Genomic DNA, 56,891 nt, shown 5'->3' with positions numbered 1-56,891 from the left:
AACCGGCGTCCCAGCCGCGCGAACGCGACCGGATCCCCGGTGCTCAAGAACTCGTGGCGCGGAGGTTCGAGACCATCCGAATCGGCCAGCAGGTCCGCTTCGGTGAGCACCCGGTAGACGTCCTTGGCCGTCTCCTCGGCGCTGGAGACCAGGTTCACGTTGTCCCCCATCACCAATTGCAGAACGCCCGTCAGCAGCGGGTAGTGGGTGCAACCGAGTACGAGCGTGTCGACCGCGGTGCGCTGCAGCGGCGCCAGGTAGGCCTGGGCCAGGCCGAGCACCTGCCGTCCCGACGTGATGCCACGCTCGACGAAGTCGACGAACGACGGGCAGGCCTGCGCGCGCACGACGACGTCGGCGGCAGTGGCGGCGAACGCGTCCTGATACGCGCCGGAGGCGATCGTCCCCGACGTCCCGATGACCCCGACCTCGCCGGTCTTGGTCGATGCGATCGCGCGGCGGACAGCGGGACGGATCACCTCGAGCACCGGGATGTCGTAGCGCTCTGTGGCCACCTCGAAGGCACCGGCCGCCGAGGCGGTATTGCAGGCGATGACCAGCATCTTCACGCCGGACTCGACCAGGCGGTCGGCCACCGTCATCGCGTTGTGGAGCACCTCGTCGACGGCGAGCGGACCGTAAGGTCCGTTGGCGGTGTCACCGATGTAGCGGATCTGCTCCCCCGGCAACTGGTCGATGATCGAGCGCGCGACGGTCAGCCCGCCGACGCCGGAGTCGAAGACCCCGATCGACGCCGAGCCCGTCATCTCGTCACCGTCGTGTGCCCCTGGTCGTCAACAGAAGTTCAGAACCCCTGCGAAAGTGCGGGAGTGGCTTCCTTCGGTTTGTGCGGACCGTCGGCCTTCGCGACCAGGAACGCCGCCAGGACGCCGCCGATCGCGCCGAACAGGTGACCCTGCCAGGAGATCGTGACGACGCCGCTGATGTCGGCCACGGCGACCTTGACGATCCCGGTCCAGAACACCCCGCCCCAGATCACCAGCAGCACCAGTCCGATCGCGATCTGGCCGAAGTTCCGGGTGAACACGCCACGGGTGACGAGGTAGGCGAGCCAGCCGAAGACCAGACCGGACGCGCCGACCGTGACCGTGTTCGCCGGCCCCACGACCCACACTCCGAGCCCGGCGATCAGCCAGACGAGGATGGTCACGGCGACGAACTGCCGGACGCTGTCGAGCATGATCAGGAACCCGAAGATGAGCAGTGGCACCAGGTTCGAGAGCAGGTGAGCCCACGAGACGTGCAGCAGTGGCGCGGTGATCACCCCGATCAGACCGTGCAGCGATCGGGAGACCAGCCCGAAGTCCGTCGACAGCCGGTTGGACATCAATGAGTTGACCACCTGGACCAAGGTGATCAGCAGACCGAAACTTGCCACCGTGATGACGGCGGGTTTGACCTTGGCCGGCAACAGCGCGCCGCGGCTCTTCTTCGCCGGAGTACCTGCCGGATCTGGAAGCGAGGACATCGTCATGAGGTCAACGTTACCGACCACAGGTGACGGATGGGTCGGGGAATTGCCCTGATCGCACCCGGAGACCGATGGGAGCCGGCCTTACGCCCACAAAGTCCCATCGAGGCCAGTGGCCGCGGCTTCGTCGTCGGTGGCTCCGTAGACGCCGGTCGACAGGTACTTCCAGCCGGCGTCGGCGACGACGAACGCGATGTCGGCGCGGCGGCCTTCCTTCTCGGCCTTGGCGGCGATTCCCAGGGCCGCGTGCAGCACGGCGCCCGTCGAGATGCCGGCGAAGATGCCCTCGACCTCGAGCAGTTCCCTGGTCCGGCGGACGGCATCTTCAGGCCCGACCGAGAACCGCGTCGTCAGGATCTTCTCGTCGTACAACTCGGGGACGAAGCCCTCGTCGAGGTTACGGAGCCCGTAGACGAGCTCGCCGTAGCGCGGCTCGGCCGCGACGATCGAGATGTCCGGGACCTTCTCCCGGAGGTACCGTCCGACGCCCATCAGGGTGCCGGTGGTGCCCAGCCCGGCGACGAAGTGGGTGATCGTCGGCAGGTCGGCGAGCAGCTCCGGGCCGGTGGAGTCGTAGTGCGCGCGGGCGTTCTCGGGGTTGCCGTACTGGTAGAGCATCACCCAGTCCGGGTGATCGGCCGCGAGCACCTTCGCCGCGGCGACCGCCGCGTTCGACCCGCCGGCCGCCGGGGACGAGATGATCTGCGCGCCATAGGCCCGCAGCAGCATCCGGCGTTCCTCGGAGGTGTTCTCCGGCATCACGCAGATCAGCCGGTAGCCCTTGACGCGGCACACCATCGCCAGCGAGATGCCGGTGTTGCCACTGGTGGGTTCGATGACGGTGCAACCCGGGCGAAGTCGGCCGTCGGCCTCGGCCGCGGCGACCATGGCCAGCGCCGGACGGTCCTTGATCGAGCCGGTCGGGTTGCGGTCCTCGAGCTTGGCCCAGACCCGGACCTTGCGCGACGGCGACAGCCGCGGCAGACCCACCAGGGGTGTGCCGCCGACCGCCTCGACTAGACTGCAGTACCGGGCCATCTGGATCAGACTCCGGAGCCGCCGGCCACGGCCGGCAGGATGGTGACCTGGTCGCCGTCGGTGACGCTGGTCTCGAGGCCGCCGGTGAAACGGACGTCCTCGTCGTTGACGTAGATGTTCACGAAGCGGTGCAGCGCACCGTTCTTCACGAGGCGGTCACCGAGGCCGCTGTAGCGGGCATCGAGATCGGCGATGAGCTCTGCAACGGTCGCGCCGTCGGCGGACACCGTCTTCTCGCCCTTGGTCACCGGCCGCAAGATGGTCGGGACGGACACGGAAACGCTCATGACTTCTCCTTGAGGATGGCTCAGATCAGCTGGAACGGAGCAGCAGACGACTCGTCTCCTGGATGCAACGCCGCGACACTACGGAATCATTTCCACTTCTTCTTCGGAAACCTCGCCGTCGATGATCCGGTAGGACCGGAATTCCACCGAATCGCTCTTCCTGGTGCTGACCAGCACGTAGTGGGCCTGCGGCTCGCCGGCATACGCGATGTCGGTCCGGCTGGGGTAGGCCTCGGTGCCGGTGTGCGAGTGGTAGACGACGACGACCTCCTCGTCTCGTTCGTCCATCTCGCGGTACAGGCGGAGCTGCTCGCCGGAGTCGAACCGGTAGAACGTGGGTGATCGTTCGGCGTTCGCCATCGGCACCAGCCGGGCCGGCGTGTCCGAACCAGCAGGTCCGGCGATGATTCCGCAGGCCTCGTCCGGGTGGTCGGTTCGGGCGTGGGCGACGATGGCGTCGGACATGGACTTCGGGATGCGCAACACCCGACCAGCTTATCGACCCGACCCCGGACCGAGGGCTGCCGCTTCCGGCAGTGGTCCGGGATACGGCGGCGGTCAGCCCAGCAGGGCGGTGACCAGGGAGTCCTGGACGGCCGATAGCCACCGGTATGTGGCGAAGATCGCCATCTCCATACCCTCCGGATCGGCATCCGGGGACGGTTCGAACTCGTCGTCCTGGATGTCCAGGCGTACCCCGAGGGCCAGCCGGACGTCGTTCAGCGTGGAGATCCAGGCCTGGGCTCCGTCGACGTCCAGGTGGACGGTGCCCCCACCGCGAGGCAGTGAATCCAGCAGTTTGACGGCCGAGGCGTCCTTCAGCGCGATCAGGTCCGGCTCGCGCAGCATCCGGATGCCGGCCGCCATCTCCGCGTCGGTGGCGTGGAAATCCGGCAGCAGCCGGGCGAGTGCGGGGTCGGCCGGCGGGGTCCCGGGGGCAATCATCATGCCCGTCATCCGGGCCAGCGGATCGGCCGACGACTCCGCCCGTCGGCCGGCCAGCATCTGGCGGACCTGGTCGACGAGATCGGAGATCAGAGTCGCCTCGGTCTGCTCGAAGACCGCTGTGTATCGACCGAACCGCCGGGAGAAGAGCCGCATCAGCCGTCGATCCTGATATCGACCGCACCGTCGAGAACGCTTGAGGTGACGGTCATTTGTCCTGCGCCAAGGTCGCCCACAGACCGGCGCCCTGCAGCTTGAGGACGTCGGCCTCCATGGCGTCACGCGTCCCGACGGACACCGTCGCCCTGCCCTTCTGGTGTACATCGAGCATCAGCGCCTCCGCCTTCGGCCGAGGGTGCCCGAGCATCTTCTGGAAGACGTAGGTGACGTAGGACATCAGGTTGACCGGGTCGTTCCAGACGATCGTCACCCAGGGCGTGTCCGGGCTCGTCACGTCCGAGGGGTCGGTCGTTTTCTGGGTCGTGGGTGCACTGCTGGTCACCCGTCAAGTGTGGCACGAACGGCCTCCACGGTCCCGCCCGAACACCGGAGCCCTCTTCGAGAGAAGCTGCACAGCGGCACAATCGGCCCCACTAGGGTTCAGGCATGAGCGCGACTACTGCCTTGCTGACCGACCAGTACGAGCTGACGATGCTGCAGGCGGCGATCGCCGACGGAAGTGCGAACCGACGCTGCACGTTCGAGGTCTTCGCCCGGCGATTGCCCAATGGTCGGCGCTACGGAGTGGTGGCCGGTACCGAGCGGGTGTTGGAGGCGGTCGCCGACTTCCGGTTCGACGACGCTGCCATCGCGCACCTCTCCCCGATCCTGGACCAGCGAACACTGGAACACCTCGCGTCCTGGACGTTCGACGGTGACATCGACGGCTACCCCGAGGGTCAGCTGTACTTCCCCAACTCCCCGGTCCTTTCGGTCACCGGCAGCTTCGCCTCCGCGGTGATCCTGGAAACCGTCGTGCTGTCGATTCTCAACCACGACTGCGCCATCGCCTCGGCCGCTTCCCGGATGGCGTCAGCCGCCGCGGGCCGGACCTTGATCGAGATGGGATCGCGGCGGACGCACGAGGAGGCGGCCGTCGCCGCCGCCCGGTCCGCCTACATCGCCGGTTTCGCCGCGACGTCCAATCTCGCTGCGGGCCAACGGTTCGGCATCCCGACCACCGGTACCGCCGCGCACGCCTTCACTTTGCTGCACGACACCGAGGCCGCCGCCTTCGCCGCCCAGGTCGCCGCTCTCGGGGTGGGCACCACCCTGCTGGTCGACACCTACGACATCACCAAGGGCATCGCCACCGCGATCGAGGTGGTCGGGACGGAACTGGGCGCCGTGCGGATCGACTCGGGTGATCTCGGGGTGCTCGCACGGGCGGCCCGCGACCAGCTGGATGCTCTCGGCGCGACCAAGACCAAGGTGGTGCTCTCGGGCGACCTGGACGAGTACGCGATCGCCTCGCTCCGTGCCGAGCCGGTGGACGTCTACGGCGTCGGCACCTCGTTGGTCACCGGGTCCGGTGCCCCGACAGCCGGCATGGTCTACAAGATGGTCGAGGTCGACGGCCGGCCGGTTGCCAAGCGCAGCGAGAACAAGCAGTCCAATGGAGGCGCCAAGGGTGCACTGCGCCGACACCGCTCCACGGGAACCGCGACCGAGGAACTGATCTACCAGCTCTCCGGGCCGGCCCCAGAGGCCGAGCCCGGTGACATCGCCCTGCAGGTTTCGCTGATGCGTGCGGGCAAGCGGGTCGACGGGCCCGCCACGCTGGCCGACGCACGCCGACTTCTTGCCGGTGCGCTGGTCAGCCTGCCGTGGGAGGGCCTGAAACTTTCCAAGGGCGATCCGGCGATTCCGACCACGATCCTGGACCCCAGCCTGCACTGACCGTGCTCGAACCTCGAGAACTGCCATACCCCGAGACGACCTGACGGAGTTTCTGATGACCGCACCGACCACCTTCGACGCGACCACCGCCCTGGTGGTCGTCGACATGCAGCACGACTTCGCCGACCCGACCGGCTCGCTGTACGTCAGTGGAGGCGAGGAGATCCTGCCGGGCATCGTCGAGCAGATCGAGGGCACGCTGGCCGCCGGCGGGTTGGTCGTCTACACCCAGGACTGGCACCCCGAGCACACGCCGCACTTCCAGATCGACGGCGGGCTGTGGCCCGTTCACTGCGTGATCGACACACCCGGGGCGGCGCTGGTACCCGGGCTCCCGGTGGGCGGACCGATCGTGAAGAAGGGCTCCGGCCCCGAGGACAGCTACTCCGGGTTCTCCGTGCTGAACCTGGAAACCGGGGCCACCACCGGTACCGAGCTGTCCACGATCCTGGACGAGAACGGCATCATGGCGATCACCGTCGTCGGTCTGGCCGGTGACTGGTGCGTCAAGGCGACGGCCATCGACGGTGTGTCGCTGGGCTACCGCACCACCGTGCCGCTGTCCTTCACCCGTTTCGTGGAGCTGCAGCCCGGCGACACCGAGGCCGCCGTCGCGGCGATGAAGGCGGCCGGCGTCCTCGTCACTGCCTGACGGGGCACCGCCCCGGTTCGCTCGTCCAGTTCGCCTACGAAAGAATGTCCCGATGCGCTGCGCTCCCGAACGTGTCCACGCCATCGTCGACGAAGAACTGATCGGGCAGCCCGAACACCTGCGGGAGACATTCGCCATCCGGCTCGACCGGTGGTGGCCGGACCTGATCGACGGTCTGGGTGCGATCTACTCCCCCGACGAGGTCACCGCGCTGGAAGACCGGCTCGCCCGGCTCACGGCGCGTGCGTTCGCCGAGCGGGACCCGGAACTGCGCCGGCTGGACGCCGAGCGCACCGTGAACCCGGACTGGTTCCAGTCGCCGGAGATGCTGGGGTACGCGGCCTACGCCGACCGGTTCGGCGGCACCTTGAAGGGCGTCCAGGAGAAGATCCCCTACCTGGAGGAGCTCGGCGTCACCTACCTGCATCTGATGCCGCTGCTGCGCCCGCGTCCGGGTGACAGCGACGGCGGTTATGCCGTGGCCGACTACCGCACCGTCCGCGATGATCTCGGCACCGTCGCCGATCTCACCGAGCTCGCCACCGCACTCCGCCACCAGGGCATCAGCCTGGTGCTCGACCTGGTACTGAATCACGTGGCGCGGGAACATGCATGGGCCCAGAAGGCGCGCGCCGGCGATCGAAAATACCAGGAGTACTTCTATGCGTTCGGCGATCGCGAGATGCCCGACGCCTACGAGCGCACTCTCCCCGAGGTGTTCCCGGCCTTCGCGCCGGGCAACTTCACATATGACGACGAGCTGCGCGCCTGGGTCTGGACCACCTTCAACTCCTGGCAGTGGGACGTGCGGTGGACCAATCCGGATGTTTTCCACGAGTACGCCGACATCGTGCTGTTCCTGGCCAACACCGGCGTCCAGGTACTCCGGCTCGACGCCATTGCCTTCATGTTCAAGCGGCTGGGGACCAACTCGCAGAATCAGCCGGAGGTGCACTCGATCACCCAGGCGCTCCGGGCGGTGGCCCGGATCGCTTGCCCCGCAGTAAGTTTCAAGGCCGAGGCAATCGTCGGCCCGAACGATCTGGTGCACTACCTTGGTCAGGGCGCTCACTACGGCAAGGTCAGCGACATCGCTTACCACAACACGCTCATGGTGCAGATCTGGTCGATGCTGGCGGCGCGTGACGTCCGGCTCGCCGCCCATGCCCTGCGCGCTCTGCCCCCGGCGCCGGCGAGTACCGCGTGGGTGACCTACCTGCGCTGCCACGACGACATCGGCTGGGCCATCGACGATGCCGACGCCGCCGCGGTCGGTGTGTCCGGCCCGGGGCACCGCTCGTTCCTGTCCGACTACTACTCCGGAGCGTTCCCGGGCTCACCGGCCAGAGGCCTGGTATTCCAGTACAACCCGGAGACCGGGGATCGCCGGATCAGCGGAATGGCCGCCAGCCTCGCCGGTCTGGAATCAGCGCTGGAATCGGGTGATGCCAGTGCTGTCGACCCGGTGATCGGCCGGCTCTTCGTGGCGTACGCCATGGTGCTGGGCTGGGGCGGGATACCGGTCGTCTGGATGGGCGATGAACTTGCCCTGACCAACGATCCGCAGTGGGCGCTGGAACCGGGACACGAACCCGACAACCGCTGGGCCCACCGGCCGCGGATGCCCTGGGACATAGCATCTCTCCGCGGTGAGGACGAGACCGTCACCGGACGGATGTTCGGAGTGCTGACGAACCTCATCGGCAGGCGTGCCCACCTGCCGCACCTGCACGCCTCGGTGGCAGCCGAGATCCCGGCGCTCGCCGACCCTGGCATCCTGCCGGTGCTGCGTCGACACCCGCTCGGTCCGCTGCTCGAGCTCTTCAACGTGACCGATGGGTGGCGTCCATGGCCGGGATCAAGGCTCGACGAGCTCGGACTCCGCGGCGGTACCGATCGCATCTCCGGGCAGCACGTGTATCCCGGCGAGGACGGGAACCTCTGGCTCGCACCGTATTCCGCTCTGTGGATCGTCGCCGACTGAGAGGTCAGCGTTCGGCCGTGGCCACCGATCCGGTGGTGGTTGGACCGAACCGGTCCGGCGAGGAGCCGACCATTCAGCGCGCCTGCTACCAGTCGGCCCGGGCGATGACGGTGACCGTACCGGGAGCGACCTCGGTGAAGCCCGCGTCCCGGACCGCGAGCAGGTGTTGCCCCGTCCAGGCCGACCCGTCCTCCGCGACGGCGCCGATCAGATCGGCCCACTGGGCCGAGGTGGCCCTGCGGACCGAGGCGGAAAGACCGTTCGACGCCCAACGTTCCAGCCGATCCTGGTCCATCGCCAGCAGAGCTGCGGCGATCATCCCGGCGTGACCGGTCTGGGCCATGGCCTTCCCGAGGGTCATCACCGGCTCTGGCGGCAGCCAGATCTCGAGGCAGATGCCGGCGGGCTGCCCGACCGGCAGATCGGGCTCCACGTCAGTGCCGCCGACCTGCAATTTGCTCACCCGCTTGTCGAGTTCCCGCACCCTGCCAGGCACCAGAGCCCTGACCTGGGTGATCCCCTCCGCGAAGGTGACGCCCGGCAGATCAGCGGTCGCCTCCCACTGAGCTCCCCTTGCCCGCCGGGTGACCTTGCGGATGTGTCCCGCGCAGTAGTCACGGACCGCCTCGTACCACTCGCCCTCGGGCTCGGCGCGAGGGTCGAGACACACTGCGGCACTGGCGGTGGCTGCCAGGGCGAGGGCCGTGTGCCACGACGGCGGCTCATCGCGTTCCATCCGCAGGATCAGCTGCAGGGCCCTGATGTCCTCGGCGGCCTCGTCTCGGTCCAGGAGCACCTCGTCCCGGTCGAGCCCGAGCCAATAGGCGTACCGCGCCCGCAGCGGCGCCAGCACTTCTCCGGTCACTCCGAATACTCCCGGTCCGCGCCGGCGTCAGGCAAGGGGTACGCGGCCGGCGTCGCGGCCGTCGGAGGCATCGGCCTCTTCGACCTCCTCGCGGGTGATGCCGAGGATGAACAGCACCGGGTCCAGGAACGGCTGGTTCAGGGCGGTGTCGGCGGCGTCCGCGACGATCGGCTTGGCGTTGAACGCGATCCCCAGCCCCGCCGTCGTCAGCATGTCGATGTCGTTCGCTCCGTCTCCCACGGCTACCGTCTGGTCCAGCGGCACCCCGGACTCTGCCGCGAAGCGCGCCAATGCCCTGGCCTTGCCGGCCCGGTCGACGATCTCGCCCTCGACCCGTCCGGTCAGCCGCCCGCCGACCACCTCCAGGGTGTTGGCGGCCACGAAGTCGAGCTCCAGCTCGTCGACGAGATGCCGTGCTACCTGGGTGAATCCGCCGGAAACGATCCCGCACTTGTAGCCGAGGCGCTTCAAGGTGCGGATCGTCGTCCGGGCGCCAGGAGTCAGTTCCAGCGACCGACCCACCTCGTCGAGCACGGCAGCATCGAGACCGGCCAGCATGGCCACCCTCTCGCGCAGAGAGGCTGCGAAATCCAGCTCACCACGCATGGCCGCGGCCGTGATCTCCTCGACCCGATCCCGCGTGCCGGTGTGGTCGGCGAGCATCTCGATGACCTCACCGGTGATCAGGGTGGAGTCGACGTCGAACACGATCAGCCGCTTCGCCCGGCGTGCGAGACCGGCCCGCTGGACGGCGATGTCGACGCCCGCCTTTGATGCAACGGTAGCGACCACAGCTCGTAGTTGATCGTCGTCGGCGGCGGTGACGGACAACTCGAGCCCGGTCACCGGGTAGTCGGCGATGCGGGTGATGGTCTCGATGTTGACACCGACCTCGCCGAACGTCCGGGCGAGCGCGCCGATCGCCTTGGCCTGCAACGGCCGCCCCAGCACCACGACCGTGTGCGTGGCCTTGCGTCGATCGGTGTCGCCGACGCGGTCGATCGAGACGTCGACCGTCATCCGCAGTGAGTGCATGGCCTGCTCGACGTGCTCCTGCAGCGACTCCGGATCACCGGGGGTGGCCACCAGCACGCCCAGGGTGAGCGCGCCGCGGATCACCACCTGGTCCACGTCGAGGATGTCGACGCGATGGGCCGAGAGTGCGGCGAACAACACGCCGGTCACACCCGGTTTGTCGGGTCCGCTGACGGTGATCAGCACGGAGGCCATCAGATGTGATCCTTCGATCCAAGCCTCGATACAGGCACCGAGAGAACGGGAGTGGGCTCGCCGAGCATAGACAGCACGAAGCCCGCGCTACGCAGTGCGCGGCGCGGGCCTCGGGCGGAAGAGGTGGGGATCAGCTCTTCGGGATGCTGAGGTGCTCGCTGGACTCGAGTTCCTGCAGCGGTTCCCAGTTGCGGTTCGGGTGGGCTTCCGTCCGCATCCGCTCGATCATGTGCGGGTGGTGCAGCTCGAATGCGGGACGCTCGGACCGGATCCGTGGCAACGACGTGAAGTTGTGCCGTGGCGGCGGGGAGCTGGTGGCCCACTCGAGCGAGTTGCCGTAGCCCCACGGGTCGTCCGCCGTCGTGACCTCGCCATAGCGCAGCGACCGGAAGACGTTCCAGATGAACGGCAGGGTCGACGCACCGAGGATGAAGGCACCGATGGTGGAGATGGTGTTCAGCGTGGTGAAGCCATCCGACGGCAGGTAGTCCGGGTACCGACGCGGCATGCCCATGTTGCCCAGCCAGTGCTGGACCAGGAACGTCAGGTGGAAGCCGAAGAAGGTCGTCCAGAAGTGGAACTTCCCGAGACCTTCGTCCAGGAACCGCCCGGTCATCTTCGGGAACCAGAAGTAGATGCCCGCAAAGGTGGCGAACACGATGGTGCCGAACAGCACGTAGTGGAAGTGGGCCACCACGAAGTACGAGTCGGAGACGTGGAAGTCCAGTGCCGGCGAGGCGAGGATGACGCCCGTCAGACCACCGAACAGGAAGGTGACCAGGAACCCGCAGGCGAAGAGCATGGGTGTCTCGAAGGTGATCTGTCCCTTCCACATAGTGCCGATCCAGTTGAAGAACTTCAGTCCGGTCGGTACCGCGATGAGGAACGTCATGAACGAGAAGAACGGGAGCAGCACGGCTCCGGTCGCGAACATGTGGTGCGCCCAGACCGCCACCGACAGCGCGGCGATCGACAAAGTGGCATAGATCAACCCTCGATAGCCGAACAGGGGTTTTCGGGAGAAGACAGGGAACACCTCGGAGACGATGCCGAAGAACGGCAACGCGATGATGTAGACCTCCGGATGCCCGAAGAACCAGAACAGATGCTGGAACAGGATCGCCCCGCCGTTGGCCGGGTCGAAGACATGGGAGCCGAAGTGTCTATCGGCCGCCAATCCGAACAACGCCGCAGTGAGGACCGGGAACGCGATCAGGATCAGGATCGAGGTGACCAGGATGTTCCAGGTGAAGATGGGCAGCCGCCACATCGTCATGCCGGGGGCGCGCAGGCAGACCACCGTGGTGATCATGTTGACGCCACCGAGGATGGTGCCGAGGCCGGAGACGGCCAGGCCCATGATCCACAGGTCGCCACCGGCACCCGGGGAGTTCACCGAGTTCGACAGCGGGGTGTAGGCGGTCCAACCGAAGGCCGCAGCGCCACCCGGGGTGAAGAACCCGGACACCGCGATGGTCGAACCGAACAGGTACAGCCAGTAGGAGAAGGAGTTCAGCCGCGGGAACGCGACGTCCGGTGCACCGATCTGCAGCGGAAGCACGAAGTTTGCAAAGCCGAACACGATGGCCGTCGCATAGAACAGCAGCATGATCGTTCCATGCATTGTGAACAGCTGGTTGTACTGCTCGTTCGACAGGAACTGCATGCCGGGACGAGCGAGTTCGGCCCGCATGATCAGGGCCATCACACCGCCGACCATGAAGAAGAAGAACGCCGTGCAGATGTACATCTTGCCGAGCGTCTTCGGGTCCGTGGTCTTCAGATATCCCAGTAGGGCAACTCCGGGTCGGAGTTTGTTCACCGGGTACGCCCGGGTCACTACGGGGCGTGGGGCTACGGCTGTCACGGGCGGTCCTCCAGCAGTTCGGCGCACTGGCATCGCAGCCCAGGATGGCAGGACGGCGACCTCTACGAGCTTAGTCCGACAAAGCGTAGAAGACGATGCCGGGCGGTCGAAGTCGATGGAAAACAGCTACGCAATTCGTCCTGACGACGCACATGGCTCGCCCTTCGGCGCGCGTTCCCGCCGGACCACCCGTTCTAACGGATCCGGCGGTGCGTCGGGAAACACCTGACGGACCTCAGCGACCGGCCGCGTACGCCTGGGTGCCGCGTGGATCGGCCCCGGCCCGCAGCCACCCGGAGCGCGGATCACGCCCCACCGCACACACCCGGCCGAGCGTCCAGCCGCCCGAGACGAGAACACCGTGCCCGCGGCGTTCCAACCCGGAGATCACCTCGGCCGAGCATCGATCCTCCATCACCACCTGACCTGGGTAGCTCTCCCGCGGATAGAAGGAGCTCGGGAAATGGGTGCTGTGCATCGAGGGACCGTCGATCGCCTGCTGGACGTCCAGCTGCGGCGGACCCACCAGTAGCCGCAGCAGGAAGCCGAGCTGCCACTGGTCCTGCTGATCGCCGCCGGGGGTCCCGAACGCCAGCTCCACGGCACCGTTCCGGCCGGCCATCGAGGGCGACAGGGTGGTGCGGGGGCGGCGGCCCGGGACGAGCGAACTCGGCAGACCCGGTTCCAGTGCCATCATCTGGAGCCTGGTGCCGAGACCGAATCCCAACTTCGGGATGACGGGCGAGGACTGCAGCCAGCCGCCACTGGGGGTGGCAGCAACCGAACCTCCCCACCGATCGACCACGTCGATGTGACAGGTGTCACCGCGGGTGCTGCCGTCACGGGCGACCGTCGGCTCGCCGATGCCGGCCTGGACCTCGATGTCCGCCGCACCTTCCACACCGATCACCCGACCGATCGCCCGCGCGAGCCGCGGGGTCCGGCCGTCCGGGCTGCCCGGCCGCAGGTCCATCGAAGCGGTCGCGCCGATCAAGGCCGCGCGGGCCGTCGTGTACCCGTCCGACAGCAGCTCGACGACCGGCACCTCCTGCGAGTCGCCGTACCAGGCCTCGCGGTCGGCGAAGGACAGCTTGGTCGCCTCGATCACCAGGTGGGCCAGCTCGGTCGGGTCCGTGACACTCGGCCCTGGCCGGATGCCCAGCTCTTCCAGCAGTCGAAGCTGTTGCAGCAGAACAGGGCCCTGACCCCAGGCGGCAGACTTGTAGACGGTCCAGTCGCCGAACGAAGCGGAGACCGGCGTCTCGTAGGACGGTGTCCAGCCGGCCAGGTCCGCGCCGGTGATCACCCCGGCGTGCCGCTCGCCGGACGAATCCCGGCGGGGCTCCCGGGCGAACTCGTCGATCGCTCCGGCCACGAACCCGCCCGACCATTCCGCGAGCGCCGCATCGATCTTCGCTTCCCGGGTGCCCGCTCCCCCGCCGGCGGCGAGGAGCCGGCGGTAGGTGGCGGCAAGCGTCGGGTTGGCCAGGATGCTGCCGGCCACCGGGACGTCGCCGCCCGGCAGGTAGACCGCGGCGGAGCTGGTCCAGTCGTCGCGGAACAGGTCGGCGACTCCGGCGATGGTCCGGCTGATCGACGGCATCACCGGGACCCCGCGTTCGGCGTACCCGATGGCGTAGCCGAGCAGCTCGTCCAGCTGCTTCGTCCCGCGGTCGCGCAGCAAGGTCAGCCAGGCCGCCGTCGAACCGGGGATCGCCGCAGCCAGATGACCGGAGCCGGGCACCAGGTCGAGGCCCAGATCGGTGTAGTGATCGGCCTTCGCGGCGGCTGGTGCAGGGCCTTGCCCGCAGAGGACGTCCGGCGGTCCGTTGGGGCCGGCCACCAGGAGCGTCATGTCCCCGCCGGGTCCGTTGAGGTGCGGCTCGGCCACCTGCAGGGTGAAGCCGGCGGCTACCGCGGCGTCCACCGCGTTGCCGCCGGATTCCAGCACCGCCATGCCCACCGCCGTCGCGAGGTAGTGGGTGGTGGCCACCATGCCGAAGGTGCCGCGGATCTCTGGTCGGGTATTCACGACGCCCAACCTATGCGCGTGCCTCGCGGCGATGCAGAAGCAACCCTCCGGACGAAGCAGAAGGCGTCGTTCCGGACGAAGCACAAGCGTCATTCCGGACGAAGCAGAAGGCGTCGTTCCGGACGAAGCAGAAGGCGTCGTTCCGGACGAAGCAGAAAGGGCCCGCAGGTCGAATTCCTCGACCTGCGGGCCCCGCTCACGGTGGAGCTGAGGGGACTCGAACCCCTGACCCCCACACTGCCAGTGTGGTGCGCTACCAGCTGCGCCACAGCCCCGTGAAGCCGCTCGACAACACTATCAAGAGGGGCCCAGCAGCTCCTAATCGCTTGGCAGCATTCGCATTCACGCAGAGACTGGCCGCCGTCCCTCTGCTACCGGTCGCAGCCTCGGCGTGTCGTTCGCGACAGGCCAGGCTCGCCCCGTCCGACAGCATCAAGCGGAGAGCATAAGTCCCGGTTGTGTCCAAATAGTCCGATTTATGCTCTCCGCTACTCGCACAGTTTGCGCGAGTGTGGTCGCGTGGCTCCCGCGCAACTCGCGCAATGCCGGGCGGGGGCTGGTAGGAGCGAGCGAGGCGGGCAACGACGGGCCGTGAGGGGCTGGGGTCGAACGCGTGACCAGCTGTCAGGGAACGAGATGAGCCTGTCGTGGTCACCGCCGCCAGACCCGCACACCCACCACAGCCGAACCCGGGCACTCACCCCAGCGAACCCGGGCCCGGGCGCTCACCGTCGTCAGACCCGGGCACCCACCGCCGAGGCCGGGCACCCACCACCGAGACCCGGGCACTCAGGCAAGGAGGTTGGTCAGCCAGTCCGTGGTGTTGAGGTTGAGCAGCGCACCGTCCCTGACCACGGCCGGCGTCGCCACGGCCTGGCCGGCGGGGGTGGCCTTGGTGAGCGAGGCCAGCCCCGCCTCGGCCGTCGTCTTGGCCTGTTCGATGTTCGCGCCGGACTTGATGCAGGTGGCGGCCGACGCCGGCGCTCCGGCTTTCGTCGCGATGTCCGCGATCTGCACGTTGGACAGGTCCGCCGAGCCGTTCTCCGCCGGTTGGATGCCAGAGGTGAACATCGTCTTGTGGAAATTGAGGAACAGCCCGGTGGAGGCCGCGGCCGGGGTGGCCGCCACGCACTGCAGGGCCGCAGCGGCCCTGGTCGAGTAGTCACCTGACGAGGAGGCCTTGTTCAAGAAGTTGAGGAAGTGGTAGTGCACGGTCAGCTTGCCCTCGTCGACGGCCTTCATGATCTGCTGCCCGTACTGAGCCTCGAAGGCCTGGCACGCCGGGCACAGTCCGTCCTCGTACAGGTCCAGCACGAGGGCCGGGGGCGACCCGCCGCCCCCGTTGACCGTGACGATCCCACCCGCCGCACTCGAGGTGGAGTTCACCGAGGTCGGATGGTCGGTGACCGGCGACGCATTGGCCTTCTTGTTCAGCACCAGTCCGATGATCACGACGACCGCGATCAGCGTCACCGCAACGATTCCGATGTACATCTGAGTGCGGTTCGACCTGGCGTTGGTCTGCCGGGCCGCGGCCACGCTCTGCCGGGTACCGGGGGCCGGTTGGATCCGTCGGTCGACAACCGGCTTTCGGACGCGCTCAGGTTTCCCCGACCGGGCAGGGTTCCCCAGCCCGTCAGGCTTCCCCGACGCGTCAGGCTTCCCCGACCCGTCCTCGGGACCCTTGCCGGCATTTCCCTTTGCCACTGAACTCCTACTCGTCGACGTCACGCCTGTCCGGCGACCGATCGCCCCGAGGGTAGAGCCCGCAGATGAGGAAAACTTGTGGCCGGGCTGGCCGGTGGCTCGCGTCCGAGAGGTCAGGTGCATGCCTCGGAGTGGTCAGGCGCCCGGCAGGACGGGCCAGCCGGCCGCTTCCAGATGTTCGCGGACGCGGTTGATGTCCGACTCGGACGGCATCTCGTCGGTGACCTTCGTGATGAGCACCCCGATGTCGGAGGCCCCCACCGGTGCGTGTCCCGATTCGACGATCTCCCGCGCGATCCAGACCGTTTCGTCGTCGCTGAGACGACGCCGGAGCAGGGCGAGCAGCGGGATGTAGTCCTTCGCCGGCACCCCCTGCGGATACCCCGCGCGGAGCCAGCCCAGGATCGACGTCAACAGCGCCGGCCGTTCCATCGAGGTCTTGACCTGGACCGAAGGCGAACGGTCCAATGCTCCGGCGAGCGGCCATCCTGCGGCGGCGAGGCGTGCGGCGACCAGCGCCACGTCCTCGTCGGTCGGATCCTCGTTGGCGACCTTCTCGATCGCGGCCATCACGTCGGCCCGATCGGCAGTCACCCCGCCGTTGCTCGTCAGGTACTCGACGATCTGATCCAGTTCGGCATCATCGAGTCGCCTGCGGAGCAACGCGATCAGGGGGAAGTAGTCCTTCGGCGGCACACCTTCCGGGTAGCCCTTGCGCAGCCAGTGGAGGACGGAGGAAATCAAGCCGCCCTTTTCTGCCGAGACGTCCGCGGCCATCAGGACAGACCGAACTTCGCCAGGAAGGCCTTCGTGGAGGCCAGCACCACGATGGCGGCGACGACCACCAACGCCACGACGACGAAGGAGACGGCCGCGATGGCGCGCCCGGCCGGTTCGGGTGCGGCGGTGGTGCCGTCAGGTCCGACGGTTCCGGCCGAGGCGCGGATCCCGAAGGCGAAGAGGGCGGGCAGGCCGGCGCCGAGCACGAGGCCGACGAGCAGGACCTTCCAGATGGGGCTGATGGACGTGAGGATTGTCGACATGGTGTTGGGCCCTCTCAGACCGAGGCGGAGGTGCGGTCGGCAGTCGGATCGGACTGAGGCGCTACGGCGGAGTCGTCCCACTCGGCGTTGACGTTGTCGGCGTGCACCGGAGCCTTGCGGGACTTCAGGTAGATCATCGACGCGACGACGACCAGGATGGCGAAGACCACCAGGATGCCGATCAGCCCGTCGGCCGGCCCCTTGAGCAGATCAGCGATGTACCAGCAGATCGCGCCGACGATGGCGGCGATCGGCAGGGTGATCAGCCAGCCGGCGGCCATCCGTCCGGCCACGTTCCAACGGACCTTGGCGCTCTTCTTGCCGACGCCCGTCCCCAGGATCGACCCGGTGGCGACGTGGGTGGTGGATAGCGCAAGTCCGAGGTGCGAGGACGTGAGAATGACGGCGGCAGAGGCGGATTCGGCCGCCATGCCCTGCGGGGACGAGATCTCGACCAGACCCTTGCCCAGGGTGCGGATCACCCGCCAGCCACCGATGTAGGTACCCAGGGCGATGGCGACGGCACAGGAGATCTTGACCCAGATCGGGATGTCGCCACTCTCGTCGAGCGAGCCGTGGGCGACCAGCGCCAGGAAGATGACGCCCATCGTCTTCTGCGCGTCACCGGTGCCGTGGGCCAGCGAAACCAAGGATGCAGAGCCGATCTGCCCCCACCGAAAACCCTTCTCGCGGGCCTTCTCCGGGGTGCGGTTGGTGATGCGGAACACCAGCCAGGTACCCACCGCGGCGATGATCAGGGCGACGATCGGCGACAGGATCGCCGGGATCACGATGCTGGAGAGCACCAGCGTCCAGTCGACGCCGCTGGAGAAGCCGAGGCCGGCGACGGCCGCGCCGATCAGGCCGCCGAAGAGAGCGTGGGAGGAGCTGGACGGCAGGCCCAGCAGCCAGGTCGCCAGGTTCCAGATGATGCCCCCGACCAGGCCTGCGAAGACGATCGTGATCAGCAGGTGGTGCCCACCGGCGGCGTTGAAGAACGGGAGCGGCTCGCCGGCATGGTGGATGACCTTGCCGGCGGCGTCCTTCACGTCCTTCGTGTACTGGATCTTGACCACCTTGGCGACGGTCTTCGCCACCTCGACGGAGAGGAACGCGCCGACCAGGTTCAGCACTCCCGACAGGGCCACCGCAACCTTCGGCCTGAGGGCGCCGGTGGCGATGGAGGTGGCCATGGCGTTTCCGGTGTCGTGGAAACCGTTGGTGAAATCAAACGCGAGTGCGGTCCCGACGACCAGCACCAAGATGATGAGCTCTGTCATGAGGCGAATCATCATGGGGCCGGGACACCATGTCCAACCGACCAAAGCCCGTTTTACCTGTTCAGAGCCAATGTTCGGCCAAGGGTCATCTGTTGTTCACCCGGGCGAAGGAACTATTTCGTCAGGCCTGGGCGACGACGTCCACCACGGCGACGGCGCCTGCCTGCTGCTGCCCGGTCGACTGGTTGGTGGAGGCGGCGATGAGCACCAGTACCCGGCTGCCGATCGGAATGCCGACGAGGCCCTTGAGAGCGCCGGTGGCGTCAACGGTGATCTGCTGCAGGCCGGTGCTCGCGGGATTGGCGGTAGCGGCCGCCGCGCCGGTCTTCGGCCAGGTGGACTGCGTCTGGGTCTGGGTCCAGTCGGTGACGACCAGCTGAGCGAGGACACCACCGGCCTTCAGCTTCGCGCCGGTGCCCTTGGCCAGCAGGTAGACGCTGTTGGTGGTCGGCTCGACCAGACCCTTCGGGATGGTGATCTTCGGTTCCTTGCCCGGGGCGCCGGTCACGGTGGGAACGCCCTTCGGGGCGGGCTGGACGACCGCGTCGGCCTGGCCGGTGGTGGTGAGTGCGATCCGGGACACCACATCGACGACGAAGACGATGGTGTCGGTGCCTTTGATGCCGGCCGAGCTACTGCCCGCGGATCCGTACCCGTCGGCCGGCGGCAGGCTCAGCAGTACACGTGAGCCGACCTTGACCCCGACCAGCGCGACGTCCCAGCCCGGGACGACCTTGCCCTCGCCGATCTGGAAGGTGCTGGTGGCCTTGCGGTCGTACGAGTTGTCGAAGACCTTGCCGTTCCAGATCTGGCCCAGGTAGTTGGTGACCAGGTAGTCGCCCTTGACCGTGGTCGCACCGGTGCCCTCGGTCAGGATCGTGCGCTGCAGGCTGGGCGGCGGAGTGGTCTTCGGGTAGGTGAGAGCCGGCTTATCGCCGAACTTCCCGGTCGCCGTCGGCAAGGCCGCCGCCGCGACAGCAGGCGCCACCACGGTGGCCGCGGGAACAGCCGGGCCCAAGTTCGCCGCCGGGGTCCCGGACGCTGCGGCGCCCGACGAACTGGCGACGCTCGACGCCGCTCCCGACGCTGCGGTAGCGGTGCCCGAGGTGCTCGCGGCGGTGGACGACGCTCCACAGGCTGCGAGGACGAGGAGCGGGAGGGCGGCGAAGACGGCCCGGATGCGCATGGAGAATCCCTTTTGTTTGACGTGGTTCAACGCTGTCGATCACTCGACACGGCGTGTCCGTCCGTGGTCAGGGTCGCCCGTCGAAGGACTCCCCGATTCCGGGCCGGCTTGGACACCCTACGCAATCCAGCTGTTCACCCGTTGTGAATGTGCCGGCCGACGCACAGGGCGGTGGCGCTCACCACGCCGGTGGGCCGCTGTGCCCGCAGGTCCGGATGAGTGCCCGGTGGCCCTACTCTGAGGACGTGGCAGGTACCCCGCGCGTCTTCGTCGCCCAGCTGGCCGGGCTTCCCGTGTTCGGCCCCGGCGGCGAATCCATCGGCAAGGTCAAGGACATCGTCGCGGCGCTGCGGCTCGACCGAAAACCCCCGCGGGTACTCGGTATCGTCGTCGAACTGCCGACCAGACGCCCGATCTTCGTCCCGATGTTGCGGGTCACCTCGCTGGAGTCCCATGCGATCGCCCTGTCCACCGGTTCGGTGAGTCTTCGCCGGTTCGAGCAGCGACGCACCGAGGTGCTGGTGATCTCGCAGTTGATCGACAAGAAGGTGCGGGTCGCGACGACCGCCTCGGCAGCCACCGTCGTCGATGCGGCAATGGAACGCACGAGGACCCGCGACTGGGTGGTGACCCGGCTGGCGCTGCGCGAGCGTACCGGGTTGCTCACGCGCCGTTCCCCGGTCCAGGTCTTGGCCTGGACGGACGTCCGCGGCACCGACCTGACCGACCTGTCGGACAACACAACCCTTGGCACGCAACAACTGCTGGCCTCGTTCGAGGGTATCCGCGCGGCCGACGCTGCGACCGTGCTGCGCGATCTGCCGCTGGCCCGTCGTTACGAGGTCGCCGACGCTCTCGACGACGATCGGCTGGCCGACGTCATCGAGGAGTTGCCCGAGGAGGACCAGAAGGATCTGCTGGCGCACCTGGACGAGGCCCGGGCGGCCGACATCCTCGAGGCGATGGATCCGGACGACGCCGCGGACCTCCTGGCCGAGCTGCCGTCCGGCATGCAGGAGCGCTTGCTCGAGCTGATGGAGCCGGAGGAGTCGGCACCGGTGCGCCGGCTGCTGCAGTACTCCTTCGACACCGCCGGCGGCCTGATGACGCCGGAGCCGATCGTGCTCACCCCGGACGCCACCATCGCCGAGGCCCTCGCCCGCGTCCGCTCCCCCGACCTGACGCCCGCGCTCGCGTCGATGGTCTTCGTCTGCCGACCGCCGCAGGCCACCCCGACGGGGCGGTACATCGGGTCCGTCCATCTGCAGCGGTTGCTGCGGGAGCCGCCGTTCGACCTGGTGGCCGGGCACATCGACAAGGAGATGGCGCGGATGTCGGCGGATGCGAGTCTGGCCGAGGTCACCCGCTTCTTCGCGGCGTACAACCTGGTGTGCGCTCCGGTCGTGGACGACGAGGAGCATCTGCTCGGGGCCGTCACCGTGGACGACGTCCTCGACCACCTGCTGCCGGACAACTGGCGTGAACTGGGTCTGGGTGACATGCCCGCCCGATCGCGTACCTCCGCACGACTGAAGGGAGCGGGCCGTGCCTGAAACTCGTACTGGTCGTCGACTCGATCAACCGCGCAGCAATCGGCGATTCGCCTTCGACATCGATCCGGAAGCGTTCGGCCGGTTCTCCGAGCGCCTGGCCCGACTTCTGGGAACGGGAAAGTTCCTGTTCTGGCAGACGTTGCTGGTCATCATCTGGATCTCGGCCAACGTCGTCGCAGGCGTCAACGGCATCTGGGACAAGTACCCCTTCATCCTGCTGAATCTGGCCTTCTCCACGCAGGCCGCCTACGCCGCGCCGCTGATCCTGCTCGCGCAGAACCGTCAGGACGACCGGGACCGGATCTCGCTCGACGAGGACCGTGCCCGCGCGTCCCAGACCAAGGCCGACACCGAGTACCTGGCAAGGGAACTCGCGGCGCTGCGCATCGCCATCGGTGAGATCGCCACCCGCGACTACCTCCGCGGTGAGCTCGAGCGCCTACGAGTGGATCTGGACGGGTTGACACCGCCGAAACCCAAGCGGGACAAGCCTTCCGGCAAAGCCAAGAGCTCTCCGACCGGCGCACCGAACAGCGAGCGCGAACGACAGCACAACGAGCGGTCGAGCAGCGACCCCGATCTCGTGAGCTGACTTGGTGCTGAGCTCACATGGTGCTGAGCTGACATGGTGCTGAGCTGACATGGTGCTGAGCTGACATGGTGCTGAGCTGACATGGTGCTGAGCTGACATGGACGAGGAAGCGGTTCGGACGCGAGCCGGTCTCCTGCTGGAATCCGGCCGACCGCGGGAGGCGCTGGTCATCCTGGCCGGCTGGCTCGGCCAGCATCCGGACTCCCCCGCCGCGCTGACCCAGGCCTGCATGGCGCACCGACTGCTCGGCGAAAATGTGGAAGCCGTCGAGATTGCCCGACGGGCTGCCCGCCTCGTCCCTGACGACGACACGGTCATGTTGGTGCTGGCCGACGCTCTGCTGGGGGCGGGCCGGACCAGGGAGGCGGACGCGATCGCCGTCAACCTGGTGCGGCGACATCCGGATGACCCAGGGACACATCAGCTGGCGGCAAGGGCTGCGCTGCGGCTCGGGCTGGCAGGTGAGATCCGGGCTCTGCTGCATGCCCGTCGCACCGTCCAACTCGCTCCGAACGACCCGCTGTCCCACGTACTGCTCGCCAGGGTGTTGGGCTGGCAGGGCCGGGTGATCGGCAGCCGGCAGGCCGCCGTCCGGGCCCGGAAGCTGGCGCCGGTGGACACGAGCGTCAGGCGGTCGTTGGCCGCCGTCGACCTCGAGGGATTCCAGCCGGCGGCCGCGGCCGAAGGATTCAGCGTGGTGTTGCGTGACTCGCCGGGCGATCGAATGACCGTCAGGCTGCTCGCATCGTCGCTCATCCGGGCTGCCATGCTCGCTGCACTCGCCCTGTTCGCACTGCTGCTGAACGGCGGCGCGATCGCCCTGGTGGTCGAGTCCAGCCGGAGAGGCTACGACCCGGAGGCACCTGCCGACCTGGCCGCGTCGGCCTCCGTCGCACTACGCGTGGCTGCCGCGCTGGCGGTCGTCTGCACAGCCGTCCTCTGGGGCCGGGGCATCCGGAACCGGCGACACCTTCTCGGCCGTTGGGTACGCCTGTCCGCACGGTCCGTCAGCGCGGTGCTCACCTATCTGTTGTTGATCGCTGCCGTCGTCTGCGTGGTGATGCTGGCCGCCGGTGGCCCCGCCGGCCTGTATCCCGGCGCGATCGGCGCCACCCTGCTGACGATGACCGTGGGCGCCATCGGTCGTGCCGTCGTCCGGCGGTCGCGATAGCACCGCCGGCCCGCTGGCCGCCTGCCCGTCACGTGGCAGCATGATCGCTCGTGCCGAAGATCCTGCTGCTGACCGCTGAGACACTGCCCCACGACGACTTCGAAACGGCGTTGGTGGCTGACGCACTCGCCGAGCTCGGAGTGCATTCGGAGATCGTGGCCTGGTCCTCGACGTCGCTCCCGCCGGGCGATCTGGCCGTCATCCGGACGACCTGGGACTACACGACGCGACTCGAGGAGTTCCTCTCGGTCCTCGGCGGGCTGGCCCACCTGTCCAATCCGCTCGACGTCGTCCGGTGGAATTACCACAAGGGGTACCTGGCGCTGCTGGCCGACGCGGGTGTGCCGGTGGTTCCCACGGTGGTCGTGGTCGCGGCCGACTTCGAGCCGGCATCGGCACTACCGGACTTCGGCACGCCGGAGATCATCATCAAACCCACCGTCTCGGCCGGTGGGTTCGGTGTGGGGCGATTCCTGTCCCGCTCGCCCGAGGCGGCCGAATATCTCGCCGGCATCCTGACGACGAAAGACGCGCTGGTGCAGCCTTTTCAGCCGGACGTCAGTGCAGGTGAGCGGTCGCTGATCTGGCTCGGCGGCGCCCACTCGCACGCGGTGGTGAAGACCCCGGCCGCCGGGGACTTCCGTGTGCAGGAGCGATACGGCGGCGTCATCGCGTCCCACATTGCCTCGCCGGCCGAGCTGGCGGTGGCCGACGCCGCACTGGCCGCGGTCCCCGGCGGCGCGGAGGCGCTGAGCTACGCACGGATCGACCTGGTGGGCCCGGCGGATCAGCCATTGGTGATGGAGCTGGAGCTGATCGAGCCCGAGCTCTTCCTGCACCGCGCCCCCGGCTCCGCCGCCCGTTTCGCCGCCGTCCTGGCCGGACTGGTGTAGTCGCGGACACACCGAAGGCCCCACCCAGATCGGGTAGGGCCTTCGCTGCGGACCACATCACTGTGGAGGTGGCGGGAATCGAACCCGCGTCCAACGTTGTGTTGTGAGGGCTTCTCCGGGCGCAGCCTGCGTTGTCTCTACTTGGCCCCACCAGTCATGCAAACGTGCTGGTGTGACAGGCCCAGTCGCTGTTTGATGTCCTTCACATGATCCCGCGACCGGACCGTGAAGTAATCCTCCTTAACGGCGCCAGTATCCGGGTCGGAGGAACACCCGGACTGACGGAGTCGCTACTCGCTCAGGCGGCGAGGGCGAACTCGCGCTGACTGTTGTCGGCGCTTGATTTTTTTGCAACGGATGGTTAACGAGATCATCGTTGCCTTCCTCGGCCCGCTTCACCTCACTCGACAGCCGCTGTCGAGACCAATCACCCCCATGCCCGAAAGCAATCCCGGGGAGACAAGCAACGTCAGCTTACCTGGTCCGGCGGCTCGGTGTCGCTGCCATACCCCGGTGACTCATCCGCGTCTTTCAGTCCGCGGTGCAGGCTGGCTGGCCAGGGACCAGGGCGCCGATACTCAGGCCGAAGACTGTGCCCGCGTCGGTCCAGCGCGAGTAGACGTTCCGCTGTCCGAGAGTCTCGAGGACCGCTACCGCGTCGTCCCCGTTCACCTCCCCGCACCGATTGCTGCCCAGTGTGCGGACCAGCACCTCCTGGAGCGACACTTTGCCCGGCCAGACCAGGGCCGCCCCCTCAGATGCAACGGTCGGGGTGACGGCGACGATCTTCAACCGCGTCGGCGTCCAGGGGGCCGCGTTCGCAAAGGGCTTGCTCAGGGCGGCGATCAGCGCCGTCAGTCGTGCGCGGTTTTCCTTTCCTGACGTCACATACTGATCCCCGATACCGAGGGCGTAGGCCGAGATCGTCAGCGGCGGGCGGCCTTCCGGCTGATAGGTGACAGTGGTCGTCCCCTGATCGGTGATGGTCGGATCGCCCATGTCCAGGATCGCCAACTGCTGGAGTTCGGACTTCGCCCAGACCAGCACGCAGGATGGAACGTAGCCGAGTCGCATCTCCGCGAGGGGTTTGGTGGCCTCCCCGATCCCCTGCGACGCGAGGCCGCTCCCGTCGAGGTAGACCGCCAGGGCGAGCGGCTCGGTGGCCCGGTTGGCGATCCAGGAGTTGGCGCCCTGGGTGACGGTGATCATCGGCTCGCGAGTCGGCGTCGTGAGCTTGTTCGGTGTTTCCTGGCATGTCGGCGGGCCGGCATCGGTGGAGATCGGCGTCGTCGAGATGGGACCGTCGGTGACCGTGCTGCCGCTCGGGATGCTGGTTCGAGTCGACGTGCCGCCGGACGTGGGCAGGTCCGAGGTGGTCGACGGGGCCGTCGTGGCGATCCCGCCGGTCGAGCCACAAGCGCTTGCCAATGCAAGGACGCCGACCATCGTGGCTGTTGCAAGCCCGTGCGCAAACGTTCGGATCAAGATGTTCATGCCCGTCAGACGGGTGCGGGGGTGCTTTCGTTGCACGTCAGCCCGTGTTGTGGTGCCTGCACTACCACCGGGCGCGCCCGCATCCGGCCGCACATACCGAATGGACCGAAAAGCCGTGTTTTGGCGACGAAATGGGCCGAAACGTATGCGCCGGGCAGAACTGTATGCGCCGAGTACGGGGGCGAGGGTCAGGTCATGCCCTTGGCGCGGCGGCCGGCGTACTTGGCGAGCTCGCGGTCGGAGTCGCGCTTGGCGAGGGTCTGCCGCTTGTCGTACTCCTTCTTGCCGCGGCCGAGAGCGATCTCGACCTTCACCTTGCCGCCGGAGAAATACATCGACAGCGGGATCAGTGCGACACCGCCTTCGCGGAGCTTCTGCATCAGCTTGTCGATCTCGGATCGGTGCAGCAGCAGCTTGCGGGCCCGCCGCGGCGCGTGGTTCGTCCACGTGCCCTCGGCGTACTCGGCGATGTGGACGTTGCGGAGCCACACTTCGTCGTCGGAGACGGTGGCGAACCCGTCGATCAGCGACGCCCGACCTGCTCGCAGCGACTTCACCTCCGTGCCCGTGAGGGAGATCCCGGCCTCGTAGGTGTCGATGATCGCGTAGTCGTGTCGCGCTTTGCGGTTGGATGCGATGAGCGACCGGCCCATGTTGCGGGCTTCGGTGGCTCGATCGGCCTTCTTCTTCTCTGTTGCCATGACCAGTCAAGGTTAGCCGCCTGCAGCGGGCGGTGGCACGCGACTAAATCGCGACACCGGACAGCCGTGGGAGTGCAGCTAGATCCGGACGTACAACCGCAGGGTCACGTAGGCAGACACCGCGGCGAGCCCGGCGCCCGTCAGCAGCAACCACGGCGACACCGCAACCAGGTCGGCAGCGCTCAGCGGCGCGAGCACCCCGGAGTTGATCACCGAGCCGAGGAGTTTGTCGACGAAGGTCACCTTCGCGACGATGAGCAGTCCGATGGACAACACGGCTCCGATGACGCCGGCCACCACCGCCTCGATCATGAACGGGAGCTGGGTCCGCCATCGGGACGCTCCGACCAGCCTCATGATCGCTGTCTCCGTGCGTCTGGTGTACGCCGCGATCTGCACCATGTTGGAGATCAGCAGCAACGCCGCGAACGCCTGGATCAACGCCACGATGATCGCGATGTTCCGGACGCTGTTGAGCAGCCCGAACAGCTTGTTGAGGAAGTCGCTCTGGTCGTTCACCTGCTCGACCCCGGGCAGACCGGTGAACTCCTGCGCGATCACCTTGAACCGCTGGGGGTCCTGCAACTTCACGTGGAAAGAGGCCGGCAACGCGTCCTGCTGCACGATGGCGAGCATCTCGGGCTGGCCGGCGAACCGCGTCTTGTACTCGTTGAACGCATCCGCCTGCGTCTGGTAGGTGGAGAGCTCGACCTCGGCGTTCTTCTGCAGAGCGGTCTGGATGGCCTGGCAGACGGCGTCGCGGCAGTCCGGATCCTTGCTCGACTGGTCGGTGGTCAGGTAGATGATGACCTCGACCTTGTCGCCGTAGAGCACCTGCGTGGCCTGGGTCAGACGGGCGACGATCAGTCCGCCACCGAGCAGGCCCAGCGAGATCGCGGTGGTCAAGATCATCGCGATGGTCATGGTGATGTTCCGGCGCAGCCCCGTCAGGACCTCGCTGAATACATATCCGGCTCGCATTTGTTCCTCTCACACCTGTTGGTCATCAGCTGATGACCACGGCCACCGCGCACAGATTCGTTTGGTCGGTACTGCAGTTCGGTAGTGCCTGTCGGTACAGCTATCTCGCGGCGGGCCGACTCAGCGGCCGACTCCGTAGACGCCGCGGGACTCGTCCCGGACGACCTTGCCCAACTGCAGTTCGATGACGCGCCGACGCATGGAATCGACGATGTTGTTGTCGTGGGTGGCCATCAGCACCGTGGTGCCGGTGCGGTTGATCCGCTCCAACAACAGCATGATGTCGGCGCTGGTGTCCGGATCGAGGTTGCCGGTCGGTTCGTCCGCCAACAGCAGAAGCGGACGGTTTACGAACGCCCGGGCGATGGCGACCCGCTGCTGCTCACCGCCGGAGAGCTCGTGCGGCAGACGCCGCGACTTGCCCTCCAACCCGACGAGTTCGAGCACCTCGGGGACGATCTTCTTGATCGCCGCACGGGGGCGCCCGATCACCTCGAGGGCAAACCCGACGTTCTGCTCGACGGTCTTGTTCGTCAGCAGACGGAAGTCCTGGAACACGCAGCCGAGCCGTCGGCGGTGCGCCGGCACCTTCGAACGGCGCAGCTTCACCAGGTCCTTGCCGGCCACCTCGATCTGCCCGCTGGTCGGCGTGTCCTCGCGGAGCACCAGCCGCAGGAAGGTCGACTTCCCCGAGCCCGACGGACCGATGACGAAGACGAACTCACCCTTGTCGACGTCGATCGTGACGTCTTCCAGAGCGGGGCGCGTGGAAGTTTTGTAGCTCTTCGAGACATGAGACAGGTGGATCACGTCTGTGACTCTACTTCCGGAAGCCGTTATCTTCGTGTGACCTCGCCGTGGCGGGCAACGACTTCCAGCTCGCCTTCAGCGCGCCAGACGGTCTTTCACACGCTCGTGCAGCAGTCCGTTGGTGGCCAGTGCGCTGACTGTCGACTGCCCGAACTCGGCCCCGTCGACGTCGGTGAACCGGCCACCGGCCTCCCGGACGACCGGCACCAGCGCGGCCATGTCCCAGAGGCTGAGCTCCGGTTCGCAGGCGATGTCCGCAGCCCCCTCCGCGACCAACACGTAGGGCAGGAAGTCACCGTAACCTCGGGTCCGCCAGCAGTCGGACAGCAGCTCGACGAACTGCGGGCCGCGTCCGTCGTCGTACCATTCGCCCAGTTCAGCGTAGGTGAGCGAGGCATCGGAGATCTCGCCGACACCCGAGACCCGGCAGGGTTTCACGGCCCCACCGGCGAATTGGGTGAACGCTCCCCCGCCGGTACCTGCCCACCAGCGGCGGCTCATCGCGGGGGCCGAGACGACCCCGACCACCACGTCAGGACCGTCGAACAGGGCGATCAGCGTGGCCCAGACCGGGACGCCCCTCACGTAGTTCTTCGTGCCGTCGATCGGATCGACCACCCAGCGCCGACCGTCCGAAAGGCCCTTCTCCACACCGCCGAACTCCTCGCCGATGACGACGTCCGCCGGGCGCTCCGCGGCCAGGATCCCCCGGATCGCCGTCTCGACGGCGAGGTCGGCGTCGGACACGGGCGTCAGATCCGGCTTCGCGGTGACCTCCAGATCGGCCGAACCGAAACGCTCGAGGCTGATCACATCGGCCGCATCGGCCAGCCGGAGGGCGAGGGACAGGTCGTCGGCATGCGTAGCGCTCATGGTCTCCAGACGCTAGCGGACGCGCTCGGAATCCCCCGGACGTCCTGCAGAGCGATCGCTATAGCGATCAGTCTGCAGGACGCAACGGGGGTTTCTGTTGCTGCTGAAAACGGTCGGACATGGTGGGGTCGTCCAGCCACCAGGGCCGTTCGACCACCGGCTGTTCTGCCTGCTCCCCGTCGGCGGACCAGTGCTGGCGCGCATCCAGTTCAGCATCGATGCGGGCGGCATCACGGGCGTCGGCCTTGATCCAGCGGGTGGCAGCCAGGATCAGGAACGGCAGGTCGAGGATCTCGGCGACCACCCAGAGGATGCCGCCGGCAATGTGCTGGTCATCGATCGGCACCGGCGAGAAGGCCGGGCGGTTCACGGCGAAGTGGACGAGCGTCATGTGGGTCTGGAAGCGAAGGGCGATCCCGGGGAAGGCGTCGAGGATCAACTCGACGAACCCGACGGCCAGCGACAGCCCGACCGCGAGTGACGTCCGCTGGTCGTCCATGTTCACCAGCGGGAGGGCGACCAGGGTGCCGGCCAGCAACAGGATGAGGTGGACCAGGCCACCCGCCCAGACCGAACTGACGGCGAACTGCCCGAGCCCGCCGAAGATCAGCAGCATGCAGAGCACCGGCACCAGCACCGGGCTGACCAGGGGACTGCCGAGGAACCGCAGCGCCTTCGTCCGCAGCAACCGGGCCGCCAGGTTGTCCGGACCATGGACCGCGGTGACCAAGGAGAGCGGCTGGGCGGACATGACCACGATCGGGACGATCAGCAAGAGCAACAACTCCTGACTCATCCACACCCACATCAACTGGGAACCGCGGGCCTGCGGGAAACCGTTGGTGGTCCACACCACCGAGGCGACGCCGATCCAGAACACGACATCGCGGTGGACGGGCCAGGCCAAGTCCTGACGTCGGGCGGCGGATCTGGTCCGGAGGTACCCGAAGGACAGGAGCGCGGCGACGGCGATCATGACGTAGTCCGGACGCCACTCGGTGAGCACGCTCAGCCCGGTCGGGGCGGCGGTCGGGGCGGAAGGCACGAAGCCCATGGTCCCCCTGTTCGTTCGCGGCGCTCACCACCTCGCCAAATCCGGGCGGACGCAGGCTCAGGTCTGGTGCTCGAACTGCGTGCGGTAGAGGTCGGAGTAGAGGCCGTTGAGCGCGATCAGGTCGGCGTGCCGTCCGGACTCGACCACCCGGCCGCCGTCGATCACCAGGATCTGGTCGGCGCTGCGGACCGTCGACAGCCGGTGTGCGATCACCAGCGATGTCCGGCCGGCCAACGCCGCCGAGAGCGCCTGCTGCACAGCCGCTTCGGACTCGCTGTCGAGGTGGGCGGTTGCCTCGTCCAGGATCACGACGTCCGGCGCCTTGAGCAGCACCCTGGCGATGGCCAACCGCTGCTTCTCACCACCGGACAGTCGATGCCCACGATCCCCGACCACGGTGTCCAGACCCTCCGGGAGGGACGACACCAACGGCCAGATCTGCGCCGACCGCAGCGAGTCGATGAGCTCCGCCTCGGTGGCATCAGGCTTGGCGTACAACAGGTTCGCCCGGATGGTGTCGTGGAACATGTGGGCATCCTGGGCCACCACGCCGATCGAATCCCGGAGCGACTGCAGGGTCGCGTCCTTGACGTCGACGTCGCCGATCCGGACCGATCCGGTGTCCGCGTCGTAGATCCGCGGCACCAGCTGGGAGATCGTCGTCTTGCCCGCTCCCGACGGCCCGACGAGGGCGACCAACTGTCCGGCCTCGGCCCGGAAGCTGACACCGTGCAGGACGGGATGTCGCGGGCTGTGATCCGGGACCGAGATGCTCTCCAGCGACTTGAGCGACACCGAATCCGCGCTGGGGTAGGCGAAGCGGACGTCGATGAACTCGACAGCCCTCGACCCCTTGACCATCGGGACGGCGTTCGACTTCTCCTTGATCATCGGCTCGAGGTCGAGGACCTCGAAGACCCGCTCGAAGGAGACGAGCGCACTCATCACGTCCACCCGTACGTTCGACAGAGCGGTCAGCGGTCCGTAGAGGCGGGTCAGCAGCAGCGCCAACGCCACCACCGAACCGGCGTCCAGCGATCCGGAGAGTGCGAGCGCGCCGCCCAGCCCGTAGGTCAGGGCCTGCGCCAACGCGGCCACCAGGGTGAGGGCGGCGATGAACGTCCGCCCGTACATCGCGGTGGTCACCCCGATGTCCCGCACCCGACCGGCCCGCTCGGAGAACGACTTGGACTCCTCCGCCGGCCGGCCGAACAGCGAGACCAGGAGAGCTCCGGAGACGTTGAACCGCTCGGTCATCGTCGTCGTCATCGAGGCGTTGAGGCCGTAGGACTCCCTGGTCAGCGTCTGCAGCTTGCGGCCGAAGGCCCTGGCCGGCAGCACGAAGATCGGCAGCAGGATCAGCGACAGCACGGTGACCTGCCAGGACAGCGTGAACATCACGCCCGCCGTCAGGACCAGTCCGATGACGTTCGAGACCACCCCCGACAGCGTCGAGGTGAAGGCCTGCTGGGCGCCGATGACGTCGTTGTTGAGGCGGCTGACGAGGGCACCGGTCTGGGTGCGGGTGAAGAACGACAGCGACATCTGCTGGACGTGGTCGAAGACCTTGCTGCGCATGTCGAAGATCAGGCCCTCACCGATTCGAGAGGAGTAGAACCGCGAGATCAGCGAGTTGCCGGTGTCCACGATGGCCAGTGCGGCGATGACGGCCGCCAGGATGACCACCACGTGCAAGGCGCCTTTGCGGCTGATCTCGTTCACGACGCTGCCGGCCAGCAGCGGGGTGGCGACAGCGATCACCGCGGAGAAGATGGTGACCGCCAGGAACAGCGTCAGCTCTTTTCGGTACGGCTGGGCGAACCCGAGGATCCGCTTGGCGATCCCCGGTGCCAGCTTGTGGCCCTTGACCGAGTCGTCCTGATGCATCGCGCGCATCGCCGCCATCGACGATCCGCCCATCGGTGCAGATGGGGGCATGGTGACCACCTCCTGATCTGGGACAACAACGGGGCCGCCGAATCGGTTCCCGGCTGGCGCACAGCCAACCACGCGTCTCTCCCGAGCGGTCGCCTCGCCGCCTTCCCTGAACCCACCAGGACCTCGAAATCCTTGACTTGGTCGTCAGTTGTCTGACAACCTCCTCGACAGGGCATCGACGTCGATACCCGGTCGACTCCAGTCGATGCCCTGTCGACTCCAGGTGAGGCGGTTGCATGCGGACGATCGACTGGATTCCCGGCGAGGAGGCGGGTCCCGGGCACATCCGGATGATCGACCAGACCCGGCTGCCTGGCGACACGGTGGTCCTGGACATCCACACCGTCGACGACCTGGTCGACGCCATCGCCCGACTGTCCGTCCGCGGTGCCCCGGCGCTCGGCGTGGCCGGCGCCATGGGCGTGGTGATCGCCGCTCAGCAGTTCGACGAACCCGCCAGAGCAGAGCAGGCCGCGGCGCAGATCCGCGCGGCCCGACCCACCGCGGTCAACCTGTCCGTCGGCGTCGACCGGGCCCTGGCCGCCTGGCGAACCGGTGGCGTCCCAACCGCTCTCGAGGCCGCACTGGACCTGCGTGACGAGGACATCGCCGCATGCCGCGCGATGGCCGCCCTCGGGGCGGATCTGGTCCGATCCCTCGCTGCCCGGAACCCGCACTCCCGCGCCGCCGGCCTGACGACGATGACCATCTGCAACACCGGCGCGTTGGCCGCGGTCGAGCACGGTACCGCCCTGGGCGTGATCGAAAAGCTCTACCAGGACGGCGATCTCGCTTTGGCCATCGCCTGCGAGACCCGACCGCTGCTTCAGGGTGCCCGGCTCACCACCTGGGAGCTCGCCGCCATGGGCGCGCCCCACCAGCTGATCGTCGACTCGGCGGCGGCCATGATCCTGGCCGGCGGCGGCGTCGACGCCGTACTGGTCGGCGCCGACCGGATCGCGGCCAACGGCGACACGGCCAACAAGATCGGCACGTTCGCACTGGCCGTCGCCGCCCGCTATGCCGGGGTTCCATTCATCGTCGTTGCTCCAGAGTCCACCGTCGACCGGGCCACGGCCACCGGGTCCGACATCGAGATCGAGGACCGCGGTGCGGGCGAGGTGGTCGGCTTCGGCACCATCACCACCGCACCGGCCGGCACCCCGGCACGCAACCCGGCCTTCGACGTCACCCCGGCCGCATTGATCACCGCCCTCGTCACCGAACGACGAGTCATCCGGCCCCTCGACGGCGATCGTCCGGACAAGGCCACACCGCACGACTGACCCGCTCGCCCATGCAGTTGTTCAAGGAGGAACACAATGCGTGTCATTCCCACCCGTCTGCACAGCGCTCGCCAGCGCAGCACTCGTCTGCGCAGCCCTCGTCTGCGCAGCACGGTGCTGCTCGCCGCGGTGGCCGCCACCGCCCTGGTCGCCACCGCCTGCTCGCAGAACACCGGATCGACGACCACCAGTACGCCCACCACGGCTGCCCCCGCAGCCAGCGCGCCCGTGGCGAGCGGTCCGACGACCCCGGCCGGTTCCAGCGCGATGGCACCGTCGAGCTCGGCGGCGGGATCGTCCCCCGCGGCGCCCGGCTCGTCGGCGCCGTCCACCGCGGCTGACGCCGGATTCACCCTTCCGGCGGCCAAGCCGTCGGGCGCGAAGGCCAATCTGAAGATCGCCCTGGTCCGCCAGTCGGGCATCGGCGACTACTTCGAGCAGTGGGGCAGCGGGGCGCAGGCGCAGCTCAAGGCGGCCGGAGCGACCGTCGACGTCTACGACGCGCGCAACGACAACGCCAAGCAGGCAACCGATTTCAACTCGGCCATCGCGTCCAAGCCCGACGTGATCATCGTCGACCACGGCCTCAAGGACACCATCGACCCCAAGGTCGATCAGGCCCTGGCCGCAGGAATACCGGTGGTCGTCTACGACGTCGCGATCAGCAACCAGAAGGCGGTGTACATCTCGCAGGACGACGCGTCGATCGCCAACAAGATCCTCGGCTACATGAAGCAGGAGAACGCCGGCGGCGGGAAGGTCGCCTACGTCAACGTCTCCGGCATCGCTCCGCTGGACTCCCGCGACAAGGTCTATCAGCAGTTCCTCAAGGACAACCCGACGTTCACCCAGTCCGTCCACTTCGGCAAGTACTCGGAGTCGGTTGCTGCCGACACGGCCAGTGAAGGTGCGGCGGCCCTGAAGTCGGCCCCGGACACCACCCTGGCGTTCGCCGCCTACGACGAGTTGGCCAAGGGCACCCTGATCGCGTTGCGACAGAACAACATGACCAACGTCAAGGTCTACGGCGTCGACGTCTCGACCGCCGACATCCAGCTGATGACGGCGGCCAACAGCCAGTGGCGCGCGACCGCGGCCACGGACCCGGCCAACGTCGGGGCCATCGTCGCCCGGGCGGCCATTGCCTCCGGTGCCGGCGTCGACCTGCCCTACAAGGTCACCATTCCGGCCGCTCTGATCACGCAGGACCTGCTCAAGCAGAAGGGCGTGACCGACATGGCCGGCCTGCGCAAGGCGCTGCCCGACCTCAACACGCCTGGTTTCCTCGGCGCCGGCTGGATCCCCACGGTCATCCCGGGCGGCTGACCAGGCCGCGGGTCGAGGTCAGGCGCTCCGGCACCGGCTCCGACCCGCCCCCGGGACGATCTGCGCCCCGGGGCCACCCCGACCACACCAACGCAGATGCCGAGGGCACCATGACGGACAGCAGCACCATCGGCAGCGAGGCAGCCGCGCCGGTGCTCGAGGTGGACGGCATCTCGAAGAGTTTCGGCGACAACCTGGTGCTGCGCGGGGTCGGCCTGCACATCCGGCCCGGCGAGATCTACGGCCTGATGGGCGCCAACGGCGCCGGCAAGTCCACTCTGATCAAGATCCTGTGTGGAGCCGAGCGCCCGGATAGCGGCGTCATCCGGGTCAACGGCACACCGGTCGAATTCGCCGACCCGCTGGCGGCGGTGCGGCGGGGTGTCGGCACCGTCCATCAGAATCCCAACGACGGCGTCGTTCTCGATCTGACCGTGGCCGAGAACCTGGCCCTGGACCGGCTCAACTCCCGCTTGTCGTCCATCTGGTTCTCTCTGCGCCGAGCCGAGCGCGATGCCGCCGAAGTGGCCGACGCCCTTGGACTGCAGCTATCCAGGTCGGTGATGCGGGCACCGGTACGAGAGCTGGGCGTCTCCGAGCGTCAACTGCTGGTGCTGGCAAGGGCCCTGTCCCGGCATCCGGAGATCCTCATTCTCGACGAGCCCACCTCAGCACTCTCGACCGAGGAGACCGGCCGGCTGTTCGCACTCCTCCGCGGCCAGGTCGCGGCCGGCACGACGCTGCTCTACGTCAGCCACAAGCTCGCCGAGTTCGACGCCCTGTGCGACCGGGTCGGAGTGCTGCGCGACGGCGCCATGCAGGGCGAGTTCGTCCAGTCGAGAGCCACCGCTGACGGCGCAGCAGGCGCGGCCGGATTCGACTGGACCAAGGTGCTGCAGGCGTTGTTCGACCGGTCCCCGGCCGAGATGCGGCACACCGAGCAGATCGGCGGCGACGGCGTTCTCGAGTTGGCCGGACTGCAGATCTTCCCGGACTCGGTACCCATCAATCTGAGCGTCCGCCGGGGCGAGGTGACGGTGCTCCTCGGACTGCTGGGTAGCGGGAAGTCCGAGCTCCTCGAATCGATCTTCGGGGCCCGTCCCGCCCTGGGCGGCACCGCCACGCTGCTCGGACGGCCGTTCGCCCCCGGCCACCCGGCGCGGGCCACCGCCAACGGCGTCTACCTGGTGCCGGAATCCCGGCACGAGCAGGCCATCATTCCAGGGTGGGCCATCGACCGGCAGCTGACACTGCCCTTCACCAAGGAGTTCTCGAACGCCACCCTGATGAGTGGTCGGCGGGAGCGGACGGCCGGCCGGAGCACCATCGAGCGGCTGGGGGTGGTCGCGAGCTCGCCACAGGTACCGATCGAGACGCTGTCCGGCGGCAACCAGCAGAAGGTGGTCGTCGGTCGGTGGCTGCTCGGCACACCGACCCTGCTGATGCTCGACGAGCCGTTCCGCGGCGTCGACATCAACGCTCGTCATGACATCGGCGACACCATCAGGAAGATCACCGACAGCGCCGCCGTGGTGGTCGCCACCTCCGATCTCGACGAGGCCCTCGAGGTCGCCGACCGGATCGTGGTCCTGCGGCACGGCGGCGTAGCGGACGATGTGCGGCTGGCCGAGGCAGACCGCGATGACCTGATCGCAGCGATGAGCGCGCGCAGCTCCACCCTGACCGACACCCAGGAGACGACATGACCGCCGGAACGACGCCAGCCACCACCGTCGGCCGGGACCGCCCGGCCCCGAGCATCGTGGACTTCGTCGTCAAGTACGGCGTACTCCTGATCTTCGCCGTGGTGCTGATCGTGTTCTCGCTGGTGATCGACGACTTCGCCTCGATGAACACGGTGACCTCGATCCTGCAGGCGCAGACCGTCGCCGGGATAGCCGCGCTCGGGATGACGCTGACCGCCGTGGTCGGTGACCTGGACCTGTCGGTCGGGGGTATCGCCGGCCTCTCGGTGACCGTCGCCGCCCTGGCGATGATCAGGTACGCGCTCACCGGTGGCACTGCCATCGTCATCTGCCTGCTGGCCGGGCTGGCGGCCGGCTGCGTGAACGCCTCCCTCATCGTGTTTCTCAAGATTCCGCCGCTGCTGGCCACCCTCGGCACCATGTTCACCGCACAGGGCCTCAAGCGATGGCTGGTGGACGGCCAGACCCTCGTCAGCGGTATGACTCTACCGGGCAGTGACCAACCGATGAAAGGAAAGTTCACCGATGACTTCGCGGCCATCGACGGATCCCGCCTGTTCGGCCTCCCCTACTCGGTCTACCTGTTCCTCATCCTGGCCCTGGTGATGTGGGTGTTCCTGGAGCGCACCAGGTTCGGGCGGCTGTTCTACGCGGTCGGTGGCAATCCGGAGGCGGCCCGGCTGGCCGGCACCCGGATCCAGCGCTACCGATTCGCCGCCTACGCGATCTCCGGCGTGCTCGCGTCCATTGCCGGGATCATCCTCGCCTCGCGGCTCCGTCAGGGAGACGTCACGGCGGGCGATTCCACGCTGCTGGACGCGGTGGCGATCACCCTGGTCGGCTACGCCGTCCTCGGCGCCCGCAAGCCCAACGCGTTCGGAACATTCATCGGCGCATTGTTCATCGGTGTGGTGCTCTACGGCCTGACCCGACTCCAGATGAGTTACTACACCCAGGATCTCATCAAAGGGCTGGTGTTGATCTTCGCGTTGATGGTGTCGTTCTCCCTGCGACGCCGACGCCGCAAAGCTGCCGCATCCATTCCGGTCGTTCCCGGACCGGAGGTGGCGAGGTGAGGCCCGCGGAACCGACCGAGCACCGCTCGTCGGCCACGCTGACCGTCGAGAACCTCCCCGGATACCTCCAGTCGCGCCCGGAGTTGGCCCGGCAGGTGCAGATCGAGGGACTGCAGGTGACGGAGGTCGGTGACGGCAATCTGAACCAGGTGTTCATCTGCCGTGGCACCGACGGCCGCGCGCTGGTCCTCAAGCAGGCCCTGCCCTATGTGCGGTTGGTCGGACCGTCCTGGCCGATGACCGAGGAGCGGGCCGCGCGGGAGGCGAACGCGATGCAGGTCCACGCCGCCCTGTCCGACCGGGTGTGCGCGCTGATCGACTACGACCCCGACTTCCACGTCCTGGCCCTGGAGGACCTGACCGACCACACCGTGCTGCGGACCTACCTGAACCAGGGCCACGACATCACCGGCGTACCAGCGATCCTGGGGCGCCACATGGCCGACACCGGCTTCGGGACCTCCTATGTCGCAGTCGGCGAGGAATCGTTCCGGCTGGCGGCCGCGGCCGCCGTGAACACCGAGTTGTGTGCGCTCACCGAGGATGTCGTCTTCACCGAGCCGTTCCTGGGCTCGGAGCGAAATTCACTGCAGCATCCGGAGGCCGGGCAACTCGTCGCCGACCTGCAGGCCGACCCGGCCTGGGTGGCCGGTGCGATGCGGGCCAAGCGCCGCTTCGTCACCGTGGCCGAGGCCTTGGTGCACGGCGACCTGCACACCGGCAGCGTGTTCGTCCGTCCGGCCGCGGACGCCCCGGGTGGCTGGTCGGTGAGGACGTTCGACCCGGAGTTCGCCTACTACGGGCCCATCGGCTTCGACATCGGCCTGTTCTGCGCCAACCTGGTGCTGGCCGCGGCCAGGGCCGACGCGCTGGCCGACAAGGACCGGCGAGATGCATTGATCGCCGGCCTCGACGACACCTGGTCGGCCTTCGAGTCCCGCTTTCGTGAGCTCTACGCGGGCCGGCCCCGACCGGAGAAGTACCCCGATCCGGTCGTCGACGCATGGCTGGCTGACATCCGCTCGGATACATGGGGTTTCGCCGGGTGCGAGATCGCGCGGCGGATCATCGGGCTGGCCAAGGTCAGCGACATCGAGTCGTTGGGCCGGGATGCCTACCTCCGGGCGGCCGAGAGATCATTGGCAGTCAGCAGGGTTTTGCTGGTCGATGGCGAGTTTCCCGACCTGGCAGCAGTTTTCGCCCGCTGATCGACGGAGGGCTCGGTGGACACGGCTCAGCGGACCCGCAGCACCGAGAACTGGAAACGACCCTCGGCGAAATAGGTCTTCGACGCCAGGACAGCGAGACCCTTGTCGGTGTAATGGATCTGGTCGAGCAGCAGGAAGATGCTACCGGGGTGGTGCACGCCCCACCCGATGGAAGTCGCAGATACTGCATGGATGTCGGCGACCGAGGTCGTCGGCGCCACGTCATGCGCGCGGAGCAGTTCGAACAGCGAGCCGTCCACGGTGACCGGATCAAAATCGCGCCCGAGTACCCCGACGGGGATCTGATCGTCGGAGAACGCCACCGCCTCACCGTCGGCCAGCACCGCCCGCTGCGTCGCGAAGACGTCGGTGGTATCCCGATCCAGCTGCAGGCGAGCCCGTTCCACGTCGGTGGCCGGCCGCACCTCGGCAGTGTCGAATCGCATCTGGGGCTCGAACCCGTGCGCACGGATGATGTCCGACATCGACTGGAGTTCAGGCAGGGACGTCTTGATCTCCCCGCCGAAAGCCGCGACGAACGTGCCCAGTCCGTGACGTGTGCGTGTCCGACCCTGATTCTCCAAGAGCTGCAGCGCTCCTCGCACGGTACTGCGCGACACGCCGTACTCCTGGCCCAGTTGTCCTTCGGTGGGCAACCGGTCACCGGCCTGCCATTCGCCGGCCAGCAGTCGCTCGCGGAGGCGATCTGCCAGCTGCACGGGCAGATTGCGGACCGGCTTCAACACTCGGTCGCTGGACGTCGGCACCGACCGATTCTAGTCAGGCTGCGAGGGCATGGCCATGAACAGGCGCAGGCCGGACTCGCGTCCCGGCCTTTCCGAGAGGGCCGCTGAGAACAGGTGGCCGGGCGTGAATTCCGGTGCTGGTGACCCTGGCGTTCACGCTGCCCGGTGAGGTGTTCGAGGGCTACTTGATCCGCGGCCAGACCGTCGCCGAAGGGGCGCCGGGGCGGGCTCATGCTGGTCGGAGCCGTGGCCGTTACCTTGGGGCTGCTGATCGGCATCGGCATCGGCATCGGCATCGGCATCGGCATCGGCATCTCACAAGCCCCGGAGCAACAAGTAGGATGCTGCACAGCCGCCGGCCAAGCGCACCGAGCGAACGCTGACGACGGGCACTTCCCTGGGGATGAAGGCCGAGCCGGCCGCGCTCGATCCGAACTGACCTTGCTGGGCTCCGGGACGTTCACCGGCGGCCAGGACCTGCTGGCGGCGACCGAGCTGAATCCTGGGTTCGGCGGGGACTCGCAGTAACACGAGAGCGGAACGCGCCTGTTCGCTGCTGCAAGGTCGGCCGGCTGAGACAAAAGCCATCGTGAGAAACATGCACATCAGGTGAGGGGTACGGCGATCTTCATAGGCGTCAACCGCTGGGTTCGGTGGTGAACTGATCACTGTGAGGCGGTTGCGCTGCGGAACTTGGCTGCCGCGCGATCGAAGGTGAAGGCGTTGTCCCGGCAGGGGTCATCCCGGGCCCCGCACGCCGAAGGGTGACAACATTGGCTCCGGAGGAAAGAATCAGTTCCGCCCCGCGAACGGTCAGCGTCGGCTGGGCACCCAGCAGCTTGAACAACCATTGGTCCTGGACACCGCGTCCGGCGTCACAGCTCATCATCGACTGGGACATCGCGCCAAGGCTCAGTCGGCTGGAGCTCACCGTTGCCGTTGACCCCAGATCATTGCAGCCGGCATTACCCGAGATAAATCCACTGCGGTCGAAACTGAGCGAAACTACCGTTCCGGGCAGCAGGGTGAATCCAGTAACCGAGGTTGATCGATAGGTCCAACCGGAAAGTTCGGGCCACCGATCCGTCTCGACCTCCTGACGGGCGACGGAACTGACCGTCGGTGACAGACGCGGAACCCTCTCGCATGCACTTGGGGAGGATGGTGTATCGGAACAGCCTGAGATCATGAGCAGCATGGCAGCCAATCCAGCGAGCTGAGGTCTCATACGTCGAGGACGGTATGGGCCGGCGGTCGGTTGCACGCACCGCAAGACGACCGTCATGCGGTGGCCTGCGTCGCCTTGAGGGCAGCCTCGCCTTCCTGGCGCGGGACACCAGGGGCTTCTACTGTATATGGCAGACAGCATGTTTCGTTTTGCGACCGGGCCCGCTTCGTGCCGACGGTGGTGGCTCTCGTCGAGATCGGGGCCGCCCGTGTCGGTGGTCGACCCTGGCTGCGCAGCGAGGCTGCACCATCTACCGGAAGGCCACAGCGTCATGACCGACTACACCACCTACCCCGACGTCCTGGAAGGATCGTGTCCCGCCGGCGGGAACAAGATCGGTGGCGCGCAGACCTCGAAGCCGACGCTCTCGGACTGGTACCCCGACCGGCTACGGGTCGAGCAGCTGCACCGTGACGGCGCAGCGGCCAACCCGCTCGCCGACTTCGACTACGAAGCCGCCTTCGCCAGGATCGACCTCGACGAGCTCAAGGCCGACATCAATAAATTCCTCACCACCTCGGTGTCGTGGTGGCCCTCGGACTACGGCAACTACGCGCCGCAGATGATCCGGATGGCCTGGCACGCCGCCGGCACCTACCGCATCGCCGACGGACGCGGCGGCGCCGGACAGGCGATGCAGCGGTTCGCCCCGATCAGCAGCTGGTGGGACAACGGCAACACCGACAAGTCGCGTCGGCTGATCTGGCCGATCAAGCAGAAGTACGGCAATGCCCTTTCGTGGGCGGACCTCATGGTCCTCACCGGCAACTGCGCGCTCGAGATCATGGGCTTCCCGACGTATGGCTTCGGCGGCGGCCGCCGCGATGCGTGGGAAGCCGACGACGCCACCTACTGGGGCCCGGAGTACATCGACAACACCAACCCCGGCTCGTACGACGCCATGGTGATACGTGACAAGCGATGGACCGGTGAGCCCGGCGATGCCGATTACGAGCTCGAGCAGCCGCTGGCGGCCTCCCACCAGTCGCTCATCTACGTCAACCCCGAGGGCCCCAACGCGAACGGTGATCCGGCCGCCTCGGCAGTCGACATCCGCATCACCTTCGGGCGCATGGCCATGAACGACGAGGAGACCGTGGCGTTGATCGCCGGCGGCCACGCCTTCGGCAAGAGCCACGGCCAGGTCGCCGCCGACCGGATCGGAGCTCCGCCGGAGATCGCCCCCATCGAGGCCATGGGACTGGGCTGGCACAACCCCCAGGGGTCGGGAAACGCCGAGAACACGATGACCAACGGCATCGAGGGCTCGTGGACGCAGACCCCGACCCGGTGGGACAACTCCTACCTGGAGAACCTCTTCGGCCACGAGTGGAAGCAGAGCCAGAGCCCCGCGGGTGCGTTGCAGTGGACGCCGATCGACGACAGCGCCCCGAGGACCCCTGACGCGCACCTCGTGGGTGTCGAGCATCCCTTGATGATGATGACCAGCGATCTCGCGCTGAAGGTGGACCCGGTCTACCGCGAGGTCTGCTTGAAGTTTCTCGGCGACTTCGACTACTTCACCATCGCGTTCTCCAAGGCCTGGTACAAACTGACCCACCGCGACATGGGTCCCAAGTCGCGCTACCTGGGCCCCGAGGTCGCAGCGGAGGACCTGCCCTGGCAGGACCCGCTCCCCGCTCTGGATCATGACGTCGTCGGCGACGCGGGTGTGAATCGCCTCAAGCAGGCGATCCGGGATTCCGGACTCTCGGTCTCCGACCTCGCCTTCACCGCGTTCTCCTCGGCCGTGACCTACCGCGACTCCGACAAGCGCGGCGGCGCCAACGGTGCCCGGTTGGCGCTGGCGCCGCAGAAGGACTGGACGGTCAACCGCCGCACCGTCGCCGTCATCTCCGCACTGCGCGGGATCATGGACAACTTCCACCGGTCCGGGCTCGAGCAGGTCAGCCTCGCCGACGTCATCGTGCTGGGTGGCTGTGTCGCGGTCGAACAGGCCGCCAGGGCTGCAGGCACCGAGGTGGAGGTGCCCTTCACCCCGGGCCGGGTCGACGCCACCCCCGAGCAGACCGACATCCCCACCTTCGAGTGGCTGGAACCGGTTGTGGACGGCTTCCGCAACTACGTGAAGGACGGCTACGCGCAGATGACTCGGGTGGCGCCCGAGCAGATGTTCCTCGACAAGGCGGCGCTGCTGAACCTGACCGCTCCGCAGTGGGTCGTTCTCACCGGTGGTCTGCGGGCCATGGGCTGCAACCACGACGGGTCGGCCATCGGAGTCTTCACCGACCGGGTCGGCGAGCTCACCACCGACTTCTTCACCACGGTGACGAGCATGGACTACGAGTGGACCAAGCAGGACGAGACCGGGACATCGTTCCTGGTCACCGACCGTGAGAGCGGTCGGACGGTCTACCGGGCCACGCGCAACGACCTGCTGTTCGGCTCCAACCAGCAACTGCGCGCCGTCGCCGAGGTCTACGCCGGAAGCGACGGTCATCCGCGCTTCGTACGCGACTTCGTCACGGTCTGGAACAAGGTGATGATGGCGGACCGATACGACGTGAAAGCCGGCTAGGAGCAACTCGCCGGACCAGGCGATGGGCAGCACCACACCAGACGTCCGGCAGACCCCGTCAGTTTGGAATCGCTGACCGGTCGGGTGAACGACCCGACCGGTCTGCGAGCCATGAACGGGCACGAGGAGTCGGCGTGCCGCAATCGACGATCGCCCGTATCGAATCGGGCGCTCAGCGGCCTGGAGGACTGTCCGCCGACCTTCGCATCAGCGGCCAGGTGGCGGTGATGCCGGCGCCCACCCCCACGGTGTAGGCGGCTAGGTCGGTGAAGGAGAAGGTGGATCCGAGGATCAGATGCCCGGCCGTGGTGGACCGCAGAAGGTCCAACCACGGGGAGCGATACAGCTGGGTGAGCTCGACAAGGTAGCTGACCATCAGGGCAGCGGCCCCGCAACGCCACCGACCAGCGCCCGGCCACCAGGCCGACACCACGAAGAACACCATGGTTGCCCAGAGCAGATCACCTACCCGGTCAGGCACTCCAGGCGCACGCCGTGAGGCCAGACCCACGGCCACCGTCAGACCCGCCGCCGCGGCGAACCACCACCGCCGCTGACTGGCCGTGTAAGCCCAGCTGAATGAGGTCGTGCACCGTCGGCTGCCTGGCGGGAGAATCCGCCACCACATCACCACCGCATCACGCCCGCCCCGTTCGCTCTGGCTTTCTCAGGGTCAGACGCGCCCACGACGCCGTGGTTGCCCGTCCCAACCGGATCCGTGACCGGTCACGGATCGGTCAAGCGCCGGCTCATCACCGCTTCAGGTGTCGAGATTGTGTGACCTGGCTGCGGCGGTTGCTCAGGTTCGCGTCGGGCATTCTGGAAGATGTGAGCACCCCCATCGACGAGTTTGCCGGGTTTTTCGATCGAGCCGACCCCTCACCGGACGGCGAGTTCTATTCCGTCCCGCGGCTGGTCACCCATATCGACGACCGAGCCATCGCTGCCGTGGCGGCTCTGTACGCAGAACTGGGTGTGGACGGCGATGCAGCCCAACCCCACCGGGTCCTGGATCTCATGTCGTCCTGGACCTCACATCTGGTGAGCGCCCCGGCCGAGCTGATCGTGCTGGGCCTGAACCAGGTCGAGCTGGACGCCAACCCGATGGCCACCGAACGAATCGTGCAGGACCTCAACTTGGATCCGCGACTTCCGCTGGCCGACCGGTCGGTGGACGCAGTGCTGTGCTGTGTGTCGGTGGACTACCTGATCCATCCGGTGGAAGTATTGGCCGAGGCCGCCCGGGTCATGCGACCCGGCGCGGCGATCGCCATCACATTTTCCAACCGGTGCTTCCCGTCCAAGGCGATCCGAGGCTGGCTGGCCACCGATGATGCCGCCCACGGCGCCATCATCGGTGAGTACCTGCGGCTCGCCGGCGGATTCACCCCTGCCGAGATCACCCTGCGCACACCCAGCGGCAACTACCGCGGCGATCCCCTCTACGCAGTCGTCTGCCGCCGCCGCTGACCTGCTCGGCTGGCGACGGGGTCGAGCCAAGAACTGAACGTGGTCCACGAGGTGGTGGACAATCACGGATCGGCGGGGCACCTGCTGATCGGGGTGAGGGATCGACCCCCCCGAAGTCAGGATTCGATCGCCGCGGCGGCGGTCCGGATTCCGAGCGAGTTCACGTCCTGGAAGCGCCGGCTTCCAGGAGCACCTGGTTCCACAACCGCATGTGCCAACCAGCGGATTCGTTGAATATCAGATCGGCCAAGCCGGGTCCCCCCGCGTTCAGCGGTAGCGGTTCCTCCGAGTGGTCGTGGAGGAACCGCTCGACCGCATCACGCTGGCCTGGCGTCGGGCCAGGTGACGACCCGGAGCCGCGGCCATAGAAGACCCATTTCTGACCGTTCACATGTAGGACGAGGGTCTTCAACCTGGACAGGTGTGCCTGAACCTCTGTGACAGAAGTGTCGAACAGGAGTGCCTCATTCTTGTCCCAAGCGCGTAGCCGCTGGCCTTCCAGCATCATCACGACCGGACGGCAGGTGAAGGGGTTCCACCAGCTTTTCCGCCAGTAGGGCAGTGAACACAGGTACGTCATGACGATCAATCTTACCAGTCCGTATCACAACGGCAGCCAGCGAAAGATGACCGGCCGGGCCAAGGTCCGGGCGACTCGTTTTACTCCGGCCTGACCAGCCGGGTTTGGTCTTCCCGGTGCCCAGAAGATTCTTCAACGCCAAATCGGCGGTGCCGGAAAATCGGCGGTGCCGGAAAAATAGCCCGCTAGCGGTTCTGCTATCGGTACGCGTGGACCTGCAACCTCCGCCCAGGCGGTGAACAGCCGGTTCATTTCCTTCACCGCCTCCGATGACCAGCATCTCCGCCTTCAAAATTGAATTTGGAACGATGGCCGTTGTCGGCGATGGTTGGCTCTGCCGAGTACGGACGCCGAAAGAGTCAACGCATTCCGCCTCCGCCCGCGGCTGACCAACCTGCCACTTGGATCCCACAGCCGCGATTGCCAACGGCGCGTAGCGCTGAAAACCCACCCGCCCACCCGCCGATACCGGCCATACCTTCTGCGGTTCAGTGTCCGGTCAGCTCGGCGACGACAGGAGCGAGCGCAGCAGCGGCGTTGGCGCCGACGACGAAGTAGGAGAAGCCGCCCTCCTCCCGTCGTCTCAGGACTTCATCGATGGCCGCCGTCGGGTCACTTGGAAGTGCCAATAGCGAGTCCGCCGCTCGCAGCGCGGCAGGGTCCGTATCGGGTGGTGCCATGAACGGGGACACGGTGTCACCGACCACCGACACATGAAGCGCGAGTTCGACGTCGCGGATAGCGCGGAAATCGGCCGCCATCTGCATGATCTTGGCCCGAGAATTCCCCGGCATCCCAGCGAACGTGACGGTGTCCGCAAGGTCGACCGCCACCGCGCGGGCCCTCGGACCATGCACAGCCATCACTACCGGTGTGTGAAAGTCCGGACCGTCGAGGTCTCTGAGCAAGGTGACAGCGTCACGCACCTGAGACAACCGCTCGCCTGGTGTCACCACCGGGAGGCCCAACTGGCGCAGTTCGTCTTCGATCCCGGGTCTGCCGGTGCCGATGCCCATCTCGAAGCGACCTTCGGTCAGCAGCGACAGCGAGTGCGCTTCCCACGCCAGGCTCCAGGGCGGGCGCAGCGGAGAGGCGTATACCCAGGTACCCACCCGCAGGTCGGCGGCGAGAGTCGCAGCGACAGCCAGCGTCGGTCCCGGCGCCGGCTGCCACTGCTGAACGTCGGGCATCAGCAGCGTCGAGTAACCGCTGTCGGCGATACTGCGCACCTGATCTCGCCACGCCGCCAGATCAGTCCTGATAGGGGCGACAACCCCGAATCGAAATGGTCTCGTCCCGCCGGGCGCCTCATGGTCGGCCATCGTCATTGTCCTCTCGTTGTCGCCCGAGCGTTGCGCCCGGCTCCATCACCACGAACAGGCCCGAGCGGATCCGACAACTACACGTCGCCAGTGTGGACGGAGCACGCCGACACCAGTGGCAGGCCCGGACGCGCATTCCGCGGATCCACCACGCCTGCCCCGCTCCGGCCTTCTCGCAACGCCAAGGATGGACGACGGCCGCGACTGCGGTCGTCGGCGCGCTCCCTCACCCAACCTCGGCACTTCTCCGGGCCGACCACCTTCCCGAACCCGAAGCTCCTGCGCATCGGCGGGACCGGATGTGGACAACCCTGGCCCGCGTGCGGCCAATCGGGTTACCGTCAGCTCAACCGAGGGGGTACACCGATGGCGACCGCGACCGAACACATCCACGACGAGGTCCGAGAGCTGATCCGCCGCCGCGGCGTCGACCCGATCACCCAGCACCGCGCCACCCGAGCCCTCATCGAAGAGGTCATCGCGCACTACGAGGAGCGGGTGCCCACCTCCTCGCTCCCCACCCTGATCGACCGTCCAGGCACCGCCCGTTTCGTCTTCGACGCGCTGGCCGGCTTCGGCCCGCTGCAACGCTTCCTCGACGACCGCGAGATCGAGGAGATCTGGGTCAACCAACCCGGCAAGGTCTTCGTCGCCCGCAACGGCGTTTCGGAGCTGACCACCACGGTCCTCGCTCCCGGCGAGGTTCGTGACCTGGTGGAACGGATGCTCAAACCGTCCGGCCGGCGCCTGGATCTGTCGTCCCCGTTCGTCGATGCGCTGCTCCCCGACGGGTCACGGCTGCACGCCGTCATCCCGGACATCACCCGCGAACACCTCTCGCTCAACATCCGCAAGTTCGTCGTCGCCGCCAACGGCCTCGAGGACCTGGTCGCCCGCGGATCGATGACGGCCCACGCCGCACGGTTCCTGGAAGCGTCCGTCGTCGCCGGATTGAACATCATCGTGGCGGGCGGGACGCAGGCCGGGAAGACCACTCTGCTCAATACCCTCATCAACTCCATACCGCCCCGCGAGCGGGTGATCACCTGCGAGGAGGTGTTCGAGCTACGGCCGAATCTCCCGGACATCGTCGCCATGCAGACCAGGCAGCCGAACCTCGAGGGCCACGGCGAGATCCGGCTGCGCCGCCTCATCAAGGAGGCACTGCGGATGCGGCCATCGCGGATGATCGTCGGGGAGGTCCGTCAGGAGGAGTCTCTCGATCTGCTCATCGCCTTGAACTCCGGGTTGCCGGGGATGTGCAGCGTGCACGCCAACTCCGCTCGGGAGGCCGTGATCAAACTGTGCACCCTCCCGCTCCTGGCCGGCGAGAACGTCACCGCCGCCTTCGTGGTACCGACCGTCGCCACCTCGATCGACCTGGTCGTGCAGGTCGGCATCGAACCGAGCGGCCACCGCCGCGTCCGGGAGATCGTGGCGCTCCCCGGCCGGGTCGAGAACGGAGTCGTCGAAGTGGCCGACGTCTTCACCAGCCGGGGCAATGAACTGGTCCGCGCCGACGGCTATCCCCCACATCCCGACCGCTTCCTGCGCCATGGCATCGATCTACCGGCCCTCCTCAACTGGAAACGGCAGGATTGAGATCGGGATCGGGGGCCGGGCGTCCACATTCACCACCGATGGCCCTCGTCCCCCACAATGGCGTGGGCGGCAGCAGACCTGATCATGGGGGCGAGATGGACGACGATCCGAGCATGCCGGTGATCGACGACCCGGATTGGGCCAGGCGGGTGGCTGCGATCGAGAAGGAGTTCCGTCAGGCCGAACGACGGCGGCGGGTCTCCCGGCGGGCGCCACGAGCACCGCGACGACGACAGTTTCGCGCAGTGCATCTGTGGATCGGCATCGCCGTGGTGATCGTCGCCTACGCCGTCATCGTCAAGCCGTGGGGAACCGACGGCCCGGGCAACAACGACCCCTCTCTCGGTCTCGCCGACGCGAATGTCAGTTCTCCGTCCACCGGGCAGGTGCCATCGGCCGGCGGACAACCGACAACGGCGGACCCGTTCGCCGGAACCCCTGCCCAGACATGGCTTTCCGCTGATCGCGGCGTCATCATGCCGCCGGCCGCCAAGTCGGGGCCCTTCAGCAAAGTGCAGGTCGCCCCCGCCCTGGACCTGGCCCATCGGTACATCCTGCTGACCCGGGCCGATCCGCGGGTCGTCATCAACCACCAGGTCACCCTGCTCACTGCACTGGTGGTCCCGGAGGAGCTCCGCCGGCCCGGGTTGAAGATCACCGGCGCGGATTCGATCCTGCGTCCGACCCTGCTGGCACCGGGCAACCGCTTGGCGGCTCCGATCCGGGTCAACGGCACGGTCACGTACACCTACCAGCACGACGCGGCCGGCCACCCCATCCTGCAGGTCACCACCAACCTGGTCTGGGCCTACCCGCTGGTCCCGTATGCGGGTGTCCCCACCCCCGGCGACACGATCTCACTCCGGCACGACCACATGACGCTGAATCTTTATCCCACAGACACGAAACTGCGCGACAAGGTCTTCATCGAGGACATCGAGGGCTTCCAGTCGAACCTCGACTGCGAGTATGCGGATCAAGGTCTGATGGGTCTTCCGCGTGTCGACGACCCCTCGCGCGCGCCAGTCCCGTCGGCGACACTGCCCACCGACGACCGGGCCTACGACCCTCGGACGCCCGTGGACGGCAGCGGCAACTGCCTCTGAGCCACAACCCGCTCGTGCGCGATCGGCCGGTCGGGTGTGACCAGGCGGACAGGGCCCAAGTCCATGCATCGGAATGGATCGGTGCTTCGCAAGGTTAAACTCTTTGCGGCAACGAAGCGCAGGGGAAGCGTTCGCTACCGGTTCAGCTGCGCACTGCGCCAGAAGCGGATCGCCCTACCGGGGCCACTGGAATACGACAGGGACACGAAGATGAGCATCAGCACGAAGCAGAAGTCGTCGGACAACTCCCTGAAAGCTCTTGCCGAGCGCAGGGTCCGAGCCGAGATCGACTCGATGCTGCAGATCAACGGCAACACCCCCACCGCGCACGACTGGGTACCGCGCGTCGTGATGATGGCCTACGAGCGTCGCTGCGCCAACAACCCCACCAACGGCGAGCTCGCCGAATGCTTCTCGGTGGCCCAGGCCATCGCCAGCCGGAGCTGACGTGCCAGGCTGACCCCGTGGACCGCATCGTCACGGACGTCAGCCGGCAATCCCTGTCGTCGTGGTCCCCCACCACCACGGCGACCACGCATCTCTACGCGTACGACAACCAGCTGACCGAGATCCCTGACAGCATCGGCACTCTGACCCACCTGACGGCGCTGGACCTGGCGGGAAACCGGCTCACCGGTCTTCCATCGGCGCTCGCCGACTGCTGCGAACTCGAGTACCTCTACCTGCACGGGAATCAGCTGGTCACCCTGCTACCAGACCGCCTCGGGCGGCTCTCGGAACTGCTGTACCTCAACGTCAACGGCAACCCGTTGCTCGAATTGCCTGATGCGGTCGGTGATCTCGGATCATTGGCCGAACTCCGCGCCGAATCGTGTGGCCTCACCGATCTGCCCGGCACCACGGGGCATCTGAGCGGGCTGCGCGAACTCCACCTGCGGTCCAACCTGATCACCGACATCCCTGCAGCCGTCGGCTCTCTCGCCGATCTGCGGCATCTGGACCTACGGGACAACCGGCTGACGGAGATTCCCGCCCATCTCGCCGGACTGGGACAGCTCCGCAGCCTCGACCTCCGGCAGAACGCGATCGACACCGTGCCGGCAGTTCTGCTGGAGCTGCGCGTTCTGGACAAACTCGACCTGCGTTGGAACCGGGTCAGCGACGACGACCCGACGGTCCGGACTTTGCGACAGAGAGGATGCCTGGTCCACGTCTGATTCGTTGCCCCGGCGCGTCCTGACGGGCCCCGCCGACGAACTGGACAGCCTCGGTAACCTGGTGCACGTGGGAAAGGTCTACGAAGGAATCGATGCCAAGCTCGCCGCCTGGATGACGGCCCAGCCGATGTTCGTCGTCGGGACTGCGCCGTTGGCCACCGACGGGCTCATCAACATCTCGCCCAAGGGCATGGCCGGCACGTTCGCGGTGCTCGACGAGCACCGCGTCGCGTATCTGGATCTGACCGGCAGCGGCGTGGAAACGATCGCCCACCTGCGCCAGAACGGCCGGATCGTCCTCATGTTCACCGCATTCGACGGCCGCCCCAACATCGTGCGACTGCACGGCACCGGCGAGGTCCTGCTGCCCGGTGACCCGGACTTCGCCGAACTGATGGGCGAGTTCTCCGAGCATCCGGGAGTGCGTTCGATCATCGTGGTGACGGTGCAAAGGGTCTCGGACTCGTGCGGTTACGCCGTGCCCAAGATGGAGTTCGTCCAGGACCGGGACGTACTCGACCTCTCCAACGCCAAGAAGGGCGAGGACGGCCTGGCGGACTACCGCCGCCAGAAGAACTCCGCCAGCCTGGACGGCTTGCCCGGACTCGTCTGAACGACTCGCCCTCGCTCCGGTCGAAATCCTCTTCAGGCCAGGCGCAGCACGATCGCCCCAGCGGCGATGACGAAGGCCGCGCCGATCCGGTAGATGTCGGCCTTCTCCTTGAGGATGAGGATTGCGGTGGCGGTGGCGAACAGGATCGAGGTCTCCCGGAGCGCGGCGACGGCGGCGACGGGCGCCTTCGTCATGGCCCAGAGCACCAGCCCGTAGGCACCGACGTTGGCCGCGCCGCCGACTGCTCCGACCCACCACCGGCTGCGGACCGTGGCCACCAGTTCACCGCGCCTGCGGATCACCGTCCAGGCGACCATCGGCAGCGCGGTGAACAGGAAGATCCAGGCGGTGTAGGTCGCAGGAGCCCCCGATGCCCGCGCCCCGGCTCCGTCGATCAGGGTGTAGGTCGCGATCACCACTGCATTGATCAACGCCAGAGCGGTGGCCCGGCGAATCCGGAACTGCCTGCCGCCGACGGTCCCGGCCGGTCGATCGGACCGACGGGTCCGTCCGCCGAGACCGATACCCCAGATGCCACAGCAGATCAGGGCGACCCCGATCCACTCGGTGCCGGCGAGGTGCTCTCCGATGATCGGACCACTGACCACCGCAACCAGTAGTGGGGCTGTCCCCCGCATCAACGGATACGTCTGGCCCATGTCGCCGGCGCGATAGGCGGCCGCGACCAGTGGGTAGTAGATCGTCTGCGCCACCACGGATCCCGCGACGTTGATCCACGCGGAGCCGGCGATCGGCGGCAGGAAGGGCACGGTGGTGGCACAGAACACCGCGCCACCACCGGCAATCAGCACGGTGGCCAGGTAGCCGTCCGGCGACAGCTTCACCAAGGTGTTCCACAGGACGTGCAGCACGGCGGCCGCGAGCACGACAGCAACGACTCCGCCTGGCACGGGAGCCAGTATGGCCCGTCGGCCGCCGACGGCTTTTCGGTGGCCGTCACCTGAACGCACCCTTGACGACGCGACCGGTCTGCCATTAGATAGGGAAACTTCCCTAACCATTTGCCGCAACCGCGGTCCGGGCCCACTCCCGGACCGTCGAAGGAGAAACCGATGTCTGCAGCGCGTCCGGCTCGGAGATTGGTGGCCGCACTCACCGCGGTCGCCCTGATGACCGCCACAGCCTGTGGTTCGAGTAGTACGGCCGCCGGAAGTGCGGGCTCGACGCCCGCGACCTCCGGCCCGACGCCCACCAGTGCCGGATCGGCAGCGAGCAGCGCACCTCCGGTCGCGAGCAGCGCACCGGCACCGGCCGGCAGTACTTCCTCCGGGGCCTCGTCCGCGGCAACGGAGAGCAGCACGTCGGCCGCACCCCCGGTGAAGCCGACCACGCTGCACGTCTGGATGCAGGGCGACACCCTCAAGGACATCAACATCGTCGCTCTCAACGCCGAGTTCAGCGCCGCCCACCCGGGTGTCACCGTCGATCTGCAGGAGCAGACCTGGACCGACTACTCGACCAAGGTCGCGACCGGGCTGGCCGACGCCTCCGGCGCCGGGCCTGACGTCCTGGAACTGGGCAACACCCAGGTGGCGCAGTTCGCCGGGGCCGGCGCGCTGGCCGAGCTGGACGCCGCCGACTTCGACAACGCCTCGACCTGGCTCGGCGGCCTGAAGCAGTCCGCCACGTACGACGGCAAGCTGGTCGCGATCCCCTACTATGCCGGGGTCCGCGTCGGCATCTACCGCACCGACCTGGCCCAGAAGGCCGGTGTCACACCACCCTTCGACTCCCTCGACGCGCTGCAGGCCGGGGCGGTCAAGCTGATGGTCGGGCAGCCGGACAGCTACTCGGGGCTCTACTTCCCCAGCCAGTACTGGTACGAGGGCATGTCCTTCGTCTGGGACGCGGGCGGGGACATCGCCACCCAGGGCACCGACGGCAAGTGGACCGGAACTCTCGACTCGGCAGCGTCCAAAGCTGGGCTCACCCGGCTGAAGGCATTCGTGGACGCCACTTCTCGTGGCGGTAACGGCCAGACGGAGGCGAACGACGCGCTGGTCATGGCGCAGGACCAGGCCGCGATGTTCATCGATGCCTCCTGGAAGCCAGGAGCCGTGACCGACGCAAAGACCGGCAATCCCAAATTCACCGGCAAGGTCGGCGTGTTCGTCGTGCCGGGCACCAAGCCGGGCACCGTCATGCCGCAGTTCCTCGGCGGTTCCGACATCGCGATCAGCAAGAAGTCGGCCAACCTCGACCTGGCCAAGGCCTACACGAAGATGTTGACCGGCCAGAAGTACCAGGCAGTGCTGGCCGGCAAGGGCTACATCGCCAACTCCACGTCGTTCAAGCCCAAGGCCGGCGACCCGGTCGCCGCGGTCGTCGTCAAGGCCGCCTCCACCGGGCGGTTCGTGCCGAACTCGAAGAACTGGTCCAAGGTCGAGGACGGCAACGTCCTGCAGAACATGTTCGACGACATCCTCTCCGGCGCGCGGTCGGTCGATGACGCCACCAAGGACGCCAGTGGCAAGATCACCGAACTGCTGAACGGCTGAGGGATTCACCGATGAGCATCGCCCCACCGATCACCCCGGCATCGCCGGAGGCAACGCCCGCACCGGTGCACCGGCCACGGACCCTGGCGCCGTACGCCATGGTCGCCCCGTTGGTCGTCGTCCTGCTGCTGGTGCTGCTGGTGCCGTTGATGCGGCTCGTCGTGGTCTCGCTGCAGACCTACGGGCTCGACCAGCTGATCGGTGGGCGCCCGGCCACCTTTGTCGGGCTGTCCCACTACGGGGAAGTGCTGTCCTCGTCGGACTTCTGGTCGGCGCTGCGACGGACGGTCCTGTTCGTCGCGGTGGCCGTCGGCCTGACGGTCGGCCTCGGGCTGGCCCTCGCGCACCTGCTGGCCAAGGTGTCCGGCCCGGTCCGGGTATTCCTGCTGCTGTCGCTCGTCACCGTCTGGGCGATGCCGCCGATCATCGCCATGCCGATCTGGCGGTGGCTGATCGACCAGCGGTTCGGCGTCCTGAACTACGCACTGAACAAGGTCGGCGTGCTGCCGACGCGGAACTTCAACTGGTTCCGCGAGCCGCTGACAGGGTGGACCGTCATCACCGCGATCGTCGTCTGGGGCGCGTTGCCGTTCGTGGTGATCAGCCTGCACGCGGCGCTGGTGTCGGTGTCGACCGATCACCTCGAGGCGGCGCGACTGGACGGCGCCGGGGCCTGGAAGGTATTCACGGCGGTGACCCTGCCGGCCATCCGGTCGACGCTCCTGATCATCACCACGTTGTCGATCATCTGGGACTACCGGGTTTTCGCCCAGATCTGGCTGCTGCGCGACATCGGTGCCAACAAGGACGCTTACTACACCATCGGCATCTGGTCGTACGTGGAGTCGTTCTCGAACAAGAACTTCGGCTTCGGCGCGGCCATCTCGCTGGTCAGCGTGGTGCTGCTGGGCGGACTCTCGGTCTTCGCGGTTCGGCACGTCCTGGCCAGTACCGCCGAGGAAGGGTCCCGATGAGCGCCTCCGTCACGAGCACCTCTGGCCCGAAAAGGTCTGGCACCGATACCGCCGGCACCAGGGCCACAGCCGTGGACCGGGCCGCGAAGGTGCCCGCCGGTGGAGGTCGGTCCGGCACCGTGCGCCGGCGCCGGTATGTCCGCCGCAGGATCACCAAGAGTCTCTGGAACATCCTGGGGATCCTGGTCGGGCTGGTGATGATCTTCCCGGTCTACTGGATGGTGACCAGCTCGTTCAAGACCGGCGTGAACCTGCAACGCGTCGTACCGCAGTGGTTCCCGAGCCCGATCACCTTCGATTCGTACACGCGGGCCTTCGCCCAACCGCGGTTCCTCGGCAGCCTGGTCAACAGCCTGGTGGTGGTCGGCGCCACCGCTGTCGCCTCGCTCGTCATCGGCTTCCTGGCCGCACTGGCGCTGGGGCGGATGAACTTCCGCGGCCGCAAGGCCCTGGTCATCCTGGTCATCACCATCCAGATGGTGCCGATCGAGGGCCTGATCATCCCGATGTACCTGATGCTCAACAAGTACGGGCTGACCGACTCCGCCTTCGGTCTCACCCTGGCATATCTTTCCTTCGTGCTGCCGTTCACGGTCTGGATGCTGCGCGGCTTCATCGCCGCGGTACCGGTCGACCTCGAGGAGGCGGCCCTGGTCGACGGTTGCTCCCGCGGTCAGGCGTTCCGCAAGATCATCCTGCCGCTCGCCGCCCCGGGGCTGGTGGCCACCACGGTGTTCGCCGTCATCCAGGCCTGGAACGAATACCTCTTCGCCTATGTGCTGCTCAAGCAGAACAGCAAGCAGACCATCACCGTCTGGCTCGACACCTTCATCACCACCAGGGGTGTCGACTGGGGCGCCCTGATGGCGGCCTCGACCATCGTCGCCCTGCCGATCGTCGTGCTGTTCGCGATCATCCAGCGCAAGGTGGCAGCCGGCATCACCGCCGGAGCGGTGAAGGGCTGATGAGCAGCGCACTCCAACATCGCGAACCGACCCTCGCCGCCCTCGCCGCCGCCGTGCTGCTGCCCGGCTTCTCCGGTCTGACCGCACCGGACTGGTTGCGGCGCAGGGTGTCCGGAGCTCTTGGTGGGGTCTGCCTGTTCGCCGGCAACATCGACGATCCGGCCCAGGTCCGCGCCCTCACCGATTCGCTCCGTTCCGAACGCGAGGACGTGGTGGTCTCGGTCGACGAGGAAGGCGGCGGGGTGACGCGGCTGGACGCGGCCACCGGTTCACGCTTTCCCGGGGTGGCTGCCCTCGGCCGGTCGGACGACACGGTGTTGACGCAGCAGATCGGCCGTGCCGTCGGGCGTCTCGTCGCCCAGGCCGGCATCACGCTGAACTTCGCGCCGTGCGCCGACGTGATCGTCGACCGGATGAACCCGGTGATCGGAATCCGGTCCTTCGGGACCGATCCCGTCCTCGTCGCCCGGCACACCGCGGCCTTCGTCGCCGGTCACCAGGCGGCCGGCGTGGCGGCCTGCGCCAAGCACTACCCGGGCCACGGCGACACCGACGTGGACACCCACCTGGCCTCGGCCGTCATCGATTCCGATCTGGAGTCGATGCGGTCGGGTGCCCTGCTGCCCTTCGCCGCTGCGATCGAGGCCGGTGCTGCGGCCATCATGCCGGGGCATCTGCTGGTACCAGCCGTCGACAGCCTGCCCGCCAGCGTCTCCCGCCGCTGGCTGACCGAGATCCTGCGTGAGGAGATGGGTTTCACCGGCGCAGTGGTGACCGACGCGTTGGAGATGGCCGCCATCGCCGCCCACTACGGCATGGCAGAGGGCGCAGTCATGGCCATCGGGGCCGGGGCCGATCTGCTGTGTCTCGGCGGTGCTCCCGCCTCCCCCGAGTTGCTTGACCTGATCGGTGCCGCGCTGGTCGACGCCGTCCGTTCCGGACGGTTGGCCGAGTCACGGCTGGCCGAGGCGGCGGACCGGGCCGTGATGTTGGCGGCGCGTCCGTCCAGCCCCGAACCCGTCGACGCCGCCGCCGACCGACGCTTGTCGCTCCGGGCCGCGCACCGTGCGTTGCACGTCGTGGGGCCGCTCCCGCGGCTGCAACGCGGGGTCGTCGTGGTCCGGTGCGAGGCAGCCCGCAACATCGCGGTCGGTTCGGTGCCCTGGGGTCCGATGACGTCGATCCCGGCGGAGCTGGCGCCGACCGAGTACGTGGTCACCCGGACTGGATCGGTGCCGGACGGTCTGTCCGGTATGGCCCAGGTTCTCGTCGTCACCGACGACCGTCACCGATTCGGATGGATGGGCGACGTGCTCGCTACCGTCCGTTCGATCCGGCCGGATGCGGTGCTCATCGAGATGGGCACCAGCGACGTCGGTCCTGACGACGGCCCCGCCATCGCCTCCTTCGGATCCGGACTCGCCAACACCGAGGCCGTCGTCGAGATCCTCACGGGCCGGGCCTCAGGATGAGCCTCGTGGAACCCAGCAATGCGTACACCCTCCGACCCCGTACGCCGTCGGCGTCGGTGTCGGAACCGCCCGGACAACGCAGCGCGGATTCTCCGCGACTGCTTCGCGAGATCAACGACCAGGTCGTGCTGCGACTGCTACTGGAGTACGGACAACTGACCAGAGGTCGGGTCGGTGAACTCACCGGCCTGTCGAAGCCGACCGTCTCCTCGCTGCTGTCCGGCCTGGAGGCCCGCGGCCTGGTCACGACCAGGGGGGTGGTCGCCGGTGGTCCGGGGCCGAACGCCCGGATCTACGCGGTCGATTCCCATGCCGCCTACGTGGTCGGGGTGCATGTCGAGCAGAGCGGCTGCGTGGCCGGGCTGGCCACGCTGACCGGCGAGCTGCTGGCCACCTTCGAGGTAGCGG

Annotated in this window: 54 protein-coding genes, 1 tRNA gene and 1 other RNA gene (2 of these 56 running past the window's edge); 25 read left to right on the top strand and 31 right to left on the bottom strand. The window is 67.5% G+C overall.

Annotated elements, in window-relative coordinates:
- The 7 genes from murI to clpS all read right to left on the bottom strand — a co-directional run.
- Positions 1-767, bottom strand: the 5' portion of a protein-coding gene (gene murI / locus ABIB25_RS05815; RefSeq protein WP_354527465.1) for a glutamate racemase. The gene continues 40 nt to the left of window position 1, outside the view; only the first 767 of its 807 coding nucleotides appear in the window; the start codon lies at positions 765-767; the stop codon falls past the left edge of the window.
- 38 nt (positions 768-805) lie between these two features.
- Positions 806-1,495: a rhomboid family intramembrane serine protease gene (locus tag ABIB25_RS05810; protein WP_354527464.1), complete on the bottom strand. Its 690-nt coding sequence runs from the start codon at positions 1,493-1,495 to the stop codon at positions 806-808.
- Between the two features lie 81 nt (positions 1,496-1,576).
- A complete protein-coding gene (locus ABIB25_RS05805) occupies positions 1,577-2,530 on the bottom strand; it encodes a PLP-dependent cysteine synthase family protein (protein ID WP_354527463.1) in 954 nt (317 codons plus the stop codon).
- 5 nt (positions 2,531-2,535) lie between these two features.
- A complete protein-coding gene (locus tag ABIB25_RS05800; RefSeq protein ID WP_354527462.1) occupies positions 2,536-2,817 on the bottom strand; it encodes a MoaD family protein in 282 nt (93 codons plus the stop codon).
- Positions 2,818-2,895: 78 nt separating this feature from the next.
- Positions 2,896-3,303 (bottom strand): M67 family metallopeptidase, encoded by a 408-nt coding sequence (locus ABIB25_RS05795; RefSeq protein ID WP_354527461.1) that lies wholly within the window; start codon positions 3,301-3,303, stop codon positions 2,896-2,898.
- A 72-nt stretch (positions 3,304-3,375) separates the two neighbouring features.
- A complete protein-coding gene (locus ABIB25_RS05790; protein WP_354527460.1) occupies positions 3,376-3,918 on the bottom strand; it encodes a DUF2017 domain-containing protein in 543 nt (180 codons plus the stop codon).
- Positions 3,919-3,970: 52 nt separating this feature from the next.
- Positions 3,971-4,264: an ATP-dependent Clp protease adapter ClpS gene (gene clpS / locus ABIB25_RS05785; protein WP_354527459.1), complete on the bottom strand. Its 294-nt coding sequence runs from the start codon at positions 4,262-4,264 to the stop codon at positions 3,971-3,973.
- Between the two features lie 104 nt (positions 4,265-4,368).
- Between clpS and ABIB25_RS05780 the strand changes: the two genes are divergently transcribed.
- Genes ABIB25_RS05780 through ABIB25_RS05770 form a run of 3 tightly spaced genes read left to right on the top strand, consistent with a single transcriptional unit; the run spans position 4,369 to position 8,297 of the window.
- Positions 4,369-5,661 (top strand): nicotinate phosphoribosyltransferase, encoded by a 1,293-nt coding sequence (locus ABIB25_RS05780; RefSeq protein WP_354527458.1) that lies wholly within the window; start codon positions 4,369-4,371, stop codon positions 5,659-5,661.
- Between the two features lie 55 nt (positions 5,662-5,716).
- The gene (locus ABIB25_RS05775) at positions 5,717-6,313 is read left to right on the top strand and encodes an isochorismatase family protein (RefSeq protein ID WP_354527457.1); all 597 of its coding nucleotides are present in this window, start codon (positions 5,717-5,719) and stop codon (positions 6,311-6,313) included.
- 52 nt (positions 6,314-6,365) lie between these two features.
- Positions 6,366-8,297, top strand: coding sequence for an alpha-amylase family protein (locus ABIB25_RS05770; protein WP_354527456.1), 1,932 nt, complete (start codon positions 6,366-6,368; stop codon positions 8,295-8,297).
- An 85-nt stretch (positions 8,298-8,382) separates the two neighbouring features.
- On the opposite strand, the gene ABIB25_RS05765 is transcribed toward ABIB25_RS05770, so the two are convergent.
- The 10 genes from ABIB25_RS05765 to ABIB25_RS05720 form a co-directional block, all read right to left on the bottom strand.
- On the bottom strand, positions 8,383-9,162 hold the full coding sequence (locus ABIB25_RS05765) for a peptidyl-tRNA hydrolase (protein ID WP_354527455.1): 780 nt from the start codon (positions 9,160-9,162) through the stop codon (positions 8,383-8,385).
- Positions 9,163-9,189: 27 nt separating this feature from the next.
- A complete protein-coding gene (gene serB / locus ABIB25_RS05760; RefSeq protein ID WP_354527454.1) occupies positions 9,190-10,392 on the bottom strand; it encodes a phosphoserine phosphatase SerB in 1,203 nt (400 codons plus the stop codon).
- Positions 10,393-10,522: 130 nt separating this feature from the next.
- Complete coding sequence (gene ctaD, locus ABIB25_RS05755) at positions 10,523-12,259, bottom strand: aa3-type cytochrome oxidase subunit I (RefSeq protein WP_354527453.1); 1,737 nt, start codon at positions 12,257-12,259, stop codon at positions 10,523-10,525.
- Between the two features lie 235 nt (positions 12,260-12,494).
- On the bottom strand, positions 12,495-14,255 hold the full coding sequence (locus ABIB25_RS05750; RefSeq protein ID WP_354527559.1) for a gamma-glutamyltransferase family protein: 1,761 nt from the start codon (positions 14,253-14,255) through the stop codon (positions 12,495-12,497).
- A gap of 238 nt (positions 14,256-14,493) precedes the next feature.
- Positions 14,494-14,566 (bottom strand) — tRNA-Ala (locus ABIB25_RS05745).
- 514 nt (positions 14,567-15,080) lie between these two features.
- A complete protein-coding gene (locus ABIB25_RS05740; protein WP_354527452.1) occupies positions 15,081-15,785 on the bottom strand; it encodes a DsbA family protein in 705 nt (234 codons plus the stop codon).
- 348 nt (positions 15,786-16,133) lie between these two features.
- A complete protein-coding gene (locus ABIB25_RS05735; protein WP_354527451.1) occupies positions 16,134-16,775 on the bottom strand; it encodes a DUF3349 domain-containing protein in 642 nt (213 codons plus the stop codon).
- Positions 16,775-17,041, bottom strand: coding sequence for a hypothetical protein (locus ABIB25_RS05730; RefSeq protein ID WP_354527450.1), 267 nt, complete (start codon positions 17,039-17,041; stop codon positions 16,775-16,777). Before ABIB25_RS05730 ends, ABIB25_RS05735 begins: the two co-directional genes overlap by 1 nt.
- Before the next feature lie 14 nt (positions 17,042-17,055).
- Positions 17,056-18,321 carry an inorganic phosphate transporter gene (locus ABIB25_RS05725; protein ID WP_354527449.1) on the bottom strand — a complete coding sequence of 422 codons (1,266 nt, stop codon included), beginning with the start codon at positions 18,319-18,321 and terminating at the stop codon, positions 17,056-17,058.
- A gap of 121 nt (positions 18,322-18,442) precedes the next feature.
- Positions 18,443-19,507, bottom strand: a complete 1,065-nt coding sequence (locus ABIB25_RS05720; RefSeq protein ID WP_354527448.1) for an FKBP-type peptidyl-prolyl cis-trans isomerase — start codon at positions 19,505-19,507, stop codon at positions 18,443-18,445.
- 245 nt (positions 19,508-19,752) lie between these two features.
- Between ABIB25_RS05720 and ABIB25_RS05715 the strand changes: the two genes are divergently transcribed.
- The 4 genes from ABIB25_RS05715 (at position 19,753) to ABIB25_RS05700 (ending at position 23,716) form a co-directional block, all read left to right on the top strand.
- Positions 19,753-21,060: a magnesium transporter MgtE N-terminal domain-containing protein gene (locus ABIB25_RS05715; RefSeq protein ID WP_354527447.1), complete on the top strand. Its 1,308-nt coding sequence runs from the start codon at positions 19,753-19,755 to the stop codon at positions 21,058-21,060.
- Positions 21,053-21,652: a DUF1003 domain-containing protein gene (locus tag ABIB25_RS05710; RefSeq protein ID WP_354527446.1), complete on the top strand. Its 600-nt coding sequence runs from the start codon at positions 21,053-21,055 to the stop codon at positions 21,650-21,652. The genes ABIB25_RS05715 and ABIB25_RS05710 overlap by 8 nt, the downstream gene beginning before the upstream one ends.
- Before the next feature lie 97 nt (positions 21,653-21,749).
- A complete protein-coding gene (locus ABIB25_RS05705) occupies positions 21,750-22,823 on the top strand; it encodes a tetratricopeptide repeat protein (protein ID WP_354527445.1) in 1,074 nt (357 codons plus the stop codon).
- Between the two features lie 50 nt (positions 22,824-22,873).
- Positions 22,874-23,716, top strand: a complete 843-nt coding sequence (locus ABIB25_RS05700; RefSeq protein WP_354527444.1) for an ATP-grasp domain-containing protein — start codon at positions 22,874-22,876, stop codon at positions 23,714-23,716.
- A gap of 60 nt (positions 23,717-23,776) precedes the next feature.
- Here ABIB25_RS05700 and ssrA read toward each other — a convergent pair.
- From ssrA to ABIB25_RS05660, 8 genes are all read right to left on the bottom strand, one after another.
- Positions 23,777-24,151: a transfer-messenger RNA gene (gene ssrA / locus ABIB25_RS05695) on the bottom strand.
- Positions 24,152-24,247: 96 nt separating this feature from the next.
- On the bottom strand, positions 24,248-25,210 hold the full coding sequence (locus ABIB25_RS05690) for a hypothetical protein (protein ID WP_354527443.1): 963 nt from the start codon (positions 25,208-25,210) through the stop codon (positions 24,248-24,250).
- Between the two features lie 188 nt (positions 25,211-25,398).
- Positions 25,399-25,911: an SsrA-binding protein SmpB gene (gene smpB / locus ABIB25_RS05685; RefSeq protein WP_354527442.1), complete on the bottom strand. Its 513-nt coding sequence runs from the start codon at positions 25,909-25,911 to the stop codon at positions 25,399-25,401.
- A 78-nt stretch (positions 25,912-25,989) separates the two neighbouring features.
- Positions 25,990-26,892 (bottom strand): permease-like cell division protein FtsX, encoded by a 903-nt coding sequence (gene ftsX / locus ABIB25_RS05680; protein ID WP_354527441.1) that lies wholly within the window; start codon positions 26,890-26,892, stop codon positions 25,990-25,992.
- Between the two features lie 120 nt (positions 26,893-27,012).
- Positions 27,013-27,702, bottom strand: a complete 690-nt coding sequence (ftsE, locus tag ABIB25_RS05675) for a cell division ATP-binding protein FtsE (RefSeq protein WP_354527440.1) — start codon at positions 27,700-27,702, stop codon at positions 27,013-27,015.
- A gap of 75 nt (positions 27,703-27,777) precedes the next feature.
- Positions 27,778-28,575 carry an inositol monophosphatase family protein gene (locus tag ABIB25_RS05670; protein WP_354527439.1) on the bottom strand — a complete coding sequence of 266 codons (798 nt, stop codon included), beginning with the start codon at positions 28,573-28,575 and terminating at the stop codon, positions 27,778-27,780.
- Positions 28,576-28,642: 67 nt separating this feature from the next.
- Positions 28,643-29,620 carry a cytochrome c oxidase assembly protein gene (locus tag ABIB25_RS05665; RefSeq protein ID WP_354527438.1) on the bottom strand — a complete coding sequence of 326 codons (978 nt, stop codon included), beginning with the start codon at positions 29,618-29,620 and terminating at the stop codon, positions 28,643-28,645.
- A 66-nt stretch (positions 29,621-29,686) separates the two neighbouring features.
- Positions 29,687-31,567 (bottom strand): ABC transporter ATP-binding protein, encoded by a 1,881-nt coding sequence (locus ABIB25_RS05660; protein ID WP_354527437.1) that lies wholly within the window; start codon positions 31,565-31,567, stop codon positions 29,687-29,689.
- Positions 31,568-31,803: 236 nt separating this feature from the next.
- On the opposite strand from ABIB25_RS05660, the gene mtnA reads away from it, so the two are divergent.
- The 5 genes from mtnA to mtnK all read left to right on the top strand — a co-directional run bounded on the left by mtnA (position 31,804) and on the right by mtnK (position 38,169).
- Positions 31,804-32,853 (top strand): S-methyl-5-thioribose-1-phosphate isomerase, encoded by a 1,050-nt coding sequence (gene mtnA, locus ABIB25_RS05655; protein ID WP_354527436.1) that lies wholly within the window; start codon positions 31,804-31,806, stop codon positions 32,851-32,853.
- Positions 32,854-32,889: 36 nt separating this feature from the next.
- Entirely contained in the window at positions 32,890-34,179 is a 1,290-nt protein-coding gene (locus ABIB25_RS05650) for a sugar ABC transporter substrate-binding protein (RefSeq protein ID WP_354527435.1), read from the top strand.
- Positions 34,180-34,289: 110 nt separating this feature from the next.
- The gene (locus ABIB25_RS05645) at positions 34,290-35,885 is read left to right on the top strand and encodes a sugar ABC transporter ATP-binding protein (protein ID WP_354527434.1); all 1,596 of its coding nucleotides are present in this window, start codon (positions 34,290-34,292) and stop codon (positions 35,883-35,885) included.
- Entirely contained in the window at positions 35,882-36,961 is a 1,080-nt protein-coding gene (locus tag ABIB25_RS05640) for an ABC transporter permease (RefSeq protein WP_354527433.1), read from the top strand. The genes ABIB25_RS05645 and ABIB25_RS05640 overlap by 4 nt, the downstream gene beginning before the upstream one ends.
- A complete protein-coding gene (gene mtnK, locus ABIB25_RS05635) occupies positions 36,958-38,169 on the top strand; it encodes an S-methyl-5-thioribose kinase (protein WP_354527432.1) in 1,212 nt (403 codons plus the stop codon). Before ABIB25_RS05640 ends, mtnK begins: the two co-directional genes overlap by 4 nt.
- Before the next feature lie 26 nt (positions 38,170-38,195).
- Here mtnK and ABIB25_RS05630 read toward each other — a convergent pair whose 3' ends face one another.
- Positions 38,196-38,936, bottom strand: a complete 741-nt coding sequence (locus ABIB25_RS05630; protein WP_354527431.1) for a GntR family transcriptional regulator — start codon at positions 38,934-38,936, stop codon at positions 38,196-38,198.
- A 210-nt stretch (positions 38,937-39,146) separates the two neighbouring features.
- Here ABIB25_RS05630 and ABIB25_RS05625 point away from each other — a divergent pair, with 210 nt between their 5' ends.
- Complete coding sequence (locus ABIB25_RS05625) at positions 39,147-39,443, top strand: hypothetical protein (protein WP_354527430.1); 297 nt, start codon at positions 39,147-39,149, stop codon at positions 39,441-39,443.
- Between the two features lie 109 nt (positions 39,444-39,552).
- Here ABIB25_RS05625 and ABIB25_RS05620 read toward each other — a convergent pair whose 3' ends face one another.
- Complete coding sequence (locus ABIB25_RS05620) at positions 39,553-40,113, bottom strand: META domain-containing protein (protein WP_354527429.1); 561 nt, start codon at positions 40,111-40,113, stop codon at positions 39,553-39,555.
- Between the two features lie 301 nt (positions 40,114-40,414).
- Between ABIB25_RS05620 and katG the strand changes: the two genes are divergently transcribed.
- The gene (gene katG / locus ABIB25_RS05615) at positions 40,415-42,682 is read left to right on the top strand and encodes a catalase/peroxidase HPI (RefSeq protein ID WP_354527428.1); all 2,268 of its coding nucleotides are present in this window, start codon (positions 40,415-40,417) and stop codon (positions 42,680-42,682) included.
- 172 nt (positions 42,683-42,854) lie between these two features.
- Here katG and ABIB25_RS05610 read toward each other — a convergent pair whose 3' ends face one another.
- Positions 42,855-43,163, bottom strand: coding sequence for a ribosomal maturation YjgA family protein (locus ABIB25_RS05610; RefSeq protein ID WP_354527427.1), 309 nt, complete (start codon positions 43,161-43,163; stop codon positions 42,855-42,857).
- A gap of 347 nt (positions 43,164-43,510) precedes the next feature.
- Here ABIB25_RS05610 and ABIB25_RS05605 point away from each other — a divergent pair, with 347 nt between their 5' ends.
- Positions 43,511-44,152, top strand: coding sequence for a class I SAM-dependent methyltransferase (locus ABIB25_RS05605; protein WP_354527426.1), 642 nt, complete (start codon positions 43,511-43,513; stop codon positions 44,150-44,152).
- 160 nt (positions 44,153-44,312) lie between these two features.
- Here the strand turns inward: ABIB25_RS05605 and ABIB25_RS05600 are convergent, their stop codons facing one another.
- The gene (locus ABIB25_RS05600; protein WP_354527425.1) at positions 44,313-44,741 is read right to left on the bottom strand and encodes a hypothetical protein; all 429 of its coding nucleotides are present in this window, start codon (positions 44,739-44,741) and stop codon (positions 44,313-44,315) included.
- Between the two features lie 479 nt (positions 44,742-45,220).
- The gene (locus ABIB25_RS05595) at positions 45,221-46,054 is read right to left on the bottom strand and encodes an LLM class flavin-dependent oxidoreductase (RefSeq protein ID WP_354527424.1); all 834 of its coding nucleotides are present in this window, start codon (positions 46,052-46,054) and stop codon (positions 45,221-45,223) included.
- A 366-nt stretch (positions 46,055-46,420) separates the two neighbouring features.
- Here ABIB25_RS05595 and ABIB25_RS05590 point away from each other — a divergent pair, with 366 nt between their 5' ends.
- The 5 genes from ABIB25_RS05590 (at position 46,421) to ABIB25_RS05570 (ending at position 50,553) form a co-directional block, all read left to right on the top strand.
- Entirely contained in the window at positions 46,421-47,656 is a 1,236-nt protein-coding gene (locus ABIB25_RS05590) for a TadA family conjugal transfer-associated ATPase (protein ID WP_354527423.1), read from the top strand.
- Between the two features lie 95 nt (positions 47,657-47,751).
- Positions 47,752-48,762: a hypothetical protein gene (locus ABIB25_RS05585; protein WP_354527422.1), complete on the top strand. Its 1,011-nt coding sequence runs from the start codon at positions 47,752-47,754 to the stop codon at positions 48,760-48,762.
- 210 nt (positions 48,763-48,972) lie between these two features.
- Positions 48,973-49,209: a hypothetical protein gene (locus ABIB25_RS05580; RefSeq protein ID WP_354527421.1), complete on the top strand. Its 237-nt coding sequence runs from the start codon at positions 48,973-48,975 to the stop codon at positions 49,207-49,209.
- Positions 49,210-49,226: 17 nt separating this feature from the next.
- On the top strand, positions 49,227-49,940 hold the full coding sequence (locus ABIB25_RS05575) for a leucine-rich repeat domain-containing protein (protein ID WP_354527420.1): 714 nt from the start codon (positions 49,227-49,229) through the stop codon (positions 49,938-49,940).
- Positions 49,941-50,007: 67 nt separating this feature from the next.
- Complete coding sequence (locus ABIB25_RS05570) at positions 50,008-50,553, top strand: pyridoxamine 5'-phosphate oxidase family protein (RefSeq protein ID WP_354527558.1); 546 nt, start codon at positions 50,008-50,010, stop codon at positions 50,551-50,553.
- A gap of 32 nt (positions 50,554-50,585) precedes the next feature.
- Here ABIB25_RS05570 and ABIB25_RS05565 read toward each other — a convergent pair whose 3' ends face one another.
- On the bottom strand, positions 50,586-51,464 hold the full coding sequence (locus ABIB25_RS05565) for an EamA family transporter (RefSeq protein WP_354527419.1): 879 nt from the start codon (positions 51,462-51,464) through the stop codon (positions 50,586-50,588).
- A 162-nt stretch (positions 51,465-51,626) separates the two neighbouring features.
- On the opposite strand from ABIB25_RS05565, the gene ABIB25_RS05560 reads away from it, so the two are divergent.
- The 5 genes in view from ABIB25_RS05560 to ABIB25_RS05540 are tightly spaced (at most 11 nt apart) and all read left to right on the top strand, a layout consistent with a single transcriptional unit that may run on beyond the window.
- Complete coding sequence (locus ABIB25_RS05560) at positions 51,627-53,072, top strand: extracellular solute-binding protein (protein WP_354527418.1); 1,446 nt, start codon at positions 51,627-51,629, stop codon at positions 53,070-53,072.
- An 11-nt stretch (positions 53,073-53,083) separates the two neighbouring features.
- Positions 53,084-54,046, top strand: coding sequence for a carbohydrate ABC transporter permease (locus ABIB25_RS05555; RefSeq protein ID WP_354527417.1), 963 nt, complete (start codon positions 53,084-53,086; stop codon positions 54,044-54,046).
- Positions 54,043-55,011 carry a carbohydrate ABC transporter permease gene (locus ABIB25_RS05550; protein WP_354527416.1) on the top strand — a complete coding sequence of 323 codons (969 nt, stop codon included), beginning with the start codon at positions 54,043-54,045 and terminating at the stop codon, positions 55,009-55,011. Before ABIB25_RS05555 ends, ABIB25_RS05550 begins: the two co-directional genes overlap by 4 nt.
- On the top strand, positions 55,011-56,483 hold the full coding sequence (locus ABIB25_RS05545) for a glycoside hydrolase family 3 protein (RefSeq protein WP_354527415.1): 1,473 nt from the start codon (positions 55,011-55,013) through the stop codon (positions 56,481-56,483). Before ABIB25_RS05550 ends, ABIB25_RS05545 begins: the two co-directional genes overlap by 1 nt.
- Positions 56,484-56,488: 5 nt before the next feature.
- Positions 56,489-56,891, top strand: partial view of an ROK family transcriptional regulator gene (locus ABIB25_RS05540; protein WP_354527414.1) — the start only. 857 nt of this gene lie beyond the right edge of the window; the window shows 403 of its 1,260 coding nt (coding positions 1-403); it begins with the start codon at positions 56,489-56,491; its stop codon lies off the right edge, out of view.

Origin of the sequence: Nakamurella sp. UYEF19 (assembly GCF_040546275.1) — a bacterium.
Lineage (GTDB): Bacteria > Actinomycetota > Actinomycetes > Mycobacteriales > Nakamurellaceae > Nakamurella.
The sequence above is the reverse complement of the archived record's forward strand: the minus strand, read 5'-3'. Positions and strand labels throughout refer to the sequence as shown.

Bases quoted from the DNA above. Each gene is read 5' to 3' on its own strand.
- ABIB25_RS05720 (WP_354527448.1), bottom strand. From the start codon at position 19,507: ATGCGCATCCGGGCCGTCTTCGCCGCCCTCCCGCTCCTCGTCCTCGCA.
- ABIB25_RS05590 (WP_354527423.1), top strand. From the start codon at position 46,421: ATGGCGACCGCGACCGAACACATCCACGACGAGGTCCGAGAGCTGATC.
- ABIB25_RS05645 (WP_354527434.1), top strand. From the start codon at position 34,290: ATGACGGACAGCAGCACCATCGGCAGCGAGGCAGCCGCGCCGGTGCTC.
- ABIB25_RS05810 (WP_354527464.1), bottom strand. From the start codon at position 1,495: ATGACGATGTCCTCGCTTCCAGATCCGGCAGGTACTCCGGCGAAGAAG.
- ABIB25_RS05770 (WP_354527456.1), top strand. From the start codon at position 6,366: ATGCGCTGCGCTCCCGAACGTGTCCACGCCATCGTCGACGAAGAACTG.
- ABIB25_RS05560 (WP_354527418.1), top strand. From the start codon at position 51,627: ATGTCTGCAGCGCGTCCGGCTCGGAGATTGGTGGCCGCACTCACCGCG.
- ABIB25_RS05555 (WP_354527417.1), top strand. From the start codon at position 53,084: ATGAGCATCGCCCCACCGATCACCCCGGCATCGCCGGAGGCAACGCCC.
- ABIB25_RS05625 (WP_354527430.1), top strand. From the start codon at position 39,147: ATGCTGGTCGGAGCCGTGGCCGTTACCTTGGGGCTGCTGATCGGCATC.
- ABIB25_RS05620 (WP_354527429.1), bottom strand. From the start codon at position 40,113: ATGCTGCTCATGATCTCAGGCTGTTCCGATACACCATCCTCCCCAAGT.
- ABIB25_RS05735 (WP_354527451.1), bottom strand. From the start codon at position 16,775: ATGGCCGCGGACGTCTCGGCAGAAAAGGGCGGCTTGATTTCCTCCGTC.
- ABIB25_RS05660 (WP_354527437.1), bottom strand. From the start codon at position 31,567: ATGCCCCCATCTGCACCGATGGGCGGATCGTCGATGGCGGCGATGCGC.
- ABIB25_RS05740 (WP_354527452.1), bottom strand. From the start codon at position 15,785: ATGTACATCGGAATCGTTGCGGTGACGCTGATCGCGGTCGTCGTGATC.
- ftsX (WP_354527441.1), bottom strand. From the start codon at position 26,892: ATGCGAGCCGGATATGTATTCAGCGAGGTCCTGACGGGGCTGCGCCGG.
- mtnA (WP_354527436.1), top strand. From the start codon at position 31,804: ATGCGGACGATCGACTGGATTCCCGGCGAGGAGGCGGGTCCCGGGCAC.
- ABIB25_RS05585 (WP_354527422.1), top strand. From the start codon at position 47,752: ATGGACGACGATCCGAGCATGCCGGTGATCGACGACCCGGATTGGGCC.
- serB (WP_354527454.1), bottom strand. From the start codon at position 10,392: ATGGCCTCCGTGCTGATCACCGTCAGCGGACCCGACAAACCGGGTGTG.
- katG (WP_354527428.1), top strand. From the start codon at position 40,415: ATGACCGACTACACCACCTACCCCGACGTCCTGGAAGGATCGTGTCCC.
- ABIB25_RS05705 (WP_354527445.1), top strand. From the start codon at position 21,750: ATGGACGAGGAAGCGGTTCGGACGCGAGCCGGTCTCCTGCTGGAATCC.
- ABIB25_RS05595 (WP_354527424.1), bottom strand. From the start codon at position 46,054: ATGGCCGACCATGAGGCGCCCGGCGGGACGAGACCATTTCGATTCGGG.
- ABIB25_RS05730 (WP_354527450.1), bottom strand. From the start codon at position 17,041: ATGTCGACAATCCTCACGTCCATCAGCCCCATCTGGAAGGTCCTGCTC.
- ABIB25_RS05640 (WP_354527433.1), top strand. From the start codon at position 35,882: ATGACCGCCGGAACGACGCCAGCCACCACCGTCGGCCGGGACCGCCCG.
- ABIB25_RS05790 (WP_354527460.1), bottom strand. From the start codon at position 3,918: ATGCGGCTCTTCTCCCGGCGGTTCGGTCGATACACAGCGGTCTTCGAG.
- ABIB25_RS05780 (WP_354527458.1), top strand. From the start codon at position 4,369: ATGAGCGCGACTACTGCCTTGCTGACCGACCAGTACGAGCTGACGATG.
- ABIB25_RS05800 (WP_354527462.1), bottom strand. From the start codon at position 2,817: ATGAGCGTTTCCGTGTCCGTCCCGACCATCTTGCGGCCGGTGACCAAG.
- ABIB25_RS05725 (WP_354527449.1), bottom strand. From the start codon at position 18,321: ATGACAGAGCTCATCATCTTGGTGCTGGTCGTCGGGACCGCACTCGCG.
- ABIB25_RS05690 (WP_354527443.1), bottom strand. From the start codon at position 25,210: ATGAACATCTTGATCCGAACGTTTGCGCACGGGCTTGCAACAGCCACG.
- ABIB25_RS05580 (WP_354527421.1), top strand. From the start codon at position 48,973: ATGAGCATCAGCACGAAGCAGAAGTCGTCGGACAACTCCCTGAAAGCT.
- ABIB25_RS05750 (WP_354527559.1), bottom strand. From the start codon at position 14,255: ATGGTGGCCACCACCCACTACCTCGCGACGGCGGTGGGCATGGCGGTG.
- ABIB25_RS05650 (WP_354527435.1), top strand. From the start codon at position 32,890: ATGCGTGTCATTCCCACCCGTCTGCACAGCGCTCGCCAGCGCAGCACT.
- ABIB25_RS05775 (WP_354527457.1), top strand. From the start codon at position 5,717: ATGACCGCACCGACCACCTTCGACGCGACCACCGCCCTGGTGGTCGTC.
- ABIB25_RS05545 (WP_354527415.1), top strand. From the start codon at position 55,011: ATGAGCAGCGCACTCCAACATCGCGAACCGACCCTCGCCGCCCTCGCC.
- ABIB25_RS05670 (WP_354527439.1), bottom strand. From the start codon at position 28,575: ATGAGCGCTACGCATGCCGACGACCTGTCCCTCGCCCTCCGGCTGGCC.
- smpB (WP_354527442.1), bottom strand. From the start codon at position 25,911: ATGGCAACAGAGAAGAAGAAGGCCGATCGAGCCACCGAAGCCCGCAAC.
- ABIB25_RS05550 (WP_354527416.1), top strand. From the start codon at position 54,043: ATGAGCGCCTCCGTCACGAGCACCTCTGGCCCGAAAAGGTCTGGCACC.
- ABIB25_RS05805 (WP_354527463.1), bottom strand. From the start codon at position 2,530: ATGGCCCGGTACTGCAGTCTAGTCGAGGCGGTCGGCGGCACACCCCTG.